Origin of the sequence: Streptomyces sp. NPDC048290, assembly GCF_040652095.1 — a bacterium.
In the GTDB taxonomy this organism is placed as follows: Bacteria; Actinomycetota; Actinomycetes; order Streptomycetales; family Streptomycetaceae; genus Streptomyces.
Genome location: NZ_JBEZLM010000006.1, coordinates 379,497 through 434,886 on the forward strand (window position 1 = coordinate 379,497; position 55,390 = coordinate 434,886).

Annotated in this window: 67 protein-coding genes, 1 tRNA gene and 3 pseudogenes (1 of these 71 running past the window's edge); 11 read left to right on the top strand and 60 right to left on the bottom strand. The window is 67.4% G+C overall.

Annotation, left to right across the window (positions count from 1 at the left end; genetic code table 11):
* The 3 genes from AB0D49_RS13230 to AB0D49_RS13240 all read left to right on the top strand — a co-directional run.
* Nucleotides 1-133 carry the end of an alcohol dehydrogenase catalytic domain-containing protein gene (locus tag AB0D49_RS13230; protein ID WP_362755576.1) on the top strand. The gene continues 1,064 nt to the left of window position 1, outside the view, so only the last 133 of its 1,197 coding nucleotides appear in the window; its start codon lies off the left edge, out of view; its stop codon occupies nt 131-133.
* Between the two features lie 323 nt (nt 134-456).
* Entirely contained in the window at nt 457-1,890 is a 1,434-nt protein-coding gene (locus AB0D49_RS13235) for an aldehyde dehydrogenase family protein (protein WP_362755579.1), read from the top strand.
* Nucleotides 1,891-1,989: 99 nt separating this feature from the next.
* On the top strand, nt 1,990-3,453 hold the full coding sequence (locus tag AB0D49_RS13240) for an APC family permease (protein WP_362755581.1): 1,464 nt from the start codon (nt 1,990-1,992) through the stop codon (nt 3,451-3,453).
* A gap of 242 nt (nt 3,454-3,695) precedes the next feature.
* Here AB0D49_RS13240 and AB0D49_RS13245 read toward each other — a convergent pair whose 3' ends face one another.
* On the bottom strand, nt 3,696-4,238 hold the full coding sequence (locus AB0D49_RS13245; RefSeq protein WP_362755584.1) for a flavoprotein: 543 nt from the start codon (nt 4,236-4,238) through the stop codon (nt 3,696-3,698).
* Nucleotides 4,239-4,541: 303 nt separating this feature from the next.
* On the opposite strand from AB0D49_RS13245, the gene AB0D49_RS13250 reads away from it, so the two are divergent.
* The 4 genes and pseudogenes from AB0D49_RS13250 (at nt 4,542) to AB0D49_RS13265 (ending at nt 5,786) form a co-directional block, all read left to right on the top strand.
* Nucleotides 4,542-4,709, top strand: a complete 168-nt coding sequence (locus AB0D49_RS13250) for a hypothetical protein (RefSeq protein ID WP_362755587.1) — start codon at nt 4,542-4,544, stop codon at nt 4,707-4,709.
* On the top strand, nt 4,706-4,900 hold the full coding sequence (locus tag AB0D49_RS13255) for a hypothetical protein (RefSeq protein ID WP_362755590.1): 195 nt from the start codon (nt 4,706-4,708) through the stop codon (nt 4,898-4,900). The genes AB0D49_RS13250 and AB0D49_RS13255 overlap by 4 nt, the downstream gene beginning before the upstream one ends.
* A gap of 193 nt (nt 4,901-5,093) precedes the next feature.
* A pseudogene (locus tag AB0D49_RS13260) lies at nt 5,094-5,463 on the top strand (type II toxin-antitoxin system RelE/ParE family toxin).
* The gene (locus AB0D49_RS13265) at nt 5,463-5,786 is read left to right on the top strand and encodes a helix-turn-helix transcriptional regulator (protein WP_319263211.1); all 324 of its coding nucleotides are present in this window, start codon (nt 5,463-5,465) and stop codon (nt 5,784-5,786) included. Before AB0D49_RS13260 ends, AB0D49_RS13265 begins: the two are co-directional and overlap by 1 nt.
* Nucleotides 5,787-5,864: 78 nt before the next feature.
* Here AB0D49_RS13265 and AB0D49_RS13270 read toward each other — a convergent pair.
* The 41 genes and pseudogenes from AB0D49_RS13270 to AB0D49_RS13470 all read right to left on the bottom strand — a co-directional run bounded on the left by AB0D49_RS13270 (nt 5,865) and on the right by AB0D49_RS13470 (nt 34,074).
* Nucleotides 5,865-5,937: transfer RNA gene (locus AB0D49_RS13270), tRNA-Arg, on the bottom strand.
* A gap of 399 nt (nt 5,938-6,336) precedes the next feature.
* Nucleotides 6,337-6,915, bottom strand: a complete 579-nt coding sequence (locus tag AB0D49_RS13275) for a DUF6283 family protein (RefSeq protein ID WP_362755594.1) — start codon at nt 6,913-6,915, stop codon at nt 6,337-6,339.
* A complete protein-coding gene (locus AB0D49_RS13280) occupies nt 6,828-7,298 on the bottom strand; it encodes a hypothetical protein (protein WP_362755597.1) in 471 nt (156 codons plus the stop codon). The genes AB0D49_RS13275 and AB0D49_RS13280 overlap by 88 nt, the downstream gene beginning before the upstream one ends.
* Nucleotides 7,295-7,762 carry a hypothetical protein gene (locus AB0D49_RS13285; RefSeq protein WP_362755600.1) on the bottom strand — a complete coding sequence of 156 codons (468 nt, stop codon included), beginning with the start codon at nt 7,760-7,762 and terminating at the stop codon, nt 7,295-7,297. Before AB0D49_RS13285 ends, AB0D49_RS13280 begins: the two co-directional genes overlap by 4 nt.
* A 29-nt stretch (nt 7,763-7,791) precedes the next feature.
* Nucleotides 7,792-8,832, bottom strand: coding sequence for a YgjP-like metallopeptidase domain-containing protein (locus AB0D49_RS13290; RefSeq protein WP_362755603.1), 1,041 nt, complete (start codon nt 8,830-8,832; stop codon nt 7,792-7,794).
* 53 nt (nt 8,833-8,885) lie between these two features.
* On the bottom strand, nt 8,886-9,221 hold the full coding sequence (locus AB0D49_RS13295; protein ID WP_362755606.1) for a hypothetical protein: 336 nt from the start codon (nt 9,219-9,221) through the stop codon (nt 8,886-8,888).
* A gap of 52 nt (nt 9,222-9,273) precedes the next feature.
* Entirely contained in the window at nt 9,274-10,740 is a 1,467-nt protein-coding gene (dndC, locus tag AB0D49_RS13300; protein WP_362755824.1) for a DNA phosphorothioation system sulfurtransferase DndC, read from the bottom strand.
* Nucleotides 10,741-10,779: 39 nt separating this feature from the next.
* Complete coding sequence (locus tag AB0D49_RS13305) at nt 10,780-11,256, bottom strand: hypothetical protein (RefSeq protein WP_362755610.1); 477 nt, start codon at nt 11,254-11,256, stop codon at nt 10,780-10,782.
* A gap of 173 nt (nt 11,257-11,429) precedes the next feature.
* On the bottom strand, nt 11,430-12,245 hold the full coding sequence (locus tag AB0D49_RS13310; RefSeq protein WP_362755613.1) for a hypothetical protein: 816 nt from the start codon (nt 12,243-12,245) through the stop codon (nt 11,430-11,432).
* Nucleotides 12,246-12,261: 16 nt separating this feature from the next.
* A complete protein-coding gene (locus AB0D49_RS13315; RefSeq protein ID WP_362755616.1) occupies nt 12,262-12,864 on the bottom strand; it encodes a hypothetical protein in 603 nt (200 codons plus the stop codon).
* Between the two features lie 87 nt (nt 12,865-12,951).
* Nucleotides 12,952-14,577, bottom strand: a complete 1,626-nt coding sequence (locus AB0D49_RS13320; protein WP_362755618.1) for a ParB N-terminal domain-containing protein — start codon at nt 14,575-14,577, stop codon at nt 12,952-12,954.
* 72 nt (nt 14,578-14,649) lie between these two features.
* The gene (locus AB0D49_RS13325) at nt 14,650-15,267 is read right to left on the bottom strand and encodes a hypothetical protein (RefSeq protein WP_362755621.1); all 618 of its coding nucleotides are present in this window, start codon (nt 15,265-15,267) and stop codon (nt 14,650-14,652) included.
* A gap of 46 nt (nt 15,268-15,313) precedes the next feature.
* Nucleotides 15,314-15,730, bottom strand: a complete 417-nt coding sequence (locus tag AB0D49_RS13330) for a hypothetical protein (protein ID WP_362755624.1) — start codon at nt 15,728-15,730, stop codon at nt 15,314-15,316.
* Between the two features lie 113 nt (nt 15,731-15,843).
* On the bottom strand, nt 15,844-16,920 hold the full coding sequence (locus AB0D49_RS13335; RefSeq protein WP_362755627.1) for an N-6 DNA methylase: 1,077 nt from the start codon (nt 16,918-16,920) through the stop codon (nt 15,844-15,846).
* Between the two features lie 179 nt (nt 16,921-17,099).
* The gene (locus AB0D49_RS13340; RefSeq protein WP_362755630.1) at nt 17,100-17,669 is read right to left on the bottom strand and encodes a hypothetical protein; all 570 of its coding nucleotides are present in this window, start codon (nt 17,667-17,669) and stop codon (nt 17,100-17,102) included.
* A 62-nt stretch (nt 17,670-17,731) separates the two neighbouring features.
* Nucleotides 17,732-18,202, bottom strand: coding sequence for a hypothetical protein (locus tag AB0D49_RS13345; protein ID WP_362755633.1), 471 nt, complete (start codon nt 18,200-18,202; stop codon nt 17,732-17,734).
* Between the two features lie 25 nt (nt 18,203-18,227).
* Nucleotides 18,228-18,509, bottom strand: coding sequence for a hypothetical protein (locus AB0D49_RS13350; protein ID WP_362755636.1), 282 nt, complete (start codon nt 18,507-18,509; stop codon nt 18,228-18,230).
* Nucleotides 18,510-18,773: 264 nt separating this feature from the next.
* Entirely contained in the window at nt 18,774-19,568 is a 795-nt protein-coding gene (locus AB0D49_RS13355; RefSeq protein ID WP_362755639.1) for a hypothetical protein, read from the bottom strand.
* A 159-nt stretch (nt 19,569-19,727) separates the two neighbouring features.
* Nucleotides 19,728-20,744 (bottom strand): DUF3560 domain-containing protein, encoded by a 1,017-nt coding sequence (locus tag AB0D49_RS13360; RefSeq protein ID WP_362755642.1) that lies wholly within the window; start codon nt 20,742-20,744, stop codon nt 19,728-19,730.
* Nucleotides 20,741-20,977, bottom strand: coding sequence for a hypothetical protein (locus AB0D49_RS13365; RefSeq protein ID WP_362755645.1), 237 nt, complete (start codon nt 20,975-20,977; stop codon nt 20,741-20,743). The genes AB0D49_RS13360 and AB0D49_RS13365 overlap by 4 nt, the downstream gene beginning before the upstream one ends.
* Nucleotides 20,974-21,666, bottom strand: coding sequence for a hypothetical protein (locus AB0D49_RS13370; protein WP_362755648.1), 693 nt, complete (start codon nt 21,664-21,666; stop codon nt 20,974-20,976). Before AB0D49_RS13370 ends, AB0D49_RS13365 begins: the two co-directional genes overlap by 4 nt.
* A complete protein-coding gene (locus tag AB0D49_RS13375) occupies nt 21,663-21,848 on the bottom strand; it encodes a hypothetical protein (protein WP_362755651.1) in 186 nt (61 codons plus the stop codon). Before AB0D49_RS13375 ends, AB0D49_RS13370 begins: the two co-directional genes overlap by 4 nt.
* Nucleotides 21,845-22,153, bottom strand: a complete 309-nt coding sequence (locus AB0D49_RS13380) for a hypothetical protein (RefSeq protein WP_362755654.1) — start codon at nt 22,151-22,153, stop codon at nt 21,845-21,847. Before AB0D49_RS13380 ends, AB0D49_RS13375 begins: the two co-directional genes overlap by 4 nt.
* A 77-nt stretch (nt 22,154-22,230) precedes the next feature.
* Nucleotides 22,231-22,539, bottom strand: a complete 309-nt coding sequence (locus AB0D49_RS13385) for a hypothetical protein (RefSeq protein WP_362755657.1) — start codon at nt 22,537-22,539, stop codon at nt 22,231-22,233.
* 80 nt (nt 22,540-22,619) lie between these two features.
* On the bottom strand, nt 22,620-22,961 hold the full coding sequence (locus tag AB0D49_RS13390; RefSeq protein WP_362755660.1) for a hypothetical protein: 342 nt from the start codon (nt 22,959-22,961) through the stop codon (nt 22,620-22,622).
* A 144-nt stretch (nt 22,962-23,105) separates the two neighbouring features.
* The gene (locus tag AB0D49_RS13395; RefSeq protein WP_362755663.1) at nt 23,106-23,570 is read right to left on the bottom strand and encodes a hypothetical protein; all 465 of its coding nucleotides are present in this window, start codon (nt 23,568-23,570) and stop codon (nt 23,106-23,108) included.
* Nucleotides 23,571-23,600: 30 nt separating this feature from the next.
* Nucleotides 23,601-24,125 carry a hypothetical protein gene (locus tag AB0D49_RS13400; protein WP_362755666.1) on the bottom strand — a complete coding sequence of 175 codons (525 nt, stop codon included), beginning with the start codon at nt 24,123-24,125 and terminating at the stop codon, nt 23,601-23,603.
* Nucleotides 24,122-24,370, bottom strand: a complete 249-nt coding sequence (locus AB0D49_RS13405) for a hypothetical protein (protein WP_362755669.1) — start codon at nt 24,368-24,370, stop codon at nt 24,122-24,124. Before AB0D49_RS13405 ends, AB0D49_RS13400 begins: the two co-directional genes overlap by 4 nt.
* 244 nt (nt 24,371-24,614) lie before the next feature.
* Nucleotides 24,615-24,959 (bottom strand): hypothetical protein, encoded by a 345-nt coding sequence (locus tag AB0D49_RS13410; RefSeq protein ID WP_362755672.1) that lies wholly within the window; start codon nt 24,957-24,959, stop codon nt 24,615-24,617.
* 759 nt (nt 24,960-25,718) lie between these two features.
* The gene (locus tag AB0D49_RS13415; protein WP_362755675.1) at nt 25,719-25,949 is read right to left on the bottom strand and encodes a hypothetical protein; all 231 of its coding nucleotides are present in this window, start codon (nt 25,947-25,949) and stop codon (nt 25,719-25,721) included.
* A gap of 91 nt (nt 25,950-26,040) precedes the next feature.
* A complete protein-coding gene (locus AB0D49_RS13420; protein ID WP_362755678.1) occupies nt 26,041-27,186 on the bottom strand; it encodes a hypothetical protein in 1,146 nt (381 codons plus the stop codon).
* Between the two features lie 70 nt (nt 27,187-27,256).
* Nucleotides 27,257-28,369, bottom strand: a complete 1,113-nt coding sequence (locus AB0D49_RS13425) for an AAA family ATPase (RefSeq protein ID WP_362755681.1) — start codon at nt 28,367-28,369, stop codon at nt 27,257-27,259.
* 46 nt (nt 28,370-28,415) lie between these two features.
* A complete protein-coding gene (locus tag AB0D49_RS13430; RefSeq protein ID WP_362755684.1) occupies nt 28,416-28,754 on the bottom strand; it encodes a hypothetical protein in 339 nt (112 codons plus the stop codon).
* Between the two features lie 159 nt (nt 28,755-28,913).
* Entirely contained in the window at nt 28,914-29,477 is a 564-nt protein-coding gene (locus AB0D49_RS13435) for a hypothetical protein (protein WP_362755687.1), read from the bottom strand.
* Between the two features lie 97 nt (nt 29,478-29,574).
* The gene (locus AB0D49_RS13440; protein WP_362755690.1) at nt 29,575-30,978 is read right to left on the bottom strand and encodes a hypothetical protein; all 1,404 of its coding nucleotides are present in this window, start codon (nt 30,976-30,978) and stop codon (nt 29,575-29,577) included.
* A gap of 40 nt (nt 30,979-31,018) precedes the next feature.
* Nucleotides 31,019-31,519, bottom strand: coding sequence for an ATP-binding protein (locus tag AB0D49_RS13445; protein WP_362755693.1), 501 nt, complete (start codon nt 31,517-31,519; stop codon nt 31,019-31,021).
* A gap of 418 nt (nt 31,520-31,937) precedes the next feature.
* On the bottom strand, nt 31,938-32,279 hold the full coding sequence (locus AB0D49_RS13450; protein ID WP_362755696.1) for an Lsr2 family protein: 342 nt from the start codon (nt 32,277-32,279) through the stop codon (nt 31,938-31,940).
* 102 nt (nt 32,280-32,381) lie between these two features.
* Nucleotides 32,382-32,597, bottom strand: a complete 216-nt coding sequence (locus AB0D49_RS13455) for a hypothetical protein (RefSeq protein ID WP_362755699.1) — start codon at nt 32,595-32,597, stop codon at nt 32,382-32,384.
* 5 nt (nt 32,598-32,602) lie between these two features.
* Nucleotides 32,603-32,857 (bottom strand): peptidoglycan-binding domain-containing protein, encoded by a 255-nt coding sequence (locus AB0D49_RS13460; RefSeq protein ID WP_362755827.1) that lies wholly within the window; start codon nt 32,855-32,857, stop codon nt 32,603-32,605.
* Nucleotides 32,858-32,875: 18 nt separating this feature from the next.
* A pseudogene (locus tag AB0D49_RS13465) lies at nt 32,876-33,652 on the bottom strand (N-acetylmuramoyl-L-alanine amidase); the annotation flags it as partial.
* Between the two features lie 62 nt (nt 33,653-33,714).
* Complete coding sequence (locus AB0D49_RS13470) at nt 33,715-34,074, bottom strand: hypothetical protein (RefSeq protein WP_362755702.1); 360 nt, start codon at nt 34,072-34,074, stop codon at nt 33,715-33,717.
* Nucleotides 34,075-34,239: 165 nt separating this feature from the next.
* On the opposite strand from AB0D49_RS13470, the gene AB0D49_RS13475 reads away from it, so the two are divergent.
* Together AB0D49_RS13475 and AB0D49_RS13480 are read left to right on the top strand one after the other, a co-directional pair.
* Nucleotides 34,240-34,578: a hypothetical protein gene (locus AB0D49_RS13475; protein ID WP_362755705.1), complete on the top strand. Its 339-nt coding sequence runs from the start codon at nt 34,240-34,242 to the stop codon at nt 34,576-34,578.
* A complete protein-coding gene (locus AB0D49_RS13480; protein WP_362755708.1) occupies nt 34,566-34,943 on the top strand; it encodes a hypothetical protein in 378 nt (125 codons plus the stop codon). The genes AB0D49_RS13475 and AB0D49_RS13480 overlap by 13 nt, the downstream gene beginning before the upstream one ends.
* A 45-nt stretch (nt 34,944-34,988) precedes the next feature.
* Here the strand turns inward: AB0D49_RS13480 and AB0D49_RS13485 are convergent, their stop codons facing one another.
* From AB0D49_RS13485 to AB0D49_RS13525, 9 genes are all read right to left on the bottom strand, one after another.
* Nucleotides 34,989-36,320, bottom strand: a complete 1,332-nt coding sequence (locus tag AB0D49_RS13485) for a glycoside hydrolase family 6 protein (RefSeq protein WP_362755711.1) — start codon at nt 36,318-36,320, stop codon at nt 34,989-34,991.
* A 20-nt stretch (nt 36,321-36,340) separates the two neighbouring features.
* Entirely contained in the window at nt 36,341-38,626 is a 2,286-nt protein-coding gene (locus AB0D49_RS13490; RefSeq protein WP_362755714.1) for a hypothetical protein, read from the bottom strand.
* A gap of 15 nt (nt 38,627-38,641) precedes the next feature.
* Nucleotides 38,642-39,736: a hypothetical protein gene (locus tag AB0D49_RS13495; RefSeq protein WP_362755717.1), complete on the bottom strand. Its 1,095-nt coding sequence runs from the start codon at nt 39,734-39,736 to the stop codon at nt 38,642-38,644.
* A 6-nt stretch (nt 39,737-39,742) separates the two neighbouring features.
* Nucleotides 39,743-40,675, bottom strand: a complete 933-nt coding sequence (locus tag AB0D49_RS13500; RefSeq protein WP_362755720.1) for a hypothetical protein — start codon at nt 40,673-40,675, stop codon at nt 39,743-39,745.
* Nucleotides 40,672-41,586, bottom strand: coding sequence for a hypothetical protein (locus tag AB0D49_RS13505; protein ID WP_362755723.1), 915 nt, complete (start codon nt 41,584-41,586; stop codon nt 40,672-40,674). The genes AB0D49_RS13500 and AB0D49_RS13505 overlap by 4 nt, the downstream gene beginning before the upstream one ends.
* Nucleotides 41,583-46,541 carry a phage tail tape measure protein gene (locus AB0D49_RS13510; protein WP_362755726.1) on the bottom strand — a complete coding sequence of 1,653 codons (4,959 nt, stop codon included), beginning with the start codon at nt 46,539-46,541 and terminating at the stop codon, nt 41,583-41,585. The genes AB0D49_RS13505 and AB0D49_RS13510 overlap by 4 nt, the downstream gene beginning before the upstream one ends.
* 60 nt (nt 46,542-46,601) lie before the next feature.
* Nucleotides 46,602-46,808, bottom strand: a complete 207-nt coding sequence (locus tag AB0D49_RS13515; RefSeq protein WP_362755729.1) for a hypothetical protein — start codon at nt 46,806-46,808, stop codon at nt 46,602-46,604.
* A gap of 125 nt (nt 46,809-46,933) precedes the next feature.
* A complete protein-coding gene (locus AB0D49_RS13520) occupies nt 46,934-47,521 on the bottom strand; it encodes a hypothetical protein (protein ID WP_362755732.1) in 588 nt (195 codons plus the stop codon).
* A 5-nt stretch (nt 47,522-47,526) separates the two neighbouring features.
* Nucleotides 47,527-48,024: a hypothetical protein gene (locus AB0D49_RS13525; RefSeq protein ID WP_362755735.1), complete on the bottom strand. Its 498-nt coding sequence runs from the start codon at nt 48,022-48,024 to the stop codon at nt 47,527-47,529.
* A 278-nt stretch (nt 48,025-48,302) separates the two neighbouring features.
* On the opposite strand from AB0D49_RS13525, the gene AB0D49_RS13530 reads away from it, so the two are divergent.
* Complete coding sequence (locus AB0D49_RS13530; RefSeq protein ID WP_362755738.1) at nt 48,303-49,370, top strand: CBS domain-containing protein; 1,068 nt, start codon at nt 48,303-48,305, stop codon at nt 49,368-49,370.
* A 73-nt stretch (nt 49,371-49,443) separates the two neighbouring features.
* Nucleotides 49,444-49,620 (top strand): annotated as a pseudogene (locus tag AB0D49_RS13535) (transposase); the annotation flags it as partial.
* 34 nt (nt 49,621-49,654) lie between these two features.
* On the opposite strand, the gene AB0D49_RS13540 reads toward AB0D49_RS13535, so the two are convergent.
* The 9 genes from AB0D49_RS13540 to AB0D49_RS13580 form a co-directional block, all read right to left on the bottom strand.
* A complete protein-coding gene (locus AB0D49_RS13540) occupies nt 49,655-50,551 on the bottom strand; it encodes a hypothetical protein (RefSeq protein WP_362755835.1) in 897 nt (298 codons plus the stop codon).
* A gap of 367 nt (nt 50,552-50,918) precedes the next feature.
* Nucleotides 50,919-51,806, bottom strand: a complete 888-nt coding sequence (locus AB0D49_RS13545; RefSeq protein WP_362755741.1) for a GNAT family N-acetyltransferase — start codon at nt 51,804-51,806, stop codon at nt 50,919-50,921.
* Nucleotides 51,807-51,827: 21 nt separating this feature from the next.
* Nucleotides 51,828-52,352: a hypothetical protein gene (locus AB0D49_RS13550; RefSeq protein ID WP_362755744.1), complete on the bottom strand. Its 525-nt coding sequence runs from the start codon at nt 52,350-52,352 to the stop codon at nt 51,828-51,830.
* On the bottom strand, nt 52,349-52,579 hold the full coding sequence (locus AB0D49_RS13555; RefSeq protein ID WP_362755747.1) for a hypothetical protein: 231 nt from the start codon (nt 52,577-52,579) through the stop codon (nt 52,349-52,351). Before AB0D49_RS13555 ends, AB0D49_RS13550 begins: the two co-directional genes overlap by 4 nt.
* 5 nt (nt 52,580-52,584) lie before the next feature.
* Nucleotides 52,585-52,986: an HK97 gp10 family phage protein gene (locus AB0D49_RS13560; RefSeq protein ID WP_362755749.1), complete on the bottom strand. Its 402-nt coding sequence runs from the start codon at nt 52,984-52,986 to the stop codon at nt 52,585-52,587.
* The gene (locus tag AB0D49_RS13565) at nt 52,983-53,405 is read right to left on the bottom strand and encodes a DUF6093 family protein (protein ID WP_362755752.1); all 423 of its coding nucleotides are present in this window, start codon (nt 53,403-53,405) and stop codon (nt 52,983-52,985) included. Before AB0D49_RS13565 ends, AB0D49_RS13560 begins: the two co-directional genes overlap by 4 nt.
* On the bottom strand, nt 53,398-53,766 hold the full coding sequence (locus AB0D49_RS13570) for a hypothetical protein (RefSeq protein WP_362755755.1): 369 nt from the start codon (nt 53,764-53,766) through the stop codon (nt 53,398-53,400). The genes AB0D49_RS13565 and AB0D49_RS13570 overlap by 8 nt, the downstream gene beginning before the upstream one ends.
* 89 nt (nt 53,767-53,855) lie before the next feature.
* Nucleotides 53,856-54,284: a hypothetical protein gene (locus AB0D49_RS13575; protein ID WP_362755758.1), complete on the bottom strand. Its 429-nt coding sequence runs from the start codon at nt 54,282-54,284 to the stop codon at nt 53,856-53,858.
* A 613-nt stretch (nt 54,285-54,897) separates the two neighbouring features.
* The gene (locus AB0D49_RS13580) at nt 54,898-55,287 is read right to left on the bottom strand and encodes a hypothetical protein (protein WP_362755761.1); all 390 of its coding nucleotides are present in this window, start codon (nt 55,285-55,287) and stop codon (nt 54,898-54,900) included.
* Nucleotides 55,288-55,390: the final 103 nt, after the last annotated feature.

A 55,390-nucleotide genomic window follows, 5' to 3' on the forward strand; every position in this document is an offset into this window, starting at 1 on the left:
GCGGATCGAGTTGGGCGGGATCAACGAGGCGATGGATCTCCTCGCGGACGGCCTGGCCGTACGACAGGTGATCCTCTTCGACCCGGCCGAAGAACGTTCGGAGCGGGGCGGACAGACAGCACCGGCGTCCTGAAAATCACCGAAGAATTCCGACCGAAATCGGCACGACCTTCGGAATCGACCCGTCGTCCAGAAGTGATCTGCATCATAGGCGGAACGCGCGCCGTACGAGATGAAGAGAACACCTCCGGCAGAGAGCGCCGCCCCAGTCAACTTTTCCAGAGCCAAGCGGCGGTGTGCCGCGCCCATGAGAGGAGTTCACCGATGAGCACAGAGACGGGAACCAGGACGGAAACTGAGCCGGAAACTGAGCCGGAAACTGAGCCGGAATCCGGAACGGAATCTGGAACGGAATCCGGGACGGAATCCGGAACGGAAGCCGCTGTCCGGTATCGGATGTCGATCGCCGGAGAGGACCGCGACAGCGCGTCCGGCGAGATCATCGAAGTCCGCAACAAGTGCGACGGCGCCCTCATCGGCACCGTCCCCGCAGGCACCGCGGCGGACGCGCAAGCCGCTCTCGACGCGGCACGGCACGGCGCCGAGATCTGGTCCGCGACCCCGGCCTTCCAGCGGGCGGCGATCCTCAAGGCCGCGGCGGCGCAGATCCGCGCACGCCGGGACGGACTCAGCGCCGTGCTGTCCGCCGAGAACGGCAAGACCCTCGCCCACGCCGCCATGGAGATCGACACGACCGCCCGGATCTTCGAGGGCTTCGCCGAGGAATCGCTGCGCCTGTTCGGGCAGACCGTCCCCCTGGACATCCAGGAAGGGCTACAGACCGACCTGATGATCACCATCCGGGAACCGCTCGGCGTCCTGGTCGGCATCCTGCCGTTCAACTTCCCCGCCGAACTGTTCGCCCACAAGGTCGGCGCCGCCCTCGCGGCGGGCAACGCGATCGTGGTGAAGCCGCCGGAGGACGACCCGGTCACGACGATTCTGCTGACCGAGATCCTCCATCGGACAGGCGTGCCCGGCACCACGCTCCAGCTGGTCACGGGGTACGGCGACACGGTCGGCGACCACCTCTCCAAGAGCCCCGACATCGCCGCGGTCACCTTCACCGGCAGCACCGAGGTCGGCGCGGTCATCGCGGCCAACGCCGGCCGCAATGTGGTGCGGGTCTTCCTGGAACTCAGCGGGAACGACGCGTTCATCGTCTGCGACGACGCCGACATCGACGCGGCGGTCGACCACGCCGTAGCGGGGCGGATCTACGCCAACGGCCAGGTGTGTGTCGCCACCAAGCGCATCATGGTCGCCCGATCCCGCTACGACGACTTCCTGACCGGCCTGCGCGCCCGGGTGGAGGCGCTGCGCGTGGGTGACCAGACCGACGCGAACACCGACGTCGGACCGCTGATCAGCGTCGACGCCGCCCGTGCGGTGGAACGCCAGATCCAGGAGGCGGTGGCCCAGGGCGCGCGCCTGCTGGTCGGCGGCGCCCGCGACGGAGCGTTCATCACGCCTGCCCTGCTGGAGATCGACAGGAGTGTCGGCATCGCCACCGACGAGGAGATCTTCGGCCCGGTGTTCTCCGTGCTGGCGGTGGACAGCCTCGACGAGGCGATCGAGATCGCCAATGCCTCGCAGTTCGGTCTGAACGCCGCGGTGTTCACGGCCGATCTTAAGCAGGCGATCAGGGCCGGACGCCGTATCAAGGCCGGCATCGTATCCGTCAACGGCGGCAACGCCTATCGACCGGACGTGGCCGCGTTCGGCGGATACAAGAAGAGCGGTATCGGCAGGGAAGGCATCGCCTACACCCTCGACGAGTTCACTCAGGTGAAGAGCATCGTGCTGCGCGGAGTCATCACGGAGAACTGAGACGGCGAGGAAAGCAGGCCGACTACTTCTGGCTCTCCCTCCCCATTACGCCGACCCCGGTGTCATGTTTCCCTAACAGTGTCGTCAGGAAGTACACACATGACCAGCTCACCGAATTCAACTCCTACGGCCACCGCCGTGGACTCGTCGCCCGGTGGCGCGGCCAAGCTGCACCGTGGGCTCGGCGTCGGTTCCATCGTGTTCATGGTCGTCGCCGCGGCGGCACCGCTGGCCGTGGTGACCGCCAGTGTGCCGATCATCATCTCGGTCAGCGGAAGCACCGCGGCACCCCAGTTCTTCCTGCTCGCGACGCTCATCCTGGGCCTGTTCTCCGTCGGCTTCACGGCGATGAGCAGATACGTGCCGAACGCCGGCGCCTTCTACTCCTACATCCAGCGCGGACTGGGCAGACACATCGGCGTCGGCGCGGCGGCCCTGGCCCTCGGCTCGTACGGCGTGATGCTCGTCGGCCTCTACGCCTATCTCGGAGTGGCCACGTCCAAGCTCCTGTCGGACATGCACATCGGCGTCCCGTGGTGGACCAGCGCCATCGGATGGGTACTGATCGTCGGCTTCCTCGGCTACCGCGACATCGAACTGAGCTCGAAGGTGCTCGGGCTGCTGCTGGTCGCGGAGACGCTCGCCGTGGTGATCGTCAACATCGGGATCATCAGCCAGGGCGGGGCCGGCGGATTCAGCTCCGCGCCGCTGTCGCCGTCCGAGTTCGGCGCGGGCGCGCCGAGCCTCGGTCTGATGTTCGCGTTCTTCTGCTTCATCGGCTTCGAGGCGACCGCGGTGTTCCGCAACGAGGCGAGAGACCCGGACCGGACCATTCCGCGCGCGACCTACATCGCGGTGCTGTTCATCGGTCTCTTCTACGCCCTCGCCGCATGGCTGGTGGTGCAGGGACTCGGCACCGGCGACGCCGTCGAGACGGCCTCCAAGGAACCGGAGAGCGTCGTACAGAACCTGGCCGCCACCTATGTCTCGCCGATCCTGACCGATGTGATCCAGGTACTGCTGGTGACCAGCTTCTTCGCGTGCGTTCTGTCCTTCCACAACGTCATCACCCGCTACCAGTTCACGCTGGCCGCGAAAGGACTGCTGCCGAAACCCCTATCCGAGATCGACGAGAAGCACCGCACGCCTTCCCGCTCGTCACTCGCCTTCACCCTTGTCTCACTCTCCGCGATGGTGGCCGTCGCGGTGCTCGGCTGGGACCCGGTCACCCAGACCTACATGTGGTTCTCCGGCGCGTCGACGCTCGGCCTGATCGCGCTGATGGCGATGACCAGCCTCGCCGTGATCGTGTTCTTCCGGACGAAGGCGCCCCAGCGCCCCGGCATGTGGCACGCGCTCATCGCACCGGGTCTGGCACTCATCGGCCTCGTCGTGATCCTGGTCCTGGTCATCGGAAACTTCTCCCTACTGGTCGGCAGCACGACCAACGCGATCGTCCTGGGCGGCGTCATCGCGTCGATGTTCGCCACGGGGATCGCCATCGCGGAACGCCTGCGACGCACCCACCCGGATCGCTACGAGGCGCTGGAACGGGACGCCTGAACGGGACGCCTTTTGAATCCGGGAGGGGGATGCGGGGGTTCGGTAAGGTGGTCAAAATCCGCCTGGGGGGACGATAAAAGCCCAGGTGGGCGCCTATAGTCCCCGCACGTGCGAGGGTGGTCCCTGCCACTTCGAGGGCCGCTGCGAAGACTGCGAGTAGTCCCCGCGCGTGCGGGGGTTCGCGTTGGTGATCGCGCCCCTTCTGCCTCCGGGCGGAAGAGGGCGGCGCTTTGCCGTGGACCTCAGGGCTCCACGAGACGCCGTACACCTGCGAGCGCTCGCGCCCATGGGTACGCCTTCGAGTTGCCCCGCTTCGGGGGGTGCGACTGGTATCCGTCCGGGCCGTCGAGTACGAGCACCCCCTGTTCGCGCAGGACTGCGATCGACCGCGCGACGGCTGGCTGGGCGCCCTGGGCCTGGTTGAAGAACGGCATCGCCGCTACCGGCACGCCCATGTTGACGCCCTCGGAGGGCAGTCCGATCGCCAGGGTGTCGCTGATCCCGGCGCCCCATTTGTTCAGCGTGGTGCAGGACATCGGCGCCACCAGCATCGCGTCGGCCTTGGGGAGGGCGTCCTGCTCCCACGGCAGCTTGTACTGCGAGCGCACCGGGTGCCCGGTGAGGTCGATCAGTTCTGGCATGCGCGCTTCCCACCACCTGGCGGCGGACGGGGTGAGGACGAGGCATACGTCCCAGCCGTCGGCCTGCGCGGCACGCACGCCGTCATCGATGTACCGGGTGGGGCCCGCCGCACAGGCGATGAGGTAGAGAACCGGGCTCGTCATGCGCGCAGTCCACAGCGCCCGGCGAGGGCACGCAACTCGCTCCCGGGGGTTGGGCGGTGCCCTGACGACGCCTTCGACCAGGTTCACGGTGTCCGGTCGGTCGCGGACGTCCTCGGGTGCGAGCCGCTCCGCCTCGATGATCTCGTCCGCAGCAGCCTCCTTGGCGCGTGTCAGGAGTGAAGCGCATGCCACGGCAATGTGATGGCCCGCCTGGCGTTCACGGCTCAATCCGTCCAGCGCTTCCGGAGCCAAGCTGCCGGCGGCTTCGGGGGCGGACCAGCATGTCCACCCGGTGCGGTGCTGGTGGACAAGACTCTTCGCGACCCGGCGGGCCGCAGCATCCCGCCCGAGGTGCTGCAACTGCTCGCACTCCAGGACCACGCCCCCCAGTGCCAGCCCTGCATCCACGACGCGGGCAGCTGCACGACCGGTACGGCACTCCGCTACCTCATGCGCGGATGGCGGCCATGAGCCGACGCCGGACGCCGGAGCCGCCGGTCCCACTCGGCCCGCCCCTGCCCCCGGTCGACCCGCCCGCCGACTGCCAGGAGTGCGCGCGGCGGGTCATCGAGCGGGACGCGGCACGGGCCGCCGGGGATCTTGCCCGCACGATCGACATGAACATCCTCATCAAACGCCACCACCCACAGGGCTCGGCATGAGCCCCGCCGTCTGGGAGTGCCGAGACGGCGGCGCCGGCTACCTGCAACGCGTCGGGGCGGACACCGAATACACCGCCACCCAGCGGACGTACCTTTTGGGTGGGTCGGGGGAGGTGGCGCGGCCGGGGGAGTGCTGGTCGCAAGCGCCGCGGCGGCTTACGCTATGCAATCGGAGGTATATACCGTTGATTACATGACGGAGCGATGGGAGATCGAGATCGAACCCGAAGTGCGGGATTGGCTGGAGCTGCTTCCGGTCCGCCTGTACCGGCGAGTGGAGGACAAGACGGGACCGTCTATGGGACGAGCCGACGACGCTTGGTGAGCCGTACTCGCGTCACCTGCGTGGCAAGCTCCGTGAGCTGCGCTTTGAGCTGGACGGCGAAGCCGTGCGCATTCCGTACTGGCTCGCCCCCGGGCAGCGGATCGTTCTGTTGACGGTGTTCCGTAAGACGAGGATGCGTGAAGCAGCGGAAGTCGAGCGTGCGCATCAGGCCCAGAAGGTCTGCGAGGCCGAGCACGGCCGGGCTGAGCACACCTATGATCGGCGCAAGGAGAGCTGATGAATCACAGCACGTGGAGGACGCGCCGGACCCGGCAGCTTGCGGGTGAGGCGGTGGAATACGACCAGGAGTACGTCGACGCGCGGCTGGCCGGCGATCTGGGGCAGGCAGTCTACGACCGTCGGATCGAGCTTGGCCTGTCCCAGACCGAACTGGCTGAGCGGGCCGGGATGACGCAGCCTCAGGTATCCCGCATGGAGGGCGGCGACACCGTGCCGACGCTCCCGCTGCTGCGACGCCTGGCCAAGGCCCTGGACGGCACCCTGAACCTGGCCATCGACGAGGGCGACTCCCGTGTCACCTTCACCCCGCACGCCGCCTGAGTGTCTGGCGGGCAGGTCGTTAGCAGCCGTGTATGCCGAAGGGTGCCTACGACAGTTCGTAGGCACCCTTCCCTTTTGTGCCCCCGGCAGGATTCGAACCTGCGACACCCGCTTTAGGAGAGCCGCGCTCTATCCCCTGAGCTACGAGGGCGGGGGGATCGGGAAGATCCGGCGTCTAGCCTAGCGGATACTGGCCTCCACCCGGCAAGGTTCCCGTTTTCCCAGGTCAGAGGGTTTTCGGGAACCGTGGAGCGAGGCCCGAAGGCGGTACCGGTTCTTACCTTGTCTTGCCCTACTGTTCCCCGGCCGTCTGATTCCTTCTGTCCCCCGCTTGTCCCCCGGAGGTCGCCCTGGCCCCCGGGCAAGGCTCATCACGAGGTACGACGCATCGTCGCTCCAGGTCGGGCCCCATCCCGATTCCTATGACAACGGCTCAGGGTTCGCGGTCTGCTCTGCCAGACGACAGCGACGGTGTGCTTGGCCGTACGCTCCTGCCTTCAATGATCTTGGTTCGATCCGGTCCAGACGCCGCCATGTCCCCGGGTAGCTCTCAGCCGTGCTCGGGCTCCAACGCCGTCCGACCTCGCAGGTCCGTTCGCGCCCGCGAGATCTTGTTGATCAGTCGCTCGGCTTCGTCGGTGGGCTGTTCAATGTCGGCTTGGCCGTGGTCGGCGGCTTCGTTGCCGGAGGCGAAAAGCGGGACGGGGGATATGTAGTCGACCACGGCCTGGTGGGTTGCCGGTTCGATGCGACCGTCGAGGACGGCCATGCGCAGTGAGAAGAGGTGTGCGCCGTCGTGGCACCCTGCCCAGCCTGCGCAGATGCGTCGGGCGTCGCTGTCGGCATCGGTCTGGTGGCATTGGAACAGTGCGGTGGGCTGGTTGGCGGTGGGGGCGTCGTATCGCCGCAGCTTCTCGTACTCTTCGTGGGCCCAGATTCCGGAGGGCACGTCGCGCCGGTATGGGCAGCTGTCACATGGGCGCGGGGCCGGCGGGCGGAGTGACGAAGCCACGGACGCGTTGGGGACGGTGTCCTGGTCGTTCACTTTCCTGCCCTCTTCCTGCGGCGCTCCAGCATGCGCGCCTTGATCTGGAATTGTGTCGGCTCGGTGTACGCGTGTTGTCCCCATGCGGAGGACTGGTTGCCGTGCTTGCGGGGCAGGCCACAGTAGCGGCAGCCCATCGGGTCAGCGTCCGGGAGCACAGGGTCGGTGCCAAGGGGGCGCAGGGTGGAGGAGGAGCCGTCTGCGTGTCGGATGACGAGCTCCCCGTATTCGACGGTGACCGTCGCGTTCTTGCTGAGGCCGCGGATGGTGAGCGCAACGGCCAGCCACCTGGGCCATGGGCCTTCGGCGTTGTGGACGCCGTAGGAGGTGGAGTACGTCTCGTCGAACTCGCCGATGCCGGTGGGGACCAGGGCCTCGGCCTCGGCCCGCAGTTCTTCTGACGTGCGGCCGTTGGGCGGTGGAGGGAACATCTCCGTGATGACGGCCGTGCTGATTGCGTCGGTCATGCGTTCAGCGCCTTCGCGCTGCAGTCCTCGCAGTGCTCGGAGCACAGCATCGCTTCGCTTTGTGCCTGGCCTTTGCCGCAGGTCCGGCAGTTCGCCCACGCTCGTGCTGTGAACGTCACCTGGTCTGAGCCGCATTCGGTGCAGTGGACTCCGTGTACGCGCGGCAGCCTTCCGTTGGGGTCGGGCTCGCCGACGGCGTAGCCCTGGAGCTGGACGTGTCCGCTGGCCCTGTCTATCTCGGGTATGTCCGGGCGCTGTTGGTTGATGAAGAGCCACACCTGATGGCCGACCGTGCGGTTCGAGGTCAGTGGGTGGGCTTCGGCCTCGGTTATCCAGCAGTGGCCCTTCGGTTTGCGTCCGATGCCGTCCTCGGCTGCCTCGTAGTAGGTGACCTGCCATACCGCGAGCATGTCGTCCGACAGGCCTGGTCGCATTGCCGTTGTGCGCGGGGGCGTTGCTGTCATGGGGGGCGTTTGTCCTTGTCGTGGGGTGGTCAGGGCAGGGTCATGCGCTGGGTTGTGGGGTTCCAGCGGCATTCGCGGTAGAGCCGGTTGAAGTCGTGCGTGGCGCCTGGGTCGTCGGCGTTGCAGGGCTCGTAGCCGGTTGGGGTGGGGCGGCAGTAGTAGCCGTACTCGGTGCATTCGGGTTCGCCGGGGAGTTCGCCGGTCCAGACGGTGTTGCAGGTGTTGCCGGGGTGGCAGTGGGCGCGTTGGAAGCCGGTGATGGCGCAGCGTGCGATGTCGCAGCGGTCGGCGTGGAGGGTGCCTGGTGGGGTGGAGCAATCTGGGCAGCGGTCTGTGGGTGCAGGGTTGAGGTGGAGTCGCGGGTCGACGGTGCTGGTGGGGGTGGAGAGTCGGCCGAGCCAGAGGGTTCGGAGGGCGTTGTTGAGGTCGCGGCTGGGGGCGGTGGCGTGGAGGTTCAGGGCGCGGTGGATGAGTTCGCGCAGGAGTGTGGGCGGGAGTTGTGCTGTGGCCCAGTGCAGGGTGAGCCCGCGGGTTGGGTGGTTGCGGGTCCAGGTGGTGCGCATGCGGGTGGACAAGCTGACCGGTATAGAACTGTTTGGTGTGTATCTAGCGATCTGTGGATAGTTGAGTTTCAGCCATTCGCGTCCGGTTTCAGCGTAGAAGTTGATGATGGTTCGTCTGGCTTCGTCCAGTTTCAGTGTTGTGCTGCGGCGGATGTGGAGCCAGCCGCCGGTAGGGGTGCTCTGGTGCTGGATGAGCGGCTCGTCTTGGTCGCCGTCGGGGACAATTCGCAGACGGTGCGGGCGGCCGAGAACGTCGAACCCTGCGCCGCGGATGAGTTCCCTTCGAGGGTTGGCGGGCGTGGTCTCGGCGAGGCGTGAGAGCTGACGGTAGATCCATGAACGGCGTCGTTCGACGAGGGCAGCGGCGTCGGCGTCGGTGGTGGAGTGAGGGCCGCGGACGATGATGCTGCCGCTGTGCGCGACGGTGACGGTGAGCGAGGTTCTGTTGCTGGTGCGAACGGTGACGTCGATGGTGCCGACGCGTATGGCGCGGTCACTGGTGGGCATGGTCGTGGTCCTTGATGCGTGCATGCTTGGTGGCTGACGGGGCTCTGGTGCGGCTAGTGCTGGTCGCAGACCCAGGCCTGGGGGATGCCGTGGACGGGAAGGTCGAGCACGCTTCTGCGGGTGCGGGTGCAGAGCTGGCACTCGAGGTCGAAGGCGCGCAGCATGCGCAGTGGGCGTATCGGCTCGTCGTCGCGAAGGGTGATCGGCGAGTCGTGGCCTTCGAGGTCGAGGAGCCACAGAGGCTGTAGGTGGCGCTGCTTCGCGCGGATGGTCAGCGGGCTGTCGTTGCCGACGAGGGCGAAGGTGTCGCCTTCCTTCAGGGCGGTGGCGGGGATGGTCGGGGTCTGTTCGACGGTGACGATGAAGCCGTTCGGCACGGTGGTGTTCACGAAGGTTCTTTCGGCGTGGGCTGCTGGGCGTGCAGGTGATTGATGGTGAAGATCAGAAGAGGGCGCGCTGGTCAGGATCGTGGCCGTTCATCTCGCGCTGCCGCAGGGCGTAGTTGAGGGCTTCGTCCTCGTTGTCGAAGTGGTGGCCGAGGACTGTGGTGAGCGCGTCCAAGAGGCCTGCGCGGCGGCTCGCCGTGCGGTAGGTGCGTTCGGTGGCGAGCAGGGCGCGCAGGGTCAGAAACTGCTGTTCGTCGTCGCCGCAGACGTCACGGAGGACGTCGATCATGTCGCGGTTGACGGTGACCATGTCGTCGATCTGCTTGCCGGGGAACGGCTCGCCGGTCGCGTCCTGGTAGATGGCGGGGAGGGTGTCCTCAACCTCGTGCTTCGCGAAGACCCAGATGCGGCGTATCTCGTGCAGCTCATCGAGGGTAATGAGCGTCAAGTCCCGTACGTGGTCAGGGCCGTTGGCGCGGACCCAGGTTTGGGCATGGAGGAGCTTGCGGAGCCAGTCCTCGCGTGCCTGCTGGGTGTAGGGGCCGTGGACGAGGCGTTCGCGGTGGATGAGAAGGCTGCCGTTCATGCGGCGGAAGTCGCGCAGGTGCCTGTCGTCCTCGATGTCGAGGGCGTTGCGCAGGTCGAGCAGGGGCTGCATCCAGTCGTATTCGACCTCGTTGAGGATCATGGCCTGCATGCTCTTGTCCTGCTGGACCATGGTGCAGGTCCAGCAGCCGAAGCGACTGGTGCCGCAGGACGGGGTGGTCGTGTCGACGACGAGGGGGCATTCGTTGTCGTCGGAGGCGCCGCGGTAGAGCGCGAGGAGATCCTTGTGGGAGTGGCCCCACGGGTTGGGGTACTGCATGAGCAGCATCCACACCTCGTCGGTGCTCAGGTCTTCAATCGGCGTGTAGACGAGGGAGTTGGGCAGTGAGCCGTTGGGGCTGAGCAGATCGCGTACGCGGCCTGCCTCATGCTTGGTCATGGTCCGGGCGCGGGCGGTGCTCTCGGTCTTGCGGGTGCCCAGAACCAGGATCACTTGCCCGTGCTTGTCGACGACGGAGCGGATGAAGTCGTTGGAGGGCCGGATCTTGAGCCGATCCGTGCACCACCTGAACCGGGGCCTGGGTGCGGCGTAGCCGTTGCCGATCAGGTTGACCCAGAAAGTGTCGGCGAGTTTCGGTGTGAGGCGGTGGACCTCTATGGGCAGGGACTGCTCGGCTGCAGCGGTGCGCATGGAGGTCAGGGAGCGTTGCACCCAGGCGGCGATGACGGGATTCTCGACCAGGGTGTCGGTCGAGATGACGTGCACGCTCTTGGTGCGCTGCTCGGGAGCGAGGCCGGCGAGGGCCATCCATACGAGGGCCGTGGTGAGAGTGGAGTCCTTGCCGCCGCTGTAGCCGATCACCCAGGGAACCTGGTCGGCCAGGTACAAGTCACGTATGTCTGCGAGGAGGTCGCGGAGGTTGCGGTGGTGGGCAGGGAGGTCGAGCAGCGGTAGCGGCTGGGGCGTGGCGGTGATGACGGCTCCTCTATCAGTTGCCTGCGGATAGGGCTGCGGCTATTTCTGTGGGTGGTCGGCGGAGTGCTGTTTTGCTGCGGCGAGTTCGGCGTTCAGTTGTGCCTCTGCCTTTTTGAGCCGCTGTCGGGCGGTGCGAAGGCGCGCTTCCGTACTGGCCAGGGCCTGCTTGTATCGGGCAATGAGGTCAGTGAGGCGCTTGACTTGCTGCGTGTAATGGCTGACTTCGTTCGCGCGGAGGGTGATGGTGGGTCGCTGGACCGTGGGGGTCCTGCGGCCGCCGCGCGGCTTGTTGAGTTGGGTGCGGGCGAAGTCGAGGAACTCTTCACGCACAACCCACTTGATCTGCTTGGTTGGTGGGCCGGTCAGGAGGGCGAGGGGAGGGAAATTCTTGTGTCGTTTGGCCCAGTTGCTGACGGCGGAGCGGGAGATGCCGGCCAGGTTGGCCGCGGCGGAGAGCGTTATCAACTCATCTTCACGGCCTTGGAATTCGGGCCTGAGCCAGGTGACGGGTTGCACGAAGTGTCCTTGGTGGTGCATGAGCAGGGCTGGTGGCGGTAGGCGCGGCAGTTAGGTGTGGTGTTACTGGGGTCAGAGGGCTGTTCCCCTCCACTCGTAGAGTTAATTCTACTATCCATGAGGGGAGGGTCAAGCGTGTTTATGCAGGTCAAGTGGGGTGGGTGCAGCTTCCGTCAGGTCTCTGTACTACCCGCGTACCGCTTGGCAGTGGCGAGCATCAGAGCGAGCCCTCGGGCGACCTTGCGGACCTCGCTGCTGTACAGAACGAGTTCGACGGCCTGGCCGTCAGTGCCGACATGCAGGCGGTCGCTGTACGCTGCCCTCAGCGACTTCGCCTCGTAGTGCCCGGGCCGGGCACGTGCCCAGTCCTCGGCGCCGTGGAAGCGTCCCTTCTGAAACCAGCGGCGATCCATGGCCGCCTCGACGAACGTGCCCCACGCGCGGCCCGGCACGCGTGCGGCTTCGACCCTCGCGGTCGCCCCCTCGTTGTCGACCACGATGTACCAGCCGCCGAGCACCTCGCTGTCGAAGCTGAGGATGTTCCCGTAGCGAGCCTGCAGTGCCGGCCACACCATCCGGATCAGTTCCACCGCCCGGTCGACGGCCGCTGTCTGCGCCCTCTTGTGCGAGGCGACCGCCGCCTCCCACGGCTCTCGGTCGGTGGTGAAGCCGTCCTGCTGCACGTAGTTGGCCACCCTGGTGCTCGCGCCCTTGTCGATGAGCGCGTATCCGAGGTCCTCTGCGTAACCGGGAGTCATTTCGGTGATCAGTTCGCGGCCGTCGTGAACGGTGTGGAGACGGAGGAAGCGCACGTACTCCTGCTCGTCGGGAAGGGGGGCGACGACGTGCGGGTTGCGCTGGGCGAATTCAGTGGGGACCATCTCGTCCCCTTCGGTGCGTACGGTCCAGGCGCCGCTGGTCGTGACGACCTGCGAGAGATGCTTGGAGACTTTCGGGTACCAGGTGGCCTTGCGGCGGTTGATCTTCATGGGTGTCTTGTGCCGATCAGGAAGCGGTGGTGCTGGCGGAGGGGGCGAGGACTTCGGTGCTGGTCACGGTGCGGAGCACGTTCACGAAGGTGCTGGCGGTCAGGTCGGACAGGTCGAGGTGAGCGATGCGGACGGCGCCTTCGTCGTCGGCGTGGATGGTGGCTCTGCCGCCGGGCCAGCGCAGATCTGCGACGCCAGGCACCGACCCGAAGGCCACCTGCGCCTCGCGGCCGGCCAGTTGCTCGGCCGTGGTCATGAACGCCTTGAGCGCGCTGAGCGTACGGTCGGTGCGCACGCTGAGGTCGGCGAGGAGCCTGGTCCACGCGGGCAGGCCCGTGGTGAGGATGGCGTCGGCGACGGCCTGCGGATCCCCGATCGTGCCGGTCACTTCGTGGCGGTGGTCGCTGCGGCGGGGCCAGACGAAGGCGTGCGTATGAGACAGGGAGACCTTGATGGTGCCGGACGCGCGTACTGGCGTCGGGGTGGCAACTTCCAGTGACATGGCGGGGCCGTTGAGGAGGGCGAGGTCGCTGTGCCCGCAGCTGTCTGCTGTCCAGTCGGGTCCCAGCAGGGCAGCAAGGATGCGGGTGTAGTCGAGAGCGGAGCGAGCAGTGCGCATGGAGCGGTTCCTTCGAAGCGGCGGGAAGAGGACGGTGGGCTGGGGCCCGGCGGGAGGCTCATGGTGGGGGCCTCCCGCCGGAGGAGGTCAGGCTGCGGCCGCGATCGGCTCGTGCTCCTGGCTGTCCTCAAGGTCCTCTGTGTCCTCGTTCTGCTCCGGCCCGTCGTCCTCCTGAGCGCCCGCCTTCTCTTCCTCCTGCTGGGCGCGGCCCTTGGCCACGGTCTCCGCTTCGACGGTGCTCAGCGCGTAGCCCTCCGCTTGCAGGAACGTCAGCCACGCGACGGTCTGCTCGTTGATGCGGTTGCGCCAGGCGGCGCCGTCCATGTGCTCCACCTCGTAGGCGCCAGCGACATGGGCGAGCAGGACCCTCCAGGAGCGCGCCGGACTGGTGCGTGCGATGACCGCACCGAATGGGTCGCCCACTCGAGTCCACTGACTGTTGCCCTCGTTGGGATCCTCGACGCCGAGGAAGCGTGCGGTCAGGTCGGTCCTCTTACGGCTGACGTAGTTCTCGTACGCGTAGCTGGTGCCGGTGATCATCGAGAGGATCAGCGGCCACACGCGAGTGCTCGCCTCGGGCTGCTGGCACAGATCCTTGATGAAGCCCGCGCGGACCTCGCGGGCCTGCCTCCACGCCTTGTTGTTCGCGATGACCAGGCGCCGCTCCGCTTTGGCCGCCTCCTTGTCCGGGCCAGCCTGAGCGGTGTCCTTCTTGGCGGCCACGGTGGTGAGCGGGTGGCCGAGGCGGTGCCAGGCGGTGCACAGCCAGATCACCTCGGCGTCGTTCGGGGAGACGCACGCAGCGTGACCCGGGCAGGCGCTGTGGGTCTGCGAGGTCTGCGGGGCGCCGTCATCGGTGAGGAGGTCGGTGAGCGGCCTCGTGCTGGTGGCGGACCAGTTCCAACGCCAGTCGACGACCGTGACCTCCGCGGCGGTCAGCTCAGCAGCCTGCTGGGCGCACTTGTCGGTGAGTTCCTTCTCGGCGCGCAGGCCAGCAAGGGCGTGCTTCCAGTGGCCGCGCTTGGTGTTGTTCTCCCGCTGGTCACGGGCCTTGGCCCGCGTCAGGGGCCACAGGGCGTCCTCGACGCTTTCGACTTCCTGGAACTCGGCCAGTTCGATGAGGTTGAAGTCTTCCTCGATCGCCTCGGCCAGCGACGCATCGGAGAGTTGGGCGGCCTTGCTGGCGGCGCCGAGCTCAGCAGGCTTGAAGCCCATGGCGCGCGCGTTGCGTATCTTGCGCGCCTTGGGGATGTTCATGAGGGAGAGCTGCCGGGCGGCTTCGATGTCGTCGCGGACGGTGGCCTGGCGGCGATGCTTGTTCTCGATGAACGACACCGTCAGTGCCGCATCGTCAACCCCGGCAAGGTCGTCGCGGACGATCGCGGGAACGAGCCGGTACGGCTTCTTCTTCGCTCGGGCCTTCTTCGCGGCGGCCAGGGCCGCGTTGTTGCGGCGCTGGCCGAAGATGATCCCAAGCTTCCCTTCGCTCTCGCCTTCCTGCGGGCGCAGCACGAGCGGGGTGAGGACACCGAGTTCATCGACGCTGGCCTGGAGTTCAGGGTCGGGCTGGGTGGTGTCCTCGCCGTCCGTCTCGGCGCGGTCCTTGCGGTGGTTGTACGGGTCGACAACCAGGTCGTGGGGATCGACCCAGACGAAGCGGCCGGCGAAGCCTTCGACGGCTTCCGGGCGTGCGTCGGCGGTGGTCGTGCTCATGGTGGTGGTCCTTCAAGTGACGGGGCGGGCGCGAGATGAAGTGCGCCTGCCTGATGTGGTGCGGGGCCGGGATCAGGCGGCTGCCGAGGTGCGGCGCCTGGTCGTGCGCTTGGCCGAGGCGGAGCGGCGTGCCGTGCTCTTCGGCTTGGCCTTGGTCTTCGCGGCCGGGGCGTCAGTGCTGTCTTCGGCCGGAGGCTGGACGGCGGGAGGGATCGGCGTGCCGTTCGCGCGCAGCCGTAGCCGAGTCCCGTCGAAGGCGGGCAGCAGCACGGTGCGGATCGCGGTGAGGATCTCCTCCAGCGGCTCGGCCGTGGTGAAGCGGACCCCGGTGCTGTACCGCACCCCCTTGGGCAGCCGGGTATTCTCACCGGCCGCACCGTCCACGTCTGCCGTCTGCTCGGAGGCGGGGCCGCCGACGGCGAAGGTCTGCACGGCCCGGCCCTGCCACAGGTGACGGATGCCGATGGCCCGCCCGTCGGGGTGGGTGAGGCGGATCGACTTGTCTGCGAAGCCCGCAGGATGGTCACCGGTGTCCTCGCTCCACCCGTCACCGACGGCCTCGACCAGAGAGCGAGGTAGCAGGTACAGGTCGATCTCACTGAGGACGGCCGGCTCCGGTGCTTCCGCAGGCCGGGTTTCGGGGCCACTGATTCCGACGGCGTCTTGCTCGGCGGTGATGGTGCTGGTCACGGGAGTGCTCCTGATCCAAGAGATGTGTGAGACATGGGCGTTGCCGCTAGCGGGCAGAGGGCTTGCCGCCTGTGCGGACGACGGACGGGACACCTCCTGGGGCATCCGGCTCGACGGTGCGGATCGTGTTCACCGCTTTTTCGCTCAGGTCAGTGAGGAGGTCCTGCTGGGTGAACCCGGCGAAGATGACGGGCCCTTGGACATCGGCGATGAGGGCTGCTTCGTCAAGGAGGAAAAACAAGGCGAGGGCCGCGTACGGGTTCGGCCGCTGGTCTTCACGGACTTCCGGAGCCAGCGCGACGGTGCGCGAGCTGTCTGCGCCGTGTATGTAGCGGAGAGCTTCGGCGTCGTCGCCGAGTGCGTGGTGGACCTGGGTGCGCTGGACGGTGTCGTTGGTGCTCAAGTGCAGGTCGGTGATCGTGCCGTCGGTGGCGACGAGCAGGGCGTGAACGGTGTCGGGCATGACGGCCTTTCTGTCTGTAGTCGTTGAGGCACCCCCCAACATCTAAGTTAATTCTACTATTGATGAGGAGTGGGTCAACTGCGTTTGCGCAGGTCAGATGGGGTGAGGTGGGTCTACGCTGCAGGCGAGAGGGCTTGCTCCATCAGGTGCTCGGCCTGCCGCAGGGCGGCGATGATCCGAGCCTTGCCCAGCACCTCGTCGCGATGGTCGAAGACGGCGCGTGCCTCCTTCATGGCGTCTTCGACGGCGTTCGGGTTCGCCAGGGTGTCGGCGCAGGCCACGGTGACCCGCGGGCCGAGCTGCCAGATGATCGAGTTCACTGCGGCGCAGGAGGCTGCGATCGGATCGATGTCGACCATCGACCACTGGAAGTCGGCAGGATCGAGGCCGTGTTCACGGATGTACCGTGCGGCCGAGCGCAGCAGGCCCCCGCTGCCGGCGCACGGGTCGTGGATGTGCTCACCGTGCTTCGGCTCGCGTACGCCGAGGCCGATGTCGGCGATGGCGTGGAGGTTCGCCTCGGCGATGGCGTCGGCGACCGGCGGAGGGGTGTGATACTCGCCGAGCCCCTGTCGGGCGCCGTGGGAGCGCAGGCACGTCATCACGGGCGACAGGACGTCTGTCGCCGAGCGCAGGAACGGGTCCTCGTGAGCGGTCAGGTCGAACAGGCCGCGCTTGAGGGCGGTTTCGGCAACGGCCCGCACGGCCTGCATGCGGTACTCGTCGACCTCGTCGTTCAGCCACTCGTGGAGGATCCGCGCACGTTCGATCAGGTCGGGGCGGTGCATCCAGTGCATCGACCAGATCTCGCGCAGCATCTCGATCAGTTGCGGGCCGTCCTGGGCGAGGATCTGTGCCTTGAGGTCCGGGCCGTTCGGGTCCTTCTCGCGGATCAGCGAGAGGGCGGCGAGGACGCCGATCGGCACCTCGATGGCCGAGCCGCCGTGCCGGTTGTGCCACCGCTCGGCCACCGCTTCACCGATCTCCATGGCGCGCCGGTGCGGATCACGTACAGGGTGTGGGCGAGGTGTCCGCCGGGAGCGCGGAGCGGAAGGTGCGGCCGGCTGCGTCAGTGTCGGCGGCAGCGCCGAGGGGGCGGGGCGTGCAGGCTTCGCCGCCGCGGCAAAGGTGGCGGGTAGTGGCTCGGGGTCGGCGGTGATCTCTGCGAACAGATCGAGTTGCTGGGTCACGGCGGAGCCGCCTTCCGTGGGTGGAGTTGGGCACAAGGCGACCCGCCCCGGGCGGGGCGGGTCGCGGCGGTGAGGATGCTGTGAGCGGGGGAGGCCGGGTTTCCCCTCACCTCTCGATAGTTAATTCTACTATCGTAAGGGGTGGGGTCAACCACGGATGCCCAGCTCAGGAGGGGGGGTTAGGCCTGATCGACCCAGACCATGCCGTACGGGGTCTGCCACAGCCAGGACAGTCCCGCCTTGTGGATCTCCGCCCGGGCCCTGTCCCACCACACCCGTCCGAAGCGGTCGGTGTGTGCCTCGATGGCCCAGGCGGCCGACGCTGCCGCCTCCGGCGTCTGAAGGATCTCGGCGACCGACTCCCCGAAACCGTGGACGCGTTCACGCAGACTCATGTGCAGCTCGGCAACCTCGGTGCGCCAGAACTCGTCACGACGGCGTTCCTGGCGCTCGTACGACAGCGGCCACCCCCGCTCCGTGATCGCCCCGTTCTGCTGCAGTGCGATCCAGGCCGCCGCCCGCTCACGCGAGAGCACCGCAGGCCGGAACATCACCTCCATCACCTGGAGTTCAGCGGTGTCGTCCGCCCGTATCCGCGCCCCCATGTGGGCCGCGTTCACGTCATGTCGCGCCTGGGCGCGCTCCCGTGCCGCGTTCTCGGTCCGGGCATCCCACACGGGGACGAGGTAGTTCCACGTCGTCCTGGTGTGCTCCGGGTGCGCGTACGTCACCTTCCACAGGCCCCGCATGTGCGTCTTGTCTCCTTGCTGGTCGTGCTGTTCTGACTGGTGCCGGTGTTCGGGCGGCACGTCTACTGGGGCACCGGCGCGGCCTTGTGCTGGGCCACCCAGTCCTCGAAAGCCCGCGGATCGACGGCGCGCAGCTGCTGGACGTAGAGCCCGGCCATGCGGGCGTGCAGGGCGCGGGCCTTGTCGGTGAACGGAACCCGCACCGGCAGGTGCCCCCGGCCTGACGGCCACGTCAGGCGGCTGGAGCCGGGTGCGGCAGCCGCGATGTACCAGTCGAGGTTCGCGGCCAGCCGCACGGGCAGTTGGTCTTCGACCGGCTCGTCCTCCATGGGCCAGATGCCCTCGCCGTCGTCGGCGAAGAAGTCGTGCGGACTGCCGACCGCGGCGTCGTGCGGCATGTTCACCCAGACGCGCTGGCCGTGCTCAGGATGCGGTTCGACGTCGATGACGGTGCGGTTGTAGGCCAGGCACGTTCCGTTCGTCTTCGACAGATAGAGGACGGCGACGCGATCGCCGCGCTCGTACTCACTCATGTGGGCAACTCCTGTTCTGTAGCGGCTACTTCGATGCGTGCCGAAGGGCGCGGACGGCGTCGGCGCGGGCTGCTGTGGCCGGGCAAGGTCCGGTAAGTGCCCGTACGTGGGCGACGACCTGGCCGTGGTCGTCCTGGCGGACGGCACGCTGCAGTCCCTCGACGGCCTGCGCCACGTCGTCCACGGTGGTGGCGTGTCCCCGCCGGCAGGGGCAGGTGTCTGCCCTGTACGCGGACAGCGCCGCGAGCAGATACGAGTGCTGGTCCTGCGGGACGCGGCCCGCGATGACGCATCGCGGGCCGCGCACGGCGCAGATGGCTGTAGAAGCGCAGGACAGGCTGGCCGCACATCAGGCAGGCGACGGGCCACAGCACGTCGCTGCCCGGATACCCGCCAAGCGGCGCCCAGCCGAGCTCATCGATACGGGCGACAGCGAGGGCGGCGGAAGTGACGTTGCGGAGCGTGGGCCCCAGCCCCGACAGATAGGCGCCGAGCTCCTCACCTGCGGATCCGTCGACGGTTCCCGCCAAGCGGGCATTGCTGATCACGGTCGCGGTCTCCTCGGGCCGGATCATGCGGCGGTGTAGGTGCGCAGGACGGCGTACGCGGCGGCGATCGAGGTGTCGCTGGTGCGCAGAGCAAATGGCGCGCTCGGTTCGGCGGCGTTCGCATCGTGGAGGATCTCGAGCGGCCCGTGTGCCGGGTAGAGGTTGGTGAACCCGTCCCGGGGCGGTGCACCGTTGATTTCGGGCAGGGCGTCGAGGACTGCGCGTACCTCCGGCGGGAAGGGGTCTGCCTCGCCTTCGACGTGGGACGAGGGCCTGGTCAGCGCGGCGCGTCCGCAGTGGATGGCCCGCTCGGCGGTGAGCCGGTTCATCCGAACGTTCACGCTCACAGCACCGGGGCGTGGCGAGCGCATGTGGATGCAGAGGGCCGGGTTGGCGCTGTCCCCGCCCTCCAGCACGAGCTCTGAGCGTGCGGCTGTTCCTTGCGCCACGGCGGGCAGCCGGGCATCGCGCAGCGGGAGGCTCAGCAGCCGCAGTGCCGCGAGGGCGTCCCGGCGACCGAAGTGCGGCAGTACTTGGCTGTGGATCAGTTCTGCGATCTTCCCGCCGTTCGCGTTCTCCATCGGGGTGGTTGCGGTGAACGGCTTTGCGGGCTGGCGCGGCTCGCTGTCCTGGGAGGCGAAGGCGCTGACGCTGAGCAGGCCATCACGGGTCTGGAGGCTGCAGCGCAGGCCGAGAGGGTGGGTCACGATCGCCGTGCCGAGCAGCCCGGTCACGGCCCATTCCGGTCCGAGCGCCGCGGCGGTCTGCTCGGTGAGCGTGAGCAGGCATGGAGCGACGAGCTGAGTGTCGTAGGGCATGGAGTGCTTTCTTCCGAAGTGCCGTTCCGTATCCGGTGATTGCGGTGAGCGGACGGCTGTGGGCGTGGTGAAGGGGGTGCTGGTGAAATCCGTCCAGCACCCCCTCGTTACTAACTATTCTACTATGGTTGGGGGTGGGGTCAACTGCGAAAGACCAGGTCAGGAGGGGGGGTACTGCGTGGTGGAGGCGGCGAGTGCGGCTTCCATCTCCTCGGCGCTACGGCGCCCGAACACCTCGTCGTAGGTGAGCAGCCACGTCCAGCCGTCGAGCTTGTTGTCCGAGGCGCGTACGACGCCCCCGCCGATGCCGTTGTGGATGTGTGGGATCGTCACCGACTTTGCGTTCACGCGAAGGACCTCGAACCATGTGTTGCCCCGGCGGACGAAATCGCCCTTCTTGAAGTCGGCCTTGGACCACACCTTGAAGCCGTTCTTCTCGGCCTCGGCGATGACCGCTTCCCAGTAGGTGATCTCCTCGGTGAGCTCCTCGTGCCGGATCGTGAGCTCCTGCACAGTGTCGGGGTTGGTGATGTCCCGGCAGTAGCCCCCGGCCGACTCCCCGCGCTGCCACTTCTCAACGCGCCGCAGGTCGGCCTGAAGCTTCTCGATACGGCGCAGCGTCCGCCGGGGCGCCTTACGGAACTGCTCGTACCCTTCAGCCGCCTTCTGGCGTCCGGACCAGTAGGAAGCCTTGCCGCTTTCGCTGATGCTGGTCCGCATCGCGTGGTCCATGCGTTCGACGTCGCGGCGGGCCCGACGCTCGGAGTGGTGGCCGACCAAAATCGGCTGCCCCATGGGGATGCCGTCGGCGATCTGGTGGCCACGCTGGTGCGCGGACTCGGAGCGGGCGGCGGCATTGTCTGCGTAGCCGCTGAACCGCTCCGCCCGCCCCTCGGCACGCTCGACGCGGTCCGCCTCGGCTTCGGCGAAGCTACGCCGGTCGCTCTCGTCGATCTTCACGTTGACCTCGAAGCCGGCCTCGCGCAGGGCGGCCGCGGCCGCGTTGATGTACCAGGTCTTGGCGGCACGGTCGCGGGACTGCCGGATGCCGAGCTGGCCGATGGAGGGGAAATATCGGAAGCCGTGCCGGCGGACGATTTCGTAGACACCATCACCCTTCGCGCTGCCCTCGATGAGGGTTCCCTCGCTGCGTGTATGGATGATCTCGATGGTCACTGTCGGGGTCCTTCTGCGAGTTCAGACAGGGTGAAGGGGATGAGGGCAAGACCGGTGTGCCAGCCGCCGAAGATGTCCTGCGCCGCCCGGTGAGCGGTGCACAGCTGATACCAAGTGCCGTGGCCAGCAACGGCTTTGGACGCGGCAATGCGGAAGGCGATCGCCTCACCGCGCGCGTCGCGCAACGGCTGATTGCCGTGGCCGCGCAGCCACACGTAACCGCCGGGTCTCACGACTGCTCCGGCGTCTTCGCGCGGGTGCACAGGAGCAGAGCCGTCTCCAGGGACACCAAGAAGTCGTCGCGGTCGAAGGCGAGGGACGACGCGGCATGGCGCGCCGAGTGCGGCCCGGCGCAGAACGCGTTCGCGTCCCCTTCCGGGTGCTGCTCGGCCCACGAGGACGCGTACTGGGTGAAAGCCCACGCGTACTGGCCTGCGGACGTCGGAGATTCGAGCTCGGCCGCCGTGGCGGAGCGGGCTTCCCATGCGGCGAGGAGAAGCACCTGCCGTCGCACTTCCGGGCTGGTCAGAGACCACAGGCTGGGCAGGCCGAAGACGACGAACGCCTCCTCCATGTTGTTGTCCACAGCGGCTGTGGCCTGGGCGAGGAGGCGGTAGAGCGAGAGGATCTCCTGCTCGCCGTCCTCGCTCTCGCTGTTGCTGACGTTGTTGTCCATGGGCTTCTCCTTCGTGAGTGAGGGTGCGGTGGCCCAGGACGGCCACCACGTGGTGCGGGATTCGGGGTTGTCGGGGCCGGGCTGGCGCGAGAAGTCGCGGGCCGCGCGCACGTGGTACTCCCACGAGCCGTCCGGCCAGGGGCCTTCGCGATCGATGACCGTGGCGGTGCCGTCCGGGAGACTGCGGGCCCACTGCTGGTTGATGTGCGAGACCCGCGTGCCGATCGGCAGGGGATGGCCCGTCACGGGCGCTCCGATTCGTCGAGGCCGTGTGCGTGGCAGGCGATGATCTCGGTGCGGAGTCGGTGCCTTGCGCGGCGCTTGAATGTGCGGCGGGCTCGTCGCGCCGCTTGGCGGGTGGGGAAGTCGTCGCTGCGGCTGCGATCGCGCAGCCCGATACGGCCGATCTCCCGCGAGGTGAGGATCACGTCGCGCCCCCTGCGGCGCGCGCGGCTTCAAGATGACGTGCCGCGGCGATCAGCGTGCATGCCTCCGCGTCACGGCCGAGCAGGACCAGCCCGCACACTTCGAACATCAAAGACCAGTGACAGGCCGGAACCTCGTCGGCGAACTCCTCCAACGTCACAGCCTGTTTGGCCCTGCTGCGTCGGGTCCAGGCGCGGTAGACGATGCGCTGCATCGTGTGATTGGCCCGGCGGGTCTGGGTGCTGTTGAGGCCGAGGCTGCTGATGATCTCGGCGGCCGCCTCAAGCGGCAGGTGCTTGTCGAGCACGGTGGTCATCGTCTTTCGGGGATCCGGACAGGCGGGGCTGGCCGGGGCTGCGCTGTCGCTCAGCCCCGCGGCGGGCATCAGTGGGCGGCCACGCCGAAGAACAGCCAGGCGTCTGAGCCGTCGACCGCCGTGACCGGCAGTGCGCCGGCGGGCCCGTACTTGCCGCTGACCCGCGGATCGTCGCCGTCGAGCAACTCCTTCGCGCGCCCCATGGCGTCCTGCTCGCTGCGCTTCGGCTCGTCGAGCAGCGTCACCTCGTTCTTCTCGGCGATGGTGCCGGTGAAGCCGGAGGCCCCGTACTCCCATGTGGCCTGCTCGCGAGCAGCATTGAAGGCCGTCCGTACGTCGGTGCCGGTGGCGGTGGTGTAGAAGTCGAGAGCGCCCATGAGGCGGCTCCTTCCGTTGAGTTGGGATGACGGCATGGCGCGGCCCGCCCCGGAACGAGGCGGGCCGAAGTCGCGGAGCGTCAGTGGATGTGAACGCGAGGCCGGTTGGTGCGCATGACTCGTGCGCGCTGCTGGCCGTCCTGCTTGCTGTAGATCTCGGCTAGCACACGGTCAGCGCCGACCACCGCGGTGACCGCGTCCTCGAGTACGGAGCTGCGCAGGTCCGGGCCGAGCGTGCTGAACCATGCCTCCATCGCGGCGCCGTCCTTCTTCACCAGGCCCAGCGTGTCCGCGTAGGCCTCCCAGGCGTGCACGGTCATGTGCGCGGCCCAGGTGATGGCGGTCGCGGCCTGCTCCTCGGTGATGTTGTGCATGGTGGCGACCTGCAGAACGGCGAGCGGGTCCGGCGTCATCGTGGGCATGAGCGATGCTTCCTTTTCTCGTCTTTCAAGCGGGAGTTGGGCGTATTTCCCCTCCCCAACTGGGATTAATTCTACTATGTCTAGAGGGGGTGTCAATTGCGTTAGTGCAGGTCAGAGGCCCGGGAGGTGCCTCGCGGCGCGCCTCTACGCTGCCGCGCGCGCCTCGCGGTCGGCGCGAGAGGCACGCTTGCGGATGCTCGCCGCGCCCGCGCGCCGCACCTCGGCCCGCTGTGACGTCACCCGGCACAGCCCGCACAGCGGCTCCCCGAGCCGCTGGTGCGCCTTCACCCCGCTGCTCGTCCCGCACGTACCTGCCTGCGAGGCGAGCTTCGACAGCGCGGGCGCCCCCTCGGCCACAGCAACGGCCCGTCCGTTGACCCACGTACGCGCCGCGCACACCCCGTCGAACCGGTTCGCCTCCGGCCGCACCCGCTCGTAGCACTCCAGCACGAACGGACACAGCTGCGCGCAGCCCTCCATGAGCGGCCCGCAGGCCTTCATGACGTCACTGGGCCTGCTGCGGACCAGTTCCTCGCTGGGCACGTACCCGTCGAGGCCGGCGCACGGCGCGGCGGCAGTCCAGGCGGCGGAAGTAGTGGAGGTGATCACGGGGAAGGGCCTTCTCGTTGTCGCGTGGAATCAGAACAAGGCGGGCTGCGCCTTGGCGGGCGGGCAGATGGCATCCAGGGCGGCCGACGCCTTCAGGTCCAAGCCGCTGGCCCGGCGTGCCCACGGGCGGTAGAACAGGGACGTCCACAACTCAGGCGTACGGAAGGGGACCGGGCCCGGAACGTACGCGGCATCGTGCGCTGCGACGGCCTCGACCGCCGCACGCAGAGCCCCGTAACGGACGGGTGTCAGACGGGAGTTCACCGTCCGATGCACGTCCTGCCAGTACACGACACCGGACCGCGCACCGCCACGAGCATCGACGTCGTAGCGAAACCCGCACCCGCTGGGCATGGCCGACCAGCGCGTCAGGCATCCGGCATCCGGTTCCCCCTCGAGCCGGCAGACGCTGCGGCTGCGCTTCCCCTCGTCGAACTGCTTCTCGCCCCACCGGATGCGGGCGCGAACATCCGGCAGGTCGATGAACTTCAGGAGCAGCGCCGGTGAGAAGAAGTCACGCACCGCCATCTGCATGTCGTCCTCGTTGAGGTTCACGCACCGGCCCCGGCAGGTTCACGGAGGTGAGAGCAGGCGGCGAGGTGAGCCGTCGCGGCCTCGACGAGCGGCCTCAGGTCCAGGTCTCCTGCCTCGTAGCGGCACAGATGAGGGGGCAGGCTGTCGTAGACCACGCACCGCCAGGCGGGCGCCGGCCCGTCCTCGGGCACGTGGCTCAGGTGCCAGCCCGCGAGCGTCCCGGGAGTCCAGCGGTTGAACGGCAGGGCGTCTTCGCAGGCGACCACGAACAGCGTGCCGTCGTCGGCGAAGGCGCAGACGGCCAGGCCGCGCGGGTCTCTACGTACGGGTGCAGCCCGGCCTCTTCCAGGGCAACGTGCACGTCGCTGTACACGGCGAGAGCGCGGTGCTCGTCCGGCCCGTAGTCGGCGCGGATCGCGGCCACCTCGGCAGTCACATCAAGCATGTCCATCCATCCTTCACGCCGGTTGTGCACTGACCTATTTTTGGCCAGCGCACAACCAGCTGCATTTACTTGACCTTCAGTGCCACGCGCTTGGTGAAGTTGTCGCCGAACCGGCTCCGCAGCACACTGACCGCCAGGTCCAGCGTGTCCCATGCGCTCTGCGGGATGTCCATGAAGAGCACCCCCGTCAACGGCAGATCGCCCTTGGGCTGCTGTGTGAGCGCCAGCGCCTCCCATCCCTTGCCGCCCGGCCGACGCTGCGCCTCAACGGAGCTCTCGCTGTGATAGGCGATCACTCGCACCTCGTCGCCCCGGCAGGCCACCTGGAACATGCTCGCCCTGGTGCATGCGTCAATGAGCTCATCGTCGGGCATGTAAGCGATCCCGCGGCAGATGGAGCCGTACTTCATGTGTGCCTCCCAAAGTGTGCGGGCCCTTCCTGCCCATAAGGTTAATTCTACTATGTGTGGCAGGGGTGGCAAATCGGCCTCGCCCGAACCGTTGCACATTTATACATCAGCCTATTTCTGGTGGTGACTCTACCTCCCCGCCACCAGCCGCAGCTTCCCGCCTCCCACTCCGCATGGCAGCGAGCTGCTGCCGCGCCACCTCCGACAACCCCTCCACCCCCGGCTTACGCCGTACCTGCGCCAACACCCGCTCATTCGCCTCCCTCTCACGGGCCTTGAACCGCTCCTTCTCTGCCCGTTGCTGCGACGCCCGCTGCTGCCTCGGACTCGTGCCACAGCCCCGGCATGAGCGACCTGGCTCATCCGGATGCGTCGGACACGAACCCGCCGCCGTTTCGTCGGGTCGAGCGCCAACCGGCTCCCCTGCAGCGTCAGCTGTGGGGGTAGGGGGGTTCTTCTCTGGATATTGGCTCTGGTTACTAACTAGAACGCCCGAAGATCCGGCGTCCGGTGAACCGGCGTCCGGAAAACCGGCGCCCGAAAACCCGCCTTCGGTCCCATCGGCCGCCTCCCCGTCATCGCCCAACTCACCCCCGGACGCCTCCCCACTGGGCGCCGGGTCCCCCTGATCCAGCCGCTTCTTGAGCCTGCGCGCTACTCGCCGCGCCTCCAACTTGCGGTACTCCTCGGCCGCCCACTCCTGTGCCGTGTCGTACACCTCGGTGATCCGGCTCAGCGTCCCGTCCGCCAGCCGCTCGGTCACCACCCGGTAGTAGCCGAGTCCTTCAGCTCGCGCAGCGCCGTCTTGATCGCCTCCTTGCCCTCCTTGCCCGCGCTCGCGATCGACTCGGCACGCACCCTCCACTCATCCGGCTTCGAGATCAGGAACGCCAGCACGCCCCGAGCCCGAAACGACAGACGGGAATCCTCAAGGGTGGCCGTCGGCAGCACCGTGAACCCGGTGCTGAGGTGGCGGCGCAGAATCGACACGGAACATGCCTCCAAGGCGGCAGTAGGGCTTCGAAAGATCAAAAGAGAGGGCGAACCCCACACCGTCCGTGCGGGGCCGCCACAGAGGCCGTCAGGAGGTCTTGCGGGCCCGGCTGACCTTGATGGTGCGGGCAGTCTTCTGCCCGGCTGCCTTACGCCGGGGCACGACCATGCCGGCCCGGCGCAGAATCTGGATCATGGCCTTCTCGTCCGGAACCATCGGCACGACCAAGTCGGCGTCCTCGAACTGCTCGACCATCGCAGCGACATCCGGCTCCTCCTTGTCGTTGCCGCCGCCCCACCCCAGATGGTTGTCCCCGTAGTTGCCCTCGGGGGAGGTGTCGAGCATCGCCCTCGCCGTCTCCTTGACCCGCTTGGCGTCCCGGTATCGCTCGTGGGCGCGCACGTAGTCGGCGAGCGCCTTCGCGCGGTCCTCGTCGTCGTGGACGAGAATCGTCTGCGCGGGCCGACCCGGCGGCACGCCCGGCCAGCAGGCATGAACAAACGGGCAGTTGTCGCAGATCACCGACAGGCCGGGACCGTCATGGTCGCGCCGCAGCTCCTCCGGAGAGTCCGCCTCCACGACACGGTCCACCCACCAACGAGCCTGAGCAGCCAGCCACTCATCGAAGACGAACTCCTCGATGTGCTCCTCGCCCGTATCCCGGCACACAAAGCGGAACCGGATGCGCTGCACGTCGATCGGGCCGAGCCTGTGCAGGTACCGCTGACCAGGAACATCCGCGAACCCGACCGTGCGCAACAGGTCGGCGTACAGCAGGACTTGCCGCATCTCTGCTGCTGTCGGACCGAACCTCACAACCCGGTCCCACACGCGGCTCGACTTCGTCTTCACGTCCTCCACCGTCAGGTGCGCGGCAGGCTGGGCCGGACGATGCCGCTTGGGCAGCCGCGCGGCCGTGGCGGCATCGAGCTGTACGACGTCGATGTGCCCGCGCAAGGTCCCATCCGCGACGGTGCGCTCGATGAGCCACCCGTACTCACGGCGGGCATCTTCGAGCAGCCCCTGGTGGATGTACGTGCCGAGGATCGCGGCCCGCTTGTCCCCGGCGTTCGTGCGCTCCGCGCCGGCCAGGATGTATCCGGCGCGGCGTGAGCAGATCGTGTCCGACGCCCCCAACTGTGTCTGCACAGAACGGGGTCGGCGGGCATCAGCGGAGTGCGCGGCATCCCAGATCGACAGGGAAGCAGGCGCACTGAAGGTGGTGGCGGTCACAGCAGTCTCCAGGAGGGCACGCCGGGGCCCGACCCGTCACAACGGGCCCCGGCAAGGCAGGGTGTGAAGGTCAGGCGGCGGCGAACTCGTCGGGCGGCAACTCCTCGAAGTCACCCGGGTCCTCGGCGGCCTGGTCCTGCTGCTCAGCTGCCGCCGCCCGAAGCCGCGCCACGTCATCGCTCGTGGGGTCGCTGAACTTCTTAGGGTTCTTGACCTCGGCGGCCATGCGCTCGATGGCGGCGCGCACCACGAGCACCTCGTTGCGGCTGAGATCCTCGTCCGATTCGACCTGACGCCACAGCTTCTTCAAGCCGTCGACGCCCTGCTTGGCAGCCTTGTGGACCTTCGGCATCCACTGCTGCGCCAGATCCCCGGTCAGCTCCGGGGCGACCTTGGGCTGGTTGTGGATCGAGCAGCCCATCAGACCGAACACCAGCCTCTCGATGGTGAAGCCCGGCAGGGTCTTCGGCTTGCCGCTGCGCGGCACCTCGAACTTCAGCGACCGGGCGCCGATGACCTGTGGATCGCTGTCACGCTGTAGCCGCACCCACACCGTCGCGTCGTAGGCGAGGGACTTGTGGCCCTCCACCCGCCAGTCCTTTGTCTTCGGGATCGGATCGCCGTTGCCGTCCACGGCAGCCACTTCCTTGCCGCGGGCGAGCAGGATCACGATGCCCGGCATGGTGCGCACGAGATACATGACCCGCTGCCACCGTTCGGATGCGTCGTTCCACAGGTTCATGGAGGGCCTTATCTCGGCATCCGGGTCCTGGCGTAGCTTCGCCTCGTTCTTCGGTGTGCGGTGGGCGCGCTCGTTGGTCCAGTTCACCAGCATCCGCCACAGCATCGATACCGAGTCGATGACCAGGACGACCGGCTTCTCCTTCGCTGCGGCAGCACGCCTGGCCTCGGCGTGCACGGCTTCGATCTGGCCGAGGATGTCGCGGTAGCTGCCGTTGTGCTCGATCAGCAGGTAGTCCGCACCCGGCACGTTCGCGTACTCATCGGCTGTGTCTTCACCGAGCTCCAGCCAGTACGCCTGGCCGGTCTGCTCGGAGCCGGTGAATGCCGCAGCCTGGTGGCTCTTGCCGCTCTTCTCTTCGCCCTCGATCAGGACGATCGGCCACGGAATGACGCCGGTGGGCTTGCGGGTGCGCAGGGGTGGCACGGTCGTGCTGGACACAGAACATCTCCAAGAAACTCACAGGAGGATGGACACTGGCCTATTTCTAGGCTGTGTGGATCTTCCTGATCTCGAACAGGGGGGACCACTCGGGGTGCAGGTCGATGAGGCGTCGCGCGTAGCGGCTCCGGAAGTCGTTGTTGAGCTTCCAGGGCTCCCCGCGGGTAGCGAGTCCGTACTGCCAGCGCAGGACCTCGAACAGCATCCCAATGCCGATGCGCTTGAGCCCGCGCTCGACGCAGTCGGCGGTGAGGCTCTCCAGGTGCTTGAGGATCCAGGGGTTGAGCTGGTCGAATGCCTCGAACCGTTCCTGGATCGTCAGCTTGCCGCCGGGATTCTCGGGTTGCTGTATGGCTGCGATAGGCAGCTCAAGCTGCACGGCCACTTACCCCTCCTCGTTCGATGTATCGCAGCCTATTTTGCATGCGGTCGGCGCGACTTGCGCATGCACCCTCAGTGGATGAGATTAATTCTACTATGGATTGAGGGGGAGGCAACTCCGCCGAACTGCTCCAAGACAGCGAATCCGGCGGACGCGACGACGCTACGAACCCGCTGCGGCCTTGCCTCGCGCGGCGATCGCCGACCCGGGCCCGTCATAGCGGCCCTCCCGCAAAGCGGCAGCAACATCCTCCTGCAGATGCCACACGCCACCACGGCTCTGCGCCATCGTGTGCTCGGCGCCTTCGAGGACGGTCGACAACAGCCACACGGGGGAACCTCCCAGGAGGTAGTCCTCTGCCGGCAGCATTCCGTTGCCACGGTTGCGGGCGTTCGCTGCCTGGTGCTGGCTGATGCCGAACAAGGCTGCGTACTCCTGCAGCCCCACCAGCGGCGGCAGCTCGCCCTTCTTCATCGGACGGACCGTCGCCTGCTGCTCCTCCTCCAGCTGGGCAAGGAGCGCCTCATCCAGCTGCCGGCCGCGACTGCCCGGCGGCAGCGCGAAGTCCACCGCCAGACCGCCGGGCCAATACGGCTTACCCGAGACGATCACGGCATCCTCGTAGGAGACGATCCCGGCTGGGATCCACCGGTCGCTGACCGCCGTCGGCGCAACGTTGTAGATCTTCGCGAACTCCTTGCGGCCCACGATGAGCGGCTTCGCCACGACGGCCTCCTTCCTGCTGCTCCACTGTCCGGGGCATAGCAGAATAGCTGCTACGGTGGCGATTCCCGCACGCGAGGGAGCGCGGCCGGTAAGGCGCTCACTTGCTCATGCGTCGCCGCGCGTTCCGTTCCGCCTGCGGCGGCTCATCGCCGTAGAGCGCGGCTATCACCAGGTCGCGCTGCCCGCGGAAGGTGCGAAAGACCTGCTGGCGTACAAGATCGCTACTGATTCCGGTCGTGCCGATCTGCCCTGTCTCGACCAGGCGCGTGAACAGCGTGTTGTCGAGGTATCCGGGCACGTTCTTGTAGCCGAACCGGACCGCGCCCTGCCGTCCGTCCTTCAGGCGGGGGTCCTCACGCAGCGACTCGAACTGGCGCCGGGAGAAGTACATGCCGTGGATCATCTCCGAGGTGTGCGGCACTACCGACCTCGGGTGACAGAGCTTGATCCAGCTTGGGCTCGCGTCGAGTCGCTGCTCACCATTTCCGTCTGCCACGCTCGCCGCATACCGATCCAGGGCCCTCATGCGCCGGAGCTCCTTCGCAAGGTTCCCGTCGCCGGTCGGGTAGTAGAAGCCGCCCTTCTCTGCATCGAGCTTCTTGTACTGAACGAGGACCATGCTGTTCCGCGAGACGTTGTAGAAGATGACATCGCACCCCAACAACCGTTCCGCTGTTGCCCGGTTGGCGTTCCCGACGAGCAGCGTTCGTCCATGCTCGCGGAACTCTCGCCACGCGACGTGATCAGTGGCCTCGCTCAACCAGCCCCGCATCGTGTGCGTGTCATGGGCGATGAGGTGATCCTCAAGCGCCGGCTGGGCAGCCATCGTCTCCGGACGGCCAGCTCGGACCTGAGGCTCAGACTGACCCCGGCCCTCCGGAGACGATGACTCCGTGACCCAATCAAGGAAGAGCGGCGGCACCCTGTCTTCGTAGAGCTCCTCCGCGGGAGGGTCCCACTCGGCCAGATCAAGGGCCCGGAAGCCCGCCATGCGCGCAGATATCAAGGTGCCGTCGCGCTGCAACGAGACCGCCTGGCCTGCACGCGAGGTGCCGAAGTCCCAGGAGGAAATAGCGCCTTCGATCTCATCGACGGCATCACGGACTTCAGGACGTCGCTCCAGAAGGAGGCGCCGCAACTCTGAACCCGCGGTCTTGGTCTGCTGCCCCTCCGCAACAAGGTGACGCTGCAGATGTCTCGGCACAGCCTCGAGTAGTTCAGACAATGGCACCGGACGTTGCAAGCGACGGACATGAGTGACGCGCAACTGCTTCACTGAATCCGCTGCCTTGCGGCCGCGAACGCACTTGCCCACGTACTTGAGCTCGTAGCGTCCGTACTCGTCTTGGGCTGCGATCAGGGCCAAGTGCCGCCCCTTGAAGTTCAGTTCCTCCTTGCGTATGAGTGTCCACTCAAATTCGAGGCGTCGAGACCGGTGGATCTCCTCGAAGCTCCTGACGTCCTCGTACTCGTAACTCTCGCACTTGATGATCGCGACCATGGCTGCATTCTGGCCTAACTCGCCTATAGGGAGGCAAGGTTCACCCAGAGTAGGCGGCCTCTACCGCTCCTCTGTCCGCCCGTCCTTCCCGGCAGTCAGCGGACGGATGCGCGGCACCAGACGCCAGAAGATCTTCCGAGGGGGCAGCCAACTCGAACCAGGTCGTCTTGCCTGCCGGCTCCCGGTAACTGCCCCAATCAGCTGCCAGGACGTCCACGAGGAACAGGCCGCGCCCGTGCTCGTCGTTCGCCGGCGGGACCCTCGCCTCCACGTCGCGTGTGTCGGTGTCCGTTACCTCGACGCGAATCCGTCGGCCCGTCCACCGAATGCACACCACGCACGGCGCCATCGTGTGCACCACAGCATTGGTGACCAGCTCAGTAGCGAGCAACTCAAGGTCGTCCAGTGACGGGGCCTGCTGCCCCAGGTCCAGGCTCTCCACTGCCTCGCGTACGAGGCGACGCGCTGGCCCCACAGCCTGAGCGTCGGCAGCGACCTTGAACGCATAGGGCAGCTTGCGGAGGGTGAGGCGCAGCGTCATGAGACCTCCTCGGAGTGGCCGCGGCCTCCTTGGTGTCAGGCCGCGCGGGCTCCGTGACCGGCCGAGTGGGGTCAGCCGATGGCGGGACATCAACCTGACAGGCTGGGCGACGGTGTGCCATCTCGCCGGTGATATCACTGCTGTGATCCACGCCAGGTAAACGGCCAGGCCATGCGTGATCGCGTTCGCGCAGCGAGCCATGTCCCGAGCGCAGGCACCACTGCCCTGCCACGCCGCTCGGAAAACGCCTGTTCTTGCTCGGCGACCGGTACGGCGGAGAGCGAGGAGACGGCGCCTTCCGAAACGAAGATCGACCACCAGCCCGCCCCGGGGCCTCGGCGACGACATGGGCGCCTTCATTGAATGCCGAATGCGTGGTGACCCCACAACGGCAGGGTCACCACGCATTCGGCGCGAATCAGCGAGCCTTCTCGTACGCCTCGCGGACGGTAGCCGGGACACGGCCGCGATCGCTGACCTCGAAACCGTTGTCCTTCGCCCAAGCCCGGATCGCCGACGAGTCGTCCCTGCCGGCAGCCGATGCCTTGGCCTTCCCCTTGCTCTTCGCGGCACCGCGAATCCGGCGAGCACCGTCAGCGTGGAGATAGGGGTTCAAGATCTCAAGGAGCTTCTCGTAGTTCTCATCCGTGAGGTCGATCTCTACCCCAGCTCCATCGATGAGGATGCTGTGCGTGGCGATCTCCGACGATTCCTCGCCAGTCAAATCATCCACAAATGTTGTAACTACCTTCTGGGCCATGAGGGGGATCGTAGGCCACGTTCAGGTGCATCCCGCAATCGCAAGGAGTCGGGGTCAGGTCTGCTATTTGTCAGCGTCACGGAGGCATCAGGTGTTGAGGCTTCAGTCCTTGTTGGCGTACGGAGGTTCGAGCAGCAGAGCTCGGTGGGTCTTGCGGTCCTCGACGCGCTGGATGGCTTCCCCGGTGCCGAGGACCGCGGCGACCAGGGCGAGGATCAGGCCGGTCGGCAGGTCCTGCACGTAGTAGGCGATCAGCGACAGTGCCGCGGCGGCGATGGCGTACAGGCGGGTGCTGTGGGCGTGAATGAAGTCGATCAAGGTGATCAGTTCCCGTAGGCGAGTCGGTGCAGGAGGTCCCAGCCGCGGCGACCGATCGAAGGATCGATGGGGCGGCCGGAGGTGAACAGGTTGTGCTTGCGGTTGAAGCTGGCCACGGCCTTCTGGGTCTGCGGCCCGTAGTTGTCGGAGAACGGCACCGAGCGGTCGAGCCAGCCAGTGTCCTTCAGCGCCTGCTGAAGGCCCTTCGCCGACGGTGACGTGCGGCCCGGAGCAAGACCGTTCGGAAAGGGAGGTGGCACATAGCCGTCGGCGGGTGCCTTCTTGGGGAGCGTGAGGTTCCGCCCGGGCTGGATGATGTACGGGGCCGTGATCTTGTTGGTCTGAGCGATCCGCTCCCAATGGATGCCGAGCTTCTTACCGATGCTGGAAAGCGTGTCGCCGTTCTTTACGACGTAGGTTGAGGTGCCGTCTTCCGGGGAACCGTCCGAGCCGCCGGTCGGCGTGGACTTCAGCCGGGCCGCTACCCGGTCGCGAAGCCACCCCATCGTGAAGCCCTTGGGGTCGACTTTCCCGGGCTGCCACTCCCGGTGACCGATGACGCTCGCCGCACTCCAGCCGTGCACCCGGCACAGTGCCGCGGCCGCGCGCTCGATCGCGTCGAGCTGGGCCTTTGGCCACGAGTCCTGACCGTCGCCGAGGTTCTCGCACTCGAAGCCGTAGAAGTGCGTGTTGCCGTCCGTATCGGCTTCATTCGCCTTCGGCAGTGCACGCTCCGCGATCACCGCCTGGAGAACATCGCCGTCGCCTCGGCCGGCATGGTTGGTGCGGCCGTGCCCGATCAGGTGCACGGTGCCGTCCTTGGCGATCATGCCGTGGCACAGAGGCCCCGGCAGGCCCTCGTAGCCGCGCTCCACGATGCCCACGGTGCTGTTCGTCCCGGAGGTCACGGTGTGATGGATCATCACCCCGCGCACCGGACCGAACGGACCCTTGTGATTCCTGTTGTGGGTTCTCCATCCCGGCCTCTCCACCACACGCACGCCCTCGGCGCGAAGTGCGGCAACGAGACGGTCGGCACTGATAGGTGTCGCCACTCGGCGCTCACTGTTCTCCCCGCGCCCGAGCCAAAACTCAAATCCCCTTGAAACAACCCCCGTTACGGGGCAGCGCCCCGCGACGCGAGCCAAAGCTGCAGAGCCATCAGCAGGACCGGCGAGACAAACGAGCTGAACACCAGCCGTCGCGTCGCCATAGCCTGAACCTGATCCTCCCGGCGCTGCTGCTCGGCGCGCTCCGTCGCCTGATCGTGCTCTCCGCGCAGTCCAGCCAGCCCGGCCTCGATCTGGCTGATGCGCTGATCAACCGCCCGCTGATCAGCCCGGTACACGTCCTCGGTGACCACCTGGTCCAAGCGGGCGGCGAGCTGGGCGAGATCACCGCGCAGATCCTCACGCAGCTGCGAGACGGCACGGTGCAGCTCCCACAACGTGGGCTCGGCACTCGGTGGCACGGACACCGCGATCCCTCCTGGCGGGCCCGCACCCGTCTTGATCGTACGGGGCCCAAGAAACATCGAAGAGCCCGCCAAGTCGGAACCCATCGAGGCCAGCACCTTCAACAGCCGGACGGCATACTCGGCCGGCGGCTACCGTCCCTCTCAGCGGAAACCTAGGGTGATTCAGTGACCTTGATTCCAGAGATGACCACATGCAGCGGATGCCGGGGTATCGCCGACGCTTGGTGGCGCCACGGCATCGCCGATGAAAAGAGCCAACTCGGGCTGCGGGAATTCGAGTTCTACGAACACATTAAGGACGAGCATCCGACGTTCACGCTCATGAGCCTGGACGGGTGCCGCACCTGCGCGGAAGCTGTGACGATGGCACAGTTCGTGCTGCCCGGCATGGCTATGTACCGGAAGAACGGGGACTACGTGGATCCGGCCGAACTCCACTTCGTGCGGCACGCGCTGGAGCAGACGGCGGAGTCGTCCGGGAAGGACATCGGATGGGTTCGCTGACCAGCGGACACGCGTTCACCGCATACCTGTACCACCAGTCTGCTGGGGCTGGTCATGAGTGCTCGCCGGACAGAGGCCACGAATACCACGTCGCTGTTGAACTCACGACAGAGGTCGCCGACGCCAGCGACGACGAAGCGATGGTCCTGCGGACGGTAGTCGCCGAGCTCGAGCGTGACCTCCAGTACCGGGAACTGGGGCGGCTTGGCCATGAGCCAAGGCCGAGCGCGGACCGTTTCGTTCTGGCCCGATGGGTTCACGCCACGATTACTCAGCGGTTGGCGGACACCCCCGGTGCCCGCCTTCGTGTGGGCGTGGAATGCCCAGGCGAAGGCCCGCAACCCGCCACCTTCCCGGCGATCTGATTCTTGGAGCACCTGGGGTGCGTCGTCGAGGCTCTCGCTGATGATCTATCGCCCGTCGATGAGGCTCTCTGCAAGGAAGGGCGAGAACGTACCCGCGGGAATATCCGGAGCGGTACCGCACATGCCGTCGGAGTCGCCAGGAACCTTGATCCACAGCAGGTACTCGGCTCCGCCCACCCCTATGGAGGAGGGGACTCCGAGGCGACGGCCGCCGGGGTTGCAGTAGTCGACGTGCTGCCCGTTTCCGTCCATGGCACCGTTGCCGTTGCGGGAGGTGTCGATGACGAAGCGGACGCCGGGAGCACCGAGTGCTGCGAGCGACTCGGCGACTTGATGTCCGTACGTGCAGGACACGTCGGTGGAGTCATAGTTCGCCACCCCGATCGCGAAGCCCTTCGTACGGGCTGCCCCAGCCGCTGCGAGTCGGGCGGCCATCTCGTCGGCTCGGATCCACGTGGCGTTGCCGCCATCCAGGTAGGACCGCACGAGGGGACGTGAGGCCAAGGCGTCTGCGGCGTAGGTGACCAGCTGTGTGCGTTCAGCGCGTGACGCCTCCGTGGGCAGACTGCCGATCTGGCTGAGCGAGTCGGGCTCTACGATCACGAGAGCCGGCCGTTCACCGATGCCGGCAGCGAAGGCATCCACCCATGCCCGGTACTCCTCGGGGGACTTGGCGCCACCGCTGGACTGCCCACCGTTGTCGCGGTTGAACATGTTGTACGCCGTCAGGATGGGCAGCCGTCCGACGGCAGCGGCGGCCGTCACGTAGGCGTCGACATCAGCGCGGACGTCCTTGTTCCAGTCGCCGAACCATTTGGCTGCCGGACGTCGCACCAGGGCCTGAGCGATCTTCGCTGCCCGCGGATCGTTCCCGTTGACAGCCGCCCACCGTGCGGCATTGGAGTCCGGGTCGACGTAGAAGCCCTCGCGGGCTGTGGACGCCGTGAGCCGCACATCGTTCAGGCGCACGGTGACGGCGGTTCCCTGACCGAACTGGAAGCTCACCTGCCCGGCTGTGGTGTCGATAGTCGACGTGAAGGAGAACACGACGTGCGTGTCGACCGCAGGCAGCGTCACCGTCTTGTCCAGGACGGCGGTCCACGGGTCCGCGCCGAGCCCGACCTGCGCCCGAAGAGCGGTTCCGGACTGGCTGGCGCTCGCGGTGAAGCTCAGCGTGTACGTACAGCCGGAGCGCAGGGTGACGTTGTCCTGACCGAAAGGCGCATCCCAGAGGTTGACGGCGTCCGTAGTGGCGGTGGCCTCCAGTCCGCTGCCCGGCGCGGCCAAGGTGACCATGGCCGGATTGCCGGACCACCAGCCGGTCGTGCCGTCGGCGAACGTGCCGTTGATGACGAGGTCTCCGTACAGTGCGGCCACGAGTAGCTCTGCTCCTTTGGTTACTTGATGAAGGTGACGCGCAGCCGCGGCGGATGGCCCTGGCCAATGCCGTCGAACATGCCGTACGAGGTCTTATTGGTGGTGTTCGGGTCGATCGCAATGCCCCGGAACTTCGTTGAATCGAAGATCGAGGTGATGTCCACCCAACGGCCGCTGGCCCGCGCCCACTTGGTGACGGTCTGCGAGCCGGATTGGTCCGCGGAGAACTTGCTCGGACGCGAAGCGTGGCCGTGGACCTTGAGGACAGCGGTGCCGCCGGAGGCGTAGTACCAATGGTTGGCGTACAGATACACCTCGACCTTGACGAGTTTCGCGCCAGCAAGGTCATTGGCGAGGCTCCCGCCGAATCCCACCAGCGCGGCCTGGGTCCCGTTGTTCGCCGAGAAGTAGCCGGCCACCATGCGGTTGCCGTAGTACGAGTTGTATCCGGACCGGTTCGCGTAGCTCCCCGACCAGGACGCCTTGTACTCGCGCTGCACCTTCACCGGCGGGTCGGGAACGACGGCGCCGCCCGTGTTGTAGACACCGGTGTCGGGCGCTTGCTCGCCGACGTCCTCCACGCTCAGCTGCCCCAGGCGGCCTTTCGCCCCAGTCAATGTGACCTGCTGGCCCGCGGGGGCGCCGCTGTCGCTGGTGAACGTCAGCAGCAGCCGGTTACGTCCGGGCCGGATCAGGTCGTTCGGCGCGCATGGGCTGATCAACTCCAGTCGAGCCTCGCGCCGGGTCGTCGTCAGCGGATGCCGTGCTTCCTGCAGCTGGGGGGAACTGATCAAGGGAGCGGAGGCATAGCCGCTGCGCAGCCGCAGCACGAGGGACCCTCTGGTCTGGGAGCATTCCGCGGTGCCGTTGTAGACCACGCGGTACATGCGGCCTTCCTCGGCGTCGAAGGCCAACTCGACGTAACCCATTTCGGTTCCGGTGGTGGTCTTCACACCGGCGGCCATCCAGTCCATGGCGACGATGCCGCGCGGCCCGTCATACAGGTCGGTGAGATCGTCGCCTCCGATGGTGACTTTCCCGGCGACGTTCAGGTCCTGGAAGGAGGCATCGCCGGTCGAGCCGATCGCGGCGACCCTGGTCGTCCCGTCGCGCAGAGTCAGATAGTTGGCTTGCCCGGTGACGAGCGAGACGACTTCCTCTCCGTCTTCGTCGTACAACCGCAGCCCCTGGGGGCCGAGTTCGGCCCGGGCCCCGCCGGTGGCGTCGCCGAAGATTGTGTGGGCCTGCGCGTTGTCGAACACCACCCAGCCCGCTGTGGCAGCGGATGCCTCGAGGCACAGCACCGCCCGGGTCGTGCCCTGCGGGGCGGCCACCTGACCGGTGATGCGCTGCCACACCCCCGGCACATAGCTGGTGGTCTCCGCGACGCCGTAGCCGAGGACCTCTCCGGTGCTGTTCTCCCAGCGGGCGAGGATCTTCACCGCTTTGGCGGCGAGGTCTTCCGAGGCCAGCACATCGACACCGAGGAACAGCTGAGACGCGGCGAGGACGGGCACCGTCGCCAATGGCAGTGTCCAGTACGTTTCCGCTGCGGCGGTGCAGTCGAGACGGATTCCGACACCGGTCCGGTTACCGGGAGCGAACGACCACACCGTGCCGCCCGCCGCCACCGTGTTCGCCGTGGCCGAGCCCTCGAACCCGGGATCCGGCACCAGGTTCGTGCCCTGGCCGACCGCGATGTGGTCGGGGGTGACGGAGCCGACTGCCAGATGCGGGGTGGCGATGGCACCGACGGCGATGTGTCCCTGCTGAATGACCTGCTGCCCCAGGTCACCCGAGACCGCACGCCGGGCCGACGTTCGGACAGCATCCGAGGGGGCACTGGGGATGCCGGAGGTGTTCACGGCTATCAGCCGCACCCACAGCGGCCCGTAGTGGTTCACCGAGATGGTGACCGAGGCACCGGAGGCAGCCTCGATCGTCGCGGTCGGCCACCGAGGGTCCGCCCGCATGCTCGCCGACGTCAGCACATGGACCTGCACGCGGGACAGATCCAAGGGCGCGGCGCCCACGTCCGCGAAACCTCCGTCCCAGGTGACCTGCAGCCCTCCAAGGGCCGACTCCACTTCGGGCATGGACGGGACGGGAGGGCGTGGCCCGTTCACGGCGATGACGCCGCTGGTGCCGTCGGGCTGTTGTCCGATGACCGCGCGCAGGGAACCGTTCTCGTCGTACACGTCGACGGAGCCGTTCTCGAGGCTTGCGTTCGCGAGTTTCGGCGCCCGGATGGCTGTGCGCAGCAGCTTCTCCAGGCGGGCAAGCCGGGTACCTATGTCAGTGGGCAAGAAGGTGTTCCTTGTTCAGGCGGCGGTGGCGTACTGGTGGGCGCCGGACGGTTCGAGGCGGAGGGTGGCGGTCTCCCCGGCATCGGTGTCGGGTCGGATCGTGTAGCCGGTGATGCGGCACCAGCCGGACCACGTGCCCCACTCATCGCGGACCGTGACCTGGACGTCGTCGCCGATCTGCCACGACCCGATCCGTGCGGCAGGATGGTCGCGGACCGTGATCTCCTCGACGTGGCCGAGGTTCTGCCGCCACGCTCGCTCGGCCCGCGCCCGCTGAGCGAGCACGTCTTTGCCGCGCACCTCGGGTAGTTCGAGGACATGCTCCAGTCGCAGCCGCTTGTTGCGGACGGCGTCGATGGCGCGCTGCTGGGCTCGGCCCTCGCCGGCGCCGGTGGCGATGACGACCTGCGCGTACTCGTCGGCGCTGTACGTGACCGGAGTGGAGGTGGTGATGTTGGTGTCCGTGGAGAACGCGATGTCCGTACGGCGCGCCCCAAGGCGGGGATAGCCGATCTGGATACGGCGCACCGGCCGCCGATTCGCGTCCCACCAGGTGGTGCAGGTGTAGTCCGGCGAGTCCGGGGCCTTCACCAGATCGTCGAAGAGGTCACCGAGGACCGGGGTTTCCCACCAGTTCGAGTGCCACGGCTCTGCCGGTGTGCCCACCGTCGCCTTCGACGTCGTGCCGTCCACAGTGATGTTCAGACTGCCGTCGGGGATCGACTGCGCGTACGACACGATGTCCCGCATCACCCTGCATGGGTCGGTGTTCACGTACGGGCCACGGCCGCCGAGCTCACCGTCCAGGTCATGACGCTTGTGCAGATAGGAAGACCAGCCGGCGGCCTCGATCCGCATCGTGCTGCCTTCGGGCTCGGCCTGCCAGATGAGGCCTCCCCACCGCAGCAGCCCGTTCCGCTCCGCATACAGCAGGGTGTTGCCTCGGTTCTTGGTGAGCTCGGGATGCGACGATGCCAGCCGGGGTGACAGGGAGCCGATCAGCTCTCCGGGCCCGTTCAGTTCGGGCCCGAACTCCACTCCCTTCAACGGGAGATCGTGGGACAGCCACTGGCCGGTGAGGGCGTCCTGGGTCAGGTACCGGTAGGCCACAGCAGGTCACACCGGGCCTTCGGTGAACTCGATGTCCGCGATGATCGACGTACCGCCGTCGACGCCGAGGTCACCCTTCCAGTCCTTCGCCATCCGCGCCTGCATGTACAGCGTCTGCGTCGTGCCCCGGTACGAGGCGGGCAGGGTGATGGTGTCGGCGACCACAGCAGTGGACCGGCGAACGACCTTGCCCTGGTTGTCGTCGACGACGGTGTCCTGGCCTTCGATGGTGCCGAACACCGGCTGCAGCTTGCCGTACAGCGAGTCGTAGTCCATCCGTAGCCCGGCAAGGGTGATCGTGAGGATGAGCTTGGTCGCCCAGTCCGGCACGGGTATTTGCCAGCGTGCCTCGGGCGGCCAGTTGTGCCACTTGTCGTCGTCCTTCCAGGCTTTCGTCAGCTTGGTCGGATAGGCGGTGTGGAGGGTGCGCTCACGGCGCGGATTCGCGACCCTGCGCAGGTCGCGGATCATCCCGGCCGTCACCGTGCCGGTATTCGCCGGCAGGTCGATGCGGGCCAGCGCCACCCCCGTCACCCCCTTCGGCGGCGACGACGTTGTGGAGGACACGTTGGGAATGACGTCGAAGAAGTTGATCGCGTCCTTGGCCGGGTCCAAACCGCCCTCGAACTCGGGGTCTTGTACGCGCAGCACGATCAAGTCCGAGCGCGGCGCCGCACCTGCGGGCGCAATGTCGACGGTGGCGGTGCCGATGTTGTACGCCGTGTACGACCCCTGCCACGCCGACGCCTTCCCCCGCACCACCGCAGAGCCATCGCTGACCTGCACACCGCCCCCCGGCACGGGCAGCGGCATCACCTTCAAGTCCGCGGCCTCCGTCACACCCTCCGAGCCGCGGGACAGATCCTTGATCATCTGCCGGAACGTTTGAGCACTATGGGTGGCGCCGTTCACGAGCAGCGGGGCCTGGGCGAGCGTCATCGGACGGGGGTCTCCTTCGGATTCACAAGGGTCTTGAAGGCGTCGCGCCATGCCACGGTCAGGCGTGCGGACGCGGTCGGGTCGGACGCGATCCAGCGGATCTCTGACCGTCCAGGGGGCAGCTTGAAGTCGCCCAACGGTGAGGTCGTCGCTACGGTGCCGCCGCCTTGCCGGGTGACGGTGCGCTGACCTGGGCGGGTGTCGATCGTGACGTGCTCACCCGCGGGCACCGTGATCCCCAGGGCGATCTGCCGGCCGCTCTCCACATGCGTGATCACAGGGTTCGTGCACGGCCCGTACACCGTGAGCACCGGGAAGGCGTCGATGGTGCCGCTGTTGGTGACCCAGCCGGGCCGGTTCTGCCCCGACAAGTCACCGTCACTCACACGGATCGGGGCCTGCACGGGCGCGGTGAACCCGCCGCCGGACAGCCAGCCGAGCTTGAGCTCCACGGATTGCTGGGTGTCCGCGTAGAAGCGGGTGTCCGGGGCCGTGAACTCGATATCGAGTGGCACCCACCCGAAGGCCGCGTTCTCCCACGACGCCTCGGCCTTTCGGAGCCGCCCGTACAAGACGCGCACCGGCGCGCCAGGCCACTTGATCCGCAGCGACGTCACCGCCCCGCCGACCGTGCGCACCCGAGGGTCGTCAGCGGCCTCCTCGATCTGGGCCACGATGCGGGCAGCCGCAGCCGGATCGCCCGGTGTCTTCACGCCGCAGTCGATGCGCAGGGTCCGGGCCTCGTACCAGTCAGGGGCCAGCCATACGCCATCAGCGTTAGGCCGCTCCACGGCCTCCCCGCGCACGCCAGGCCGGGCCAGCCCTTCGATCTCCGAGATCGGAATGCTGGTGCTGTGCCCCAGCCGGATTCCGGCGAACTCCAGTTGAAAGTCCTTGAGTTCCAGGCTCACCGCAGGACACCTCCGCGGCGAGCCCGGCGCATCTGGTACGACACAGCCGAAGCGATGTCGTTCGCGGTTGCTCCAGCGCGGGTGACGTGGATCGTCTGCTGGCCGATCGCCGGCGCCTGATGCACCACCACGACCTGCGACCGCCCCGCCCCGGCATCAACCAGGCGCTTGGGCGTGAGCCCGTATCCGAAGCGGTCCGCGGTCTCGGACAGCACAGCGGTCGCCCGGCCGCGTTTCGTGACCGCGTGCGGGATGTACGACTCGGCGCGCGTCTCCGGTTCAGCGAACTTGATCAGCCCGTTCCTTGAGGAGTACACGCCCGGCTCCCAGATACCGCCGTTCGCATACGCCTTCCCGGCGTTCGCCTTCACCAGGTCGGCGAGGAACCGGTCCGCCTTGCTGCCCGTGGCCTTGATCTGGGCCTTGCCCCGGTTGGCGATCTCGATAAGCCGGTCCTCGTCGAGCCCTGCCTTCTCGGCCACCGCGTGAATACCGCGGCCCTTAGCCAGAGCACCGATGAGCTTCACGAAGTCGCTGAGCTGATCCGCGTCGAGCATCCGGCCCGCCGACTGGGCCGCACTGTTGGCCTGCTTCGCCTTCTTCTTGTCCCGCACCGCCTGGGCGGCGAGCGCCTCAGCGTTCTCGTCGCCCTGCTCCGCCAGCCGTGCAGCCAGAGAGCCGTACCCGCTGGACGCCAGCTTGGCGAGATTGTTCTGGAACGTTGTGGAGTCCTTGACCGCGTTCTGCAGCTGGCCCGTGTAGTCGCCCAGCGTGGCCTTCGCGGTGCCGGCGAGCTTGGTGAGCTGCGCGGCCATCGACTTCACGTACTTGTTGGAGCCGCGGGCCATCTTGCGGGTGAGAGCGACGCCGTCCTCACCCATCTCCTCCAACGCCTTCGCGACATCCGTGCCGGCCCGCCGTGACACGGTCGCCAGGTCGTTGCGCCACGCTGAGGCGGTGCGGACGGACTTGCGCAGGTTCCGCTCGAACATGCCGAGGTCGAAGTGCTCCTTGCCGCCCTTGCCCTTGCGCTGCGACTTGGAGACGACGTCTGACACCGAGAACCCGGAGCCGCCGAGCGGCTGGTAGGACCAGTTCGACACGCCGCCGTCCGCGTACCACTCGATGCCGGACGGGTCACCGCCGAGGCGCCGCACGATCTCCTCGGTGATCGCCCGCGACCGAGGCCGCTTCGACCGGCGAAAAGGCACATAGCCCTCCCCGTGCGTCTCCGGCTCACCCCACACACGCCACGACCCGGCCGGGGCGATCTGCGCGATGTGGTTCTCGCGGACACCACCGCTGGCGTAGTAGTCGATCACCGACCCGCGCGCCTGCGGGGCCTGGATGGCGTCCGGGACGCCGTTGGCATCCCGGTCCCAACTGGTGGCCTTCATGAAGACGCCGATGCCGATCGACCGGCCGCTGATCCCGTTGATCGCGCCCTGGATCCGGCTGGCCGCGTCCGTCGCCCCGCTCGTGGGCACGGTGACAGTGACGTTCTTACTGCCCGGCACCTCAGCGATCTTGAAGCCGAGATCCTCCAGCTGTTTCCGGGCCTCACCGGTGGGTGCGCTGACGGTGACCGACTTGCCGCCGGGCACACCGGCGATCTTCTGCTTGACCGCCTCCAGACTGTCGATCGTCGCCTGCGTCGAGGCGGTGACGTTGACGTGCTTGCCGCCCGGGGTCGACGCGATCTTCGAGATCAGTGCGTCCAGATCCGTGCGCGCCAGATCGGTGGGGGCGGTGACCTCCACACGGCGGTCCTTCAAGTCCTTGATCTTGAAGCCGAGCTTCTCCAGATCCTCGCGAGCATCGTTCGACAGAGTGGAGATCGTGATGGTCTTCTTGTCCGGCTGAGCCTTCAACGCCTGCTGTACGGCGATGAGTTCAGCCATCGCCTCGTCCATGCCGGCCGTCTGCAGCAGGATCGACACCTGCGAGGGGACCAGACCGGCGTTGTCAGCGAGCTTCGCCGCCTGCTCGGCGGACAGGCCGAAGCCCTCGGCCGTGGAGATCGCCGAATCCCGGGCGGTCTCCATCTGCTTCTGCGCCGCCTGCAGCGCCTCCGGAACGGACTTCCCGCTCGCCTCCGCGTACTGGTAGGCGGCGAGCGCAGCGTCCGCGGAATTCGTCGACAGGCCCTGCAGCAGGTCGTACAGCTTCTGCCCGTTGCGGGTAACCGTGGACAGCGAGCCATCCATGTTCAGCAGGGACTTTCCGTACCCCTGGGCGTTATCGACGCCGCCCTTCAACGCCTCGGCCGCATCCGACACGGACCGGTTCAACCGCGCTTCGGCGGCGGACAGGTTCACCGAGCCGCCGGCCAGGATGTTCAGCGCGTCATGCAGGGCACGGGTATCGGCGTCTGCCGTCGTGTCCGACAGGCGGCGCATCGCGTCGGAGAACTTCCCGAACGGCCCCACCGCATCGGCTGCGGACCGGCCCGCGGCACCGTTCACGTCGGCAAGATCGCGGGCGTCTTTCACCGCCTGAGACATCTCGCCCTTGACGGAGCTGAGAGCCTCCGCGGCGTCGTGAGCCTTCTGGCCCACGTCGTTGTACATGACGCCGCCGCCGCGTACCGGCTCCAAGTTGATCGCGGCGACGTCCTCCATGCGCTTCTGGAGCTGCGCCAGGCCGTCATCCTGGCTGAGATAGGCATCGGTGAGCTGCCTGATGGGCACCCCGGCCTTCGACATGACGTCGACCAGGCGCTCCTTGCCGTCGAGGACCTTGGTGTCCATCAACTGCTGCGCTGCTGCGGTACGGACGCTCTCCGTCACGGCACCGTTCGACTCGCGCAACGCCTGGGTGAGGCTGCTGATCCGCGACTGGTGCTCGGCCGCCGCCTGGGCGGCCTTCTGCTGGTGGGAGGCGAGCATCGACAGCCCGACACCCGCGGCGGCAAGCGCCACACCCCACGGCCCGCCCAACGCGCCCATCAGCCCGCGGGCCGCGCCACCGACTCCCGTACCGATCGCACGCGCTACTCCAGTGATCGGCCCGTTCGCGTTGCGGAACGCGGACGCCATCTGCCCCACCACCGGAATGCGGGTCTGCACCACCGCGAGGGCCTGACCGATCCGGCCAATCGACTGCCCTTGCGCAGCCGCAAGGTGCTGCTGGAGACGCATCTGGTCACCCAGAGACCGGTACGCGCCCACGACCGGCCCGGACACCGTCTGGCCCAGCCGCGACATCATGGGAGCGACCCGACGTGCCATAAGCATCGCGACGATCGCCGTCTGTACCGGGCCCGGCAGAGCCCCGAACCCGCGCACCAGACCGGCCATAACATGCCCGATCGGGACCAACGCGCCCGACACCGTGCCCGCGGCGGCGGAGACCAGGTTCAGTGCGGTGACGATGATGTCGAGTGCGGTTCCGCCCGCATCAGCCTCTTCCGCGACGTCGCTGATGGCGGCAGCGACGGGAGAGACGGCGGACCCGACGTTGCGCAGGATGTCGATGAGAGCGCGGCCGCCGTTGTTAAGGACGTTGAACCCCGCGGCGGCAGTGTCGAAGGCAAGGTCCTTTAGCGGCCCGCCCAAACCGCCGAGCGAATCAGCAACCTCGTCAAAGCCCGCCGAGACGGCCTTGGACACGGACGGACGGGCCAGCGTGTACAGGTCGTGCACGTAGTCGATGGCGGCCGCCATGCCGGGCGTCGCCGCAGCCATCCCGGAGGTCATCAGCCGCGTGACCTTCTCCAGCCCGGGTGCGGCCGCCGTGTACAAGACCTGCCCAGTGTTCGAGGCCTGCGTCTTGAGCTGGCTGACCGCACCCGCAAGGCCCTTGGTCTGCGAAGCAGCAATCTCCCCGGCCGCGCCGGTACGGGCGATCGCCGTGTGCATCTGGTCGAAAGACTCGACACCCTGATGCGCCAGAGCCGACGCACCCGCCAGCGCCGGCTTGCCGACCACGTCGGCGAGAGAACCCAGAAAGTCCTTCTGGGACATGCGGTGCTGGGCCTGCTCGAAACCCTCGATGACCGTGCGCAGGCCCTTGAAATTGCCCTGCGCGTCCCACGCCTCGATGCCCAGCTCCGCCAGGCCCCGCTTCATTCGCGCGGTCGGACGGGACAGGTTGGTGAGCATCCCGCGCAGGGACGTTCCTGCTTTGGAACCGAGGATGCCGGAGCGGGCCAGCATCGCCACCGCCGCCGACGTGTCCTCGATCGAGATGCCCAACTGGGCGGCGACAGGGCCCGTGTAGGACATCGCGTAGTAGATGTCCTGCAGCCCGCCCGAGGCGGCGTTCGCCGACGCCGCAAGCACGTCGGCGGCACGACCGGCGTTGTTCGAGCTGAGCCCGAACTGGTCCATGACGTCGCCCAGATACCGGGCTGCGTCCGCGGCCGATAGGTTGTCGGCCGCGGCGAGCTGCATCGCAGCCCGCGCGTTCGCGATGGACGACGTACTGGTCTGGCCGGCCTTGGCCAGCTCCAGCATCGAGTCCGCGGCCTTCGCCGCAGACGTGCCGGGGATCTTGAGGTCGGCGCCGAGCTCGCGGGCCTTCGCCGCGGCCTGCACCATCTCCAAGCCGGACGCATTGGTGACCGCGCCCCACTTGTTGATGGCCCGCTGGTACTCGTTGCCTTCCTTCGCGATCTCCGCGAGACCGGCGACGATGCCGCCGCCGACCAGGAGACCGCGCAAGTGGTGCGCTTCTTGCCGGGCGCCGAGCAGCCCGTGGCGGAGCTGCCGCATCGACGCATGCCCGTCCGCGCCGACACGGCGCAGCCCGGCACGGGCACGATCGGAGTCACGGGTCAGCGCGCGCAGACCGGTCGACGATCCGCGGGCGCCAGCCCCGATCTGGGTGAGCTGCCGGTTGAGGGTGGCGGTGTCGCGGCCCAGGCCGCGCATGGCGCGGGAGGCCTGCCGGATCTCCGACAGGAGACGGGAGAAGTCCGCTCGCGCCTGAACGCTGAGCGTGTACGACGACACCTGCCGGTGCCCCTACCTCCCCGCGCCCCTTCCTCCTAGCCCCCCACCCTCAACCACCCGCTACGGCACGTCGCGGGGCACCAGACCGATCCGCACCCCGTACCCGTCGGGGCCGTCCGGGACCTGGTCCTGCTCGTGCGCGATCAGCTCGCAGCCGGTACAGCGCACGCTCGTGGTGACGTACGCAAATCGGTCACCACCCTGCTGCTCGTCCCACTCAGCAGCCCGAGTCCCGCACTGATCGCACACCGTCCGCTGATACGCCACGAACGCCAGCGCCTTCGCCCGGTCCAGTTCGGTCCAGCGGCCATCACCCGCACCAAGGAACTGCGAGTGCGGAATGCCCCAGCGGTCGCACAGCTCCAGTTCAGTACGGAGCTGTACGTCCGTGATCAGCCTTTTCCCAGCTCCACGGTGCTGGTGCGCACGATCTGCTGGGCCTGCCAAGCCGCCGCGAACAGCGCGTTCGACTCGGCAACCGGCCACGAGTCGAGGAGATCCTGTGCATCCTCCTCGCTCATGCCCTCCACGACGTTGTACTCGTCGTCCCGCTCAATGTGCGCGGCAGCGATCAGCGCCGCGGGGAACGTCTCCGGATTCCACGCGTCCCCGTCCTCAGCCTGCGCCTCGGTCGGAGGGAACCGTTTGATCAGCCCGTCGAGGATCGGACGCGGCAGCGCCCTGAACGTCAACTCCAGCGCGACGCAGTCGAACATCTCCTGCGCGGTCTCGACCTCGACCTCGGCCTTCGCCGTCGCATCGCTGTACTCGCGACCGTTTTCTGCATCCGCCATGCGGCAACGGGCAAGATCCCGCAGCGTCTCGTCCAAGTGCCGCTTGGCGTCCTGGTCGTCACAGATCACCAGCGTGTACTCGGGCAGCTCCCGGGCACGCAGCCGGGCCAGCTTGGCCGCCCAATGAGCGTCACGGGCAACAGCCGTGGCCGGCGGGACAGGAGTGTTCTTGTTCTCCGTGGTCACCGGCATCACTTCTCGATCTTCGGCGCCGTGGCGGCCGGGACAGCGGCGTCCTGGGTGGGCTTCTCCGTGATCGAGAAGTTCACGGTGAACTTGGCGGCCTCGTTGTCCGTCGAGTAGTTCGGCGACCGCGACCCGATTCGTACCGGGAACACGTCCATCGAGCGGGAGCCGGCGACGTCGCCCTTGCGGAGGAAGACGACCCAGCCGGTGTCGTCCTTCTTCAGCAGCTGCTCGATCTCGTCGGACACCTTGTCCTCGTAGAAGCCGAGGGAGGAGTCGTCGGCCTGATCGGTGCCGGGGATCTTCGACTCGAACGTCGAGCCGAGGTCGGGGGTTTCGATGGCCTGGTTCTGGAGTGTCCAGCCGTCGATCGCCGCGATCGCATCGGTCAGGTCGGTGCCAGCCGTGAGCTCGGCACGGGTGGGGACGTGTCCGGTGTCGGCGACGGTCTTGAGCCACAGGACGCGGGTCACTCCGCGCCGGGAGAACTTCTTTACCTGCAAGGTCTGCTGTCCGATTCCGGGACGGCAGCCACACATCCGAGAGGCCCCGTCCCTCGACGACTGTCGGGGAACCGGCCCACACCACGGGGTGGTTGGGCGTCCGCGCGGGGGCCTCCGCGGTGAGGGTGCGAGCGCGCTCAGACGAGAACAGCTGAGCGGTGCACGTAGATCACCCTACTGTCCTCGGCCGCAGATCCACCGATCCCCTCGAAGGCACAGCACCCCAGCACCTTGATCCCTACGATGCCGGAGGAAGCAGTGGAGGAGGCGCGCACGACATGGCGGACGAAGAAGACCAGGCGGAAGCTGCGGAGGGCCCCGCCGAGGCGGGCTCGAGTTACGACGACTTCCTCATCGAGGCCAAGAAGCGTGCAAGCAGCCCAAACCCCCTTGAGATACCCATCTCCGACCTGCTCGCGTTCTGGAACGCTAAGCGACGTCGGCATCGCATCGTCGCGAGGATCGTGGCTGATCTCGCAGCGGAGGGGCTGCAGACCACACCAGATCTTGATGCCCAAAACTCCTGGGAATCAGTGCAGATCACGCGACTTCCACAGACAGATGCGCCGCCCGGTGAACCGGTCGGCATCAAGATCGGGAGTCTCGAAGCCGCGAAAATCTGGGCAGCAGGTGCGGACCCGGACAACACTTCCGGTACGCCGAAGATCCCCGGCCTGAGTCGGGACGCATCCTTGGCCACCGCCAGCTCCATGATGCTGGCATCCAACCTCGACCAGCTTCCTGTCACAGCCGGGAGAGTCCTCGAAGGAGCGGTCAGCTGGCGGTCCATCGCCCGCGCCCAGTTCGTGAACCCGCGCGCCACGCTCAGGGACGCGATCGTGCCGGCGATAGAGGTCCAAGCAGAGGATGACCTGCTCAGCGTCATCCCGCAGATCGTCGAGTCAGGATTCGTGTTCGTCCGCGACCGCAAGAACGTGCTCACCGGCGTCGTCACGACTGCTGACCTGAGCCGAACGTTCGACACCCTGACGCGCCCGTTCCTGCTGATCGCGGAGATCGAGCGACGTTTGCGGAAGATCATCGACAGGAAGATCGCCGACGGATCCTTCACTCAGGAGGAGTTGCGCGCCGCTGTTCAAGGCGAAGGACGTGACCCAGTCGAGGGCGCCGCAGATTTGACGATCAGCGAGTACCAGTCGCTCCTGGGTTCAAGGGAGATGTGGGAGCGGCTCGGGTGGCAAGCCGACCGCAAGATCTTCGTGAAGGCCCTCGACGACGTGCGGAAGATCCGAAACGACATCATGCACTTCGACCCTGACCCCCTGGACACGTCGCCCCTGGTCGGGTTCCTCGACTGGCTTCGGCTGCAACACCCGAAGGACTAGGGTGCGTATCGGGTCGTGATCAATCTGCGGGATTCACCCGTTGTGTGAACGGTGATCCGGTGGATCGGTTTGCGTGACGCGAGTGCAACTGACCGACGACGAGAGGGAGTTCATCGATCCGTACCTGCCGATCGGCGAGTGCGGCCCGTACCCCGAGCGCCTGCGGCAGCAGTTCGAGGGCGTGATCTGGCGGTTCAAGACCGGCGGGCAGTGGCGGGAGATGCCGCAGGAGTTCGGCGCCTGGTCCACCCAACTCACTGCGAGGGGCGTCCGACACACTGGAGTCACGCCAACGGCGGGTTGCCGGTCTGGGGCGTGGGCATCGGACGCAGCGGGACGCTCCGCACCGCCAGTCGCTCGAGGGCGGGGTCCGCTATGCGGCCGGAGGCGAGAGCCGCTGCGAGGGCTTCTGCCGCCGTTGCACGAAGGCCGACGCCTACGTGGACGAGTACGAGCAGGAGGGGCAGGGCGAGGAGAGCCCAGGGGCTCCAGCGGATCGCGACAATGACCATGGTGACGCAGAGCGGGCCGAACATGGCAATGCGAAAGTCCGACTCGGCCTGGAGCCGGTCATGCTCTGCGGCGATCGGGTCCGTGGAACCCCGGAGCCGCCACAAGAGGCCGCTGCGGTCCGCCTCGAACTCGTCGGCGATCTTCTCCACGTCCACCGCGTAGTGGACAGCCCATCGGCGGGCCCACGAGTTGGTGGTCAGCAGCTCCTGCCACTGGGAGCGTGATCTCGCAGGCGAGAGGGACGGCGGGTCAGCTTCCAGGCGATCGAGGAGGAGGGTCCTGAGGGCTCCATCGTCGACGACTCGTTCCGCGAGCCTGACGGTGACGAGCCCGGCAAGGGCACGGTCAGCCCGCTCGTTGCTCCTGCTGCCCGGGGTGACCGCTGCAGCAGGGGTTCGCCGGAGGAGCTGGCCCACCGCGTAGGTGATGGACAGGCCGAGAGGAGCAGCGGCGACTCCGAGAAGGTACGCGCCGACGCTGACGGCCACGCCCACCGCCACCGGGCCCGCCGCGCGCGCGAGGCGGTAGATCTCGCCCGGTACGCCGTGAGCCGTGCCCGCCGCAGGAAGCCGGTCACCGAAGGCCAGCCACAGGGCCAGCAGCCAGACGTACCCCACGGCGAGTGGGAGACGGATCTCCCGCACACCTGGCAGCAGCGTTGCGAGCATGGCGTCAGTCTGGTCGATCTGGAAAGCCAGAACCAGCCCGCGTCGTGCCTTCTTGGACGCCCTGGCATTGGCTGGGCTTCCTACGGTCGATACTTTTGGAGTGTCAGGCAGTCAGCCCTATCCCGATGGAGCTGCCCATGTCTCCCACGACCCCTCGGTCAGGATGGCTCGACATGCTGAGACGCAGATGGCGCGAGTGGAAGGCCGACCGCGCGGCCGGGCGTGCGGAGGGCGCCGCCTCGATGTCGCTTTCGTCAGCGCCGCCGGACGGAATCGTCATCCCGGACTCCCCCGAGGGCCCGCGCGGGCCCCGGCGCAGCTCCAGGAGGTCCGACCCTGGGGGCCCGCGCTAGTACCCGGTCACCTGTTAGGCGCGGACTCTGGGGGCGCTTGCCGGGAAGTTGTACACGGTGAAGTCGATAACCGGGCGATACCCGATCCGCTGGTACAAGGCGTTGCTCGTGGGGTTCGCCAAGTCCGCGAACAGCAGCACCTCCGCCGCGCCCGCCGCCAGCGCCGCCCGGCTCACCTCAACCGTCGCGGCACCCCCATATCCGCGGCCCCGCAGATGGGCCGGGGTGTAAACGGGAGCCACCCGGATCTGTCCTGCGACCAACGGCGTCGCGCCCGCCATCGAGACAGGAGTGCCGTCCGGGGTCTCCCAGAACGTGACACGTCCATCGGCGATACGAGTGTCGGCCCAGGCGCGGGCGCGAGCGTCTGAGGGGGCAGCACCTCCGATGGCAGCAACGAACTCGCGGTACCACAGCATGAGTTGCTCGCGGTCCCGCTCGCCCACGACCCGGCCTCGGCCCTCGGGAGCCGGATCCGGCAGGGTGAGTGCGCCGAGGCGGTACAGGCGCTCCCGCTCGTGGAGCGTCGGCGTCACACCCGTGTGCCGTGCCCACGCCCCGACGAACGCGCCGGCAGTGTCGTCATCCGCATTGACGCCAGGAAGGACATGACCAAGGCCGGCGAGGTGAGCGGCGAGGGCGTCAGCCTCGGCGGGAGCCAAAGGGGTGATGCTCAGTCGACGCGGCGGGGTGCGGAAGAAGGCCGCACGCACCTCGCCTGCCCGCTCCAGCCAGCCGAAGAGAGGAGCCTCCGTGCCGTACGCGCTTGTTCCGCGGGTACGCAGAGCCTCGGTCACGGTGAGGGGGACGGTGTGTAATGCGGGACGTGAGCGCAGGAAGTCTCCGGCGCGGGCGAGAAACGCGTCGACGTCTTCGGTGAGATGCCAGTCATCCGGGTTCATGCCCCATGATCCCGCGCGCTGTCAGCGTTCGCCCGCGAATTTCCCCGGCACAGACGACAGGGCTCGTATGCCCGAAAGACCGGAATCAGGATCCCCCTCGGTAGCGAGAATGCCCCCGCAGTCCGTAGCCGAGAGCTCGTACCGCTGCACCGCCGTCACGACACCATCGTCCGCACCGGCAGGATCCACGCCGTCATCGACGAGCAGCTCCCGCGCCCACACATCCACACCGGCAGCCGCAATCGGATGTGCCCACGCGCCTTGCGCCGTACGGCCGAGCAGCGCCCGCCGGACCCGATCCGCGAGCCACTCGGCCTGATCGGTCCGTGCAGCCACGACGGTCACCTGATAGACGAGACCGGCATCCTCCGCTCTGTCCGAGAGCGGCGCCCCGTCGACCGTGCCGCCCTGCGGGTACAGAACCGTGTACGGCAACGGTGCCGGACGCCCGTCGAGGAGCGGTAGCCGGCCACGACCGCACGGCCTGCCAGTAGTTGCGGCCAGCATCCCTTGCAGAGCTTCCGTCACACGGCCGCGCTCGATCACACGTCACCTCCGGCGAAGTACGCGGCCGCGGGCCCCTCAACGCTGAGCACCCCGTACCGGCACAGACCGAGCGCGTCCCACTCCATCACCCCGGGCGTGGTCAAGATCGACAGGCTCCGCTCGCCGTCCTCGTCGAGGACCTCGGCGACCACGACCGCGCGGGCGAGCAGTCCCCGCTCGTGTTCTGCGAGCACGCCCGCCAAAGCGTCCTCGAGACCGTTGGCCATATCGCTCACAGCGTCCTCGACACCGCACCGCGCAACTCCCGGACAAGGAGCGGGCCGAAGGCGTTGACGGCCGGCCCCAGGTGAGGGAACGGCGGCGTGTTGTAGTGTCGGCCGAGGCTGTCGACGCCGACGAACCCGAACTCCAGCCGCCTGCCCTGCGGAGCATCGGTCCCGACTTCGGCGACGATCACGGGCCCGGCCCGATGCACGTCGGACTGCCACGACGCCCGGTACCTACCGGTGATCACCCGCGGGCCAGGTCGCCCGGACGCATTGCGCTGCACCTGCACCACGAGAGCCTTCGCCCCGTGCCGCATCGCGACCTCTGCCGCGGACACCGCCGCCTTCCCGCCACGTTCCAACGCCGCGGCCAGCTGGGACGGATGCTGAAAGGTTCCTCCGCTCACTGCGTCACAGGCTTCCGGTTGTGCTCCTCCAGCCACACGGTGCGCAGCACCGGGAACGACGACACCTCACCCAACGCCGATACCCGGTACGTACGGCCAACGGCCTGCTCGTCACGGGCCTCAACGACCAACACGGTGTCGTTCTCCCACACCTCCGGCGCCCCAAGCGGCAGCAGCATCCGGTACCCGGCGCGCACCTCCTGGACGTACGCGCCGTCCTGCCCCGAACCCTTGCTGCGGATCCGCTCCTGGTGCGCGTACAGACCGGCCTTGTCCTCGTACACGACCATAGGCGGGGCCGGCACAAGGTCACCGGTTCCCGCGTCGAGGATGTCCTCGCCGCTTCCCCGGCTGACCTGCACCTTGTCCGGCATCAGATGGCGCTCCGCGAAGCGGACGAGCCCGGACTGATCAAGCACCCGCAGCCCATTCCCTCAGCTGCGCCAGCATCCCGCGGGTCAGCTCACCCGGACGCCCGTCCAGATCGTCTCGGTCGAGAACGGCCTCGTCGAGCTTCTGCCAGTCCACCGCATCAAGGAAGCCGATCACCACATGCCGAACGTCCGCCGGCTCCACGACTACCTCGGCCAGACCGTCGAACTCCACGCCCTTCCAGCCCTGTTGTGCGTACAGGGTGACCTCGGGGCCTTCGTCGACGGTCTGCGTGATCCGGTACGCCTCCACAGCCGAGGCGACATCATGGCCGTCGATCTCGATGACCGCGGACTCCTCGGGGCGGGCAGCAATCCGAACGCGGCGGGGCTCCAGGTAGGTGCTCATGAAGCCGACCCTAGGTGCGCGAAGCTCAGCCACTTCCCGGAGAAGCGGGGAGGCCTGTGCGGGTCACAGCGGCACGAACGTGCACTGGCCTACGCTGCCTGCGCCTTACCGAGCGGGCCGGGACTCGAATCCGCGTTCCGCGGCCGAAACCGGCTGAGGAGGCGCGGCTCGTCCTTTTCGCGAACCTCCTCCATGAGGGTGCGCAACTCCTGGACCAGGTGCTGGCAGCTCTCGTCGGCGAGGACGAACGAGGCGTCTTCCAAGAGGATCGACGCATCCATCAGCATCGCGAAGAAGCGACCGTGCTTCCTCCGATTGAGGCGAACCCCAGGACCCTCGAAGACGTTCGCGAAGACCAGGCCGCGCACGACGGCATCGGAATCCGAGTACATCGGGTCAGCGTTGAGCATCCCGCTGGCGCAGCTGATCTCCCTCGAACTCGGCTCCCAGCGCCCCTTGTTCAACTTCTTGCGCAGTGTGGCGATGGTGTCTTCGATCGCGCTGATTACCTCGTCCACGACAGGCAACTCTAGAGTCCCATTGCTGCCAAGGCGTCGGAAACGAGCATGCGCGGGGGTATCGGAGCACGACCGCTTCAGCCAGCCGCCTGGCCTGCACGGCGACCGGGTGAAGCTCCGCGCCCCAGAGCGTCTCCTTGCCTGCCGTAGCGTGAAGCACGTCCTATTCAATGCAAGCTGGCTGCTGCTTGGACCATGCTCTGCCCCCGCCCCCTGTGAGGCCGGGCAGAGCATGCTGCCTTCTCCAGACGTACTTGGTGCCCGCACGGGCGTCTCGGTAGCGGACGTGGTTGCCCGTAACCCCATGTGCCCGTTGTTGTCCGATCCCGTTGGGGACTGCATGGCATGGCGGTCGTGACCAGCGAGGTGGAAGGTCAGGTTGCGTGCCTGGAACTCCGGTCGGTCCGCTAAACCTTGCTTTTTCGGCGGCGATACCCAGACCCACTGTCCCGCTGTTGGGCGAGATCGGATTGCCAGTGCCTGACGACACGGGTTCTGTCAGTGGCGGGAGTATGGCGGGTGTAGGCACCAACCCTGGCGGCTGCGAAGAGGGGTTCCCCACGCTGTCGTGTGGACTGGACCTCGAAGGTCCTGTGCAACGAGCCTGAGACGCTCAGTTCATCTCTGCCAGATCCCGATCGCTCATGCCGAACAGCACATTGGGCTGGTCGTACTCGAAGCTGTAGCCAGCGATGAGAGCGGCGGCGATGACATCGCCGTTGGAGACGTACCTGCCGGTCGCCCGCTCCACCACGTGTAGCACGGTGTAGCTGCTGACCGTAGGTGTTCCGGTCGACGTGATGTTCTCCCACAGCCATGCCGCCGTCTCCATCACAATGGCCTCGCGTCCGGCCAACTTTGCGCGGTCGGCAGCGAGTTCGGCTTGGCGCTGCCCAGCCGTCTTGCGTGAAGCATTGAAGACGCCGATACCGAAGGAGCCGAGCTGCGGATGCTGCTGCATCACCTCGGCCAAGGTCGGCGGAGTGATCTGTCGGTAGGCCATTCGGGAAACCTTGTCTTCGCCGCCACGATGGACGTGGGCCACCATGACTCGGAACGGGCAGGCGCAATCCGCCACGCACACCCTACGTCGCAACCCAATCCCA

Bases quoted from the DNA above. Each gene is read 5' to 3' on its own strand.
- AB0D49_RS13235 (WP_362755579.1), top strand. From the start codon at position 457: ATGTCGATCGCCGGAGAGGACCGCGACAGCGCGTCCGGCGAGATCATC.
- AB0D49_RS13240 (WP_362755581.1), top strand. From the start codon at position 1,990: ATGACCAGCTCACCGAATTCAACTCCTACGGCCACCGCCGTGGACTCG.
- AB0D49_RS13245 (WP_362755584.1), bottom strand. From the start codon at position 4,238: ATGACGAGCCCGGTTCTCTACCTCATCGCCTGTGCGGCGGGCCCCACC.
- AB0D49_RS13255 (WP_362755590.1), top strand. From the start codon at position 4,706: ATGAGCCGACGCCGGACGCCGGAGCCGCCGGTCCCACTCGGCCCGCCC.
- AB0D49_RS13265 (WP_319263211.1), top strand. From the start codon at position 5,463: ATGAATCACAGCACGTGGAGGACGCGCCGGACCCGGCAGCTTGCGGGT.
- AB0D49_RS13275 (WP_362755594.1), bottom strand. From the start codon at position 6,915: ATGGGGACAACACGCGTACACCGAGCCGACACAATTCCAGATCAAGGC.
- AB0D49_RS13280 (WP_362755597.1), bottom strand. From the start codon at position 7,298: ATGACCGACGCAATCAGCACGGCCGTCATCACGGAGATGTTCCCTCCA.
- AB0D49_RS13285 (WP_362755600.1), bottom strand. From the start codon at position 7,762: ATGACAGCAACGCCCCCGCGCACAACGGCAATGCGACCAGGCCTGTCG.
- AB0D49_RS13290 (WP_362755603.1), bottom strand. From the start codon at position 8,832: ATGCCCACCAGTGACCGCGCCATACGCGTCGGCACCATCGACGTCACC.
- AB0D49_RS13310 (WP_362755613.1), bottom strand. From the start codon at position 12,245: ATGAAGATCAACCGCCGCAAGGCCACCTGGTACCCGAAAGTCTCCAAG.
- AB0D49_RS13315 (WP_362755616.1), bottom strand. From the start codon at position 12,864: ATGCGCACTGCTCGCTCCGCTCTCGACTACACCCGCATCCTTGCTGCC.
- AB0D49_RS13320 (WP_362755618.1), bottom strand. From the start codon at position 14,577: ATGAGCACGACCACCGCCGACGCACGCCCGGAAGCCGTCGAAGGCTTC.
- AB0D49_RS13330 (WP_362755624.1), bottom strand. From the start codon at position 15,730: ATGCCCGACACCGTTCACGCCCTGCTCGTCGCCACCGACGGCACGATC.
- AB0D49_RS13340 (WP_362755630.1), bottom strand. From the start codon at position 17,669: ATGCGGGGCCTGTGGAAGGTGACGTACGCGCACCCGGAGCACACCAGG.
- AB0D49_RS13345 (WP_362755633.1), bottom strand. From the start codon at position 18,202: ATGAGTGAGTACGAGCGCGGCGATCGCGTCGCCGTCCTCTATCTGTCG.
- AB0D49_RS13355 (WP_362755639.1), bottom strand. From the start codon at position 19,568: ATGCCCTACGACACTCAGCTCGTCGCTCCATGCCTGCTCACGCTCACC.
- AB0D49_RS13385 (WP_362755657.1), bottom strand. From the start codon at position 22,539: ATGGGCGCTCTCGACTTCTACACCACCGCCACCGGCACCGACGTACGG.
- AB0D49_RS13390 (WP_362755660.1), bottom strand. From the start codon at position 22,961: ATGCCCACGATGACGCCGGACCCGCTCGCCGTTCTGCAGGTCGCCACC.
- AB0D49_RS13410 (WP_362755672.1), bottom strand. From the start codon at position 24,959: ATGAAGTACGGCTCCATCTGCCGCGGGATCGCTTACATGCCCGACGAT.
- AB0D49_RS13440 (WP_362755690.1), bottom strand. From the start codon at position 30,978: ATGGTCGCGATCATCAAGTGCGAGAGTTACGAGTACGAGGACGTCAGG.
- AB0D49_RS13445 (WP_362755693.1), bottom strand. From the start codon at position 31,519: ATGACGCTGCGCCTCACCCTCCGCAAGCTGCCCTATGCGTTCAAGGTC.
- AB0D49_RS13450 (WP_362755696.1), bottom strand. From the start codon at position 32,279: ATGGCCCAGAAGGTAGTTACAACATTTGTGGATGATTTGACTGGCGAG.
- AB0D49_RS13480 (WP_362755708.1), top strand. From the start codon at position 34,566: ATGGGTTCGCTGACCAGCGGACACGCGTTCACCGCATACCTGTACCAC.
- AB0D49_RS13500 (WP_362755720.1), bottom strand. From the start codon at position 40,675: ATGACGCTCGCCCAGGCCCCGCTGCTCGTGAACGGCGCCACCCATAGT.
- AB0D49_RS13530 (WP_362755738.1), top strand. From the start codon at position 48,303: ATGGCGGACGAAGAAGACCAGGCGGAAGCTGCGGAGGGCCCCGCCGAG.
- AB0D49_RS13540 (WP_362755835.1), bottom strand. From the start codon at position 50,551: ATGCTCGCAACGCTGCTGCCAGGTGTGCGGGAGATCCGTCTCCCACTC.
- AB0D49_RS13545 (WP_362755741.1), bottom strand. From the start codon at position 51,806: ATGAACCCGGATGACTGGCATCTCACCGAAGACGTCGACGCGTTTCTC.
- AB0D49_RS13555 (WP_362755747.1), bottom strand. From the start codon at position 52,579: ATGGCCAACGGTCTCGAGGACGCTTTGGCGGGCGTGCTCGCAGAACAC.
- AB0D49_RS13570 (WP_362755755.1), bottom strand. From the start codon at position 53,766: ATGAGCACCTACCTGGAGCCCCGCCGCGTTCGGATTGCTGCCCGCCCC.
- AB0D49_RS13580 (WP_362755761.1), bottom strand. From the start codon at position 55,287: ATGGCCTACCGACAGATCACTCCGCCGACCTTGGCCGAGGTGATGCAG.